53 protein-coding genes, 9 pseudogenes and 1 other annotated feature are annotated in these 55,065 nt (G+C 58.0%); of the genes and pseudogenes, 36 read left to right on the forward strand and 26 right to left on the reverse strand.

Annotation, left to right across the window (positions count from 1 at the left end; genetic code table 11):
• The first annotated feature begins 9 nt into the window (after nucleotides 1-9).
• The 6 genes from FHT93_RS33460 (at nucleotide 10) to FHT93_RS33485 (ending at nucleotide 5,851) form a co-directional block, all read left to right on the forward strand.
• The gene (locus tag FHT93_RS33460) at nucleotides 10-282 is read left to right on the forward strand and encodes an aspartate-semialdehyde dehydrogenase (RefSeq protein WP_113114900.1); all 273 of its coding nucleotides are present in this window, start codon (nucleotides 10-12) and stop codon (nucleotides 280-282) included.
• 91 nt (nucleotides 283-373) lie between these two features.
• Complete coding sequence (locus tag FHT93_RS33465; protein WP_183851287.1) at nucleotides 374-664, forward strand: hypothetical protein; 291 nt, start codon at nucleotides 374-376, stop codon at nucleotides 662-664.
• A 76-nt stretch (nucleotides 665-740) separates the two neighbouring features.
• Nucleotides 741-3,344 (forward strand): bifunctional lysylphosphatidylglycerol flippase/synthetase MprF, encoded by a 2,604-nt coding sequence (gene mprF / locus FHT93_RS33470; protein WP_183851288.1) that lies wholly within the window; start codon nucleotides 741-743, stop codon nucleotides 3,342-3,344.
• A 145-nt stretch (nucleotides 3,345-3,489) separates the two neighbouring features.
• Nucleotides 3,490-3,849, forward strand: coding sequence for a Rap1a/Tai family immunity protein (locus tag FHT93_RS33475; protein WP_162728590.1), 360 nt, complete (start codon nucleotides 3,490-3,492; stop codon nucleotides 3,847-3,849).
• A 196-nt stretch (nucleotides 3,850-4,045) separates the two neighbouring features.
• Nucleotides 4,046-5,277, forward strand: a protein-coding gene (locus FHT93_RS33480; protein ID WP_183851289.1) for an IS3 family transposase whose coding sequence is annotated in 2 segments (ribosomal slippage) — nucleotides 4,046-4,337 and nucleotides 4,337-5,277 — 1,233 coding nt in all. Because the reading frame shifts where the segments join, the coding sequence is not laid out codon by codon here.
• Nucleotides 4,330-4,446: a sequence feature (AL1L pseudoknot), on the forward strand. (Overlaps the previous gene by 117 nt.)
• Nucleotides 5,278-5,656: 379 nt before the next feature.
• A complete protein-coding gene (locus FHT93_RS33485) occupies nucleotides 5,657-5,851 on the forward strand; it encodes a hypothetical protein (RefSeq protein ID WP_018114734.1) in 195 nt (64 codons plus the stop codon).
• Nucleotides 5,852-6,194: 343 nt separating this feature from the next.
• Here FHT93_RS33485 and FHT93_RS33490 read toward each other — a convergent pair whose 3' ends face one another.
• Nucleotides 6,195-6,650 (reverse strand): DUF2934 domain-containing protein, encoded by a 456-nt coding sequence (locus FHT93_RS33490; RefSeq protein ID WP_246715764.1) that lies wholly within the window; start codon nucleotides 6,648-6,650, stop codon nucleotides 6,195-6,197.
• Nucleotides 6,651-6,963: 313 nt separating this feature from the next.
• On the opposite strand from FHT93_RS33490, the gene FHT93_RS35790 reads away from it, so the two are divergent.
• From FHT93_RS35790 to FHT93_RS33510, 5 genes are all read left to right on the forward strand, one after another.
• A complete protein-coding gene (locus tag FHT93_RS35790; protein ID WP_018114732.1) occupies nucleotides 6,964-7,227 on the forward strand; it encodes a cyclic nucleotide-binding domain-containing protein in 264 nt (87 codons plus the stop codon).
• A gap of 126 nt (nucleotides 7,228-7,353) precedes the next feature.
• Nucleotides 7,354-7,602 carry a helix-turn-helix domain-containing protein gene (locus tag FHT93_RS35795; protein WP_018114731.1) on the forward strand — a complete coding sequence of 83 codons (249 nt, stop codon included), beginning with the start codon at nucleotides 7,354-7,356 and terminating at the stop codon, nucleotides 7,600-7,602.
• A 383-nt stretch (nucleotides 7,603-7,985) separates the two neighbouring features.
• The gene (locus tag FHT93_RS33500) at nucleotides 7,986-8,267 is read left to right on the forward strand and encodes a hypothetical protein (RefSeq protein ID WP_018114730.1); all 282 of its coding nucleotides are present in this window, start codon (nucleotides 7,986-7,988) and stop codon (nucleotides 8,265-8,267) included.
• 488 nt (nucleotides 8,268-8,755) lie between these two features.
• Complete coding sequence (locus FHT93_RS33505) at nucleotides 8,756-9,052, forward strand: DUF1778 domain-containing protein (protein WP_018114728.1); 297 nt, start codon at nucleotides 8,756-8,758, stop codon at nucleotides 9,050-9,052.
• A complete protein-coding gene (locus FHT93_RS33510; protein ID WP_018114727.1) occupies nucleotides 9,049-9,546 on the forward strand; it encodes a GNAT family N-acetyltransferase in 498 nt (165 codons plus the stop codon). The genes FHT93_RS33505 and FHT93_RS33510 overlap by 4 nt, the downstream gene beginning before the upstream one ends.
• Nucleotides 9,547-9,834: 288 nt before the next feature.
• Here the strand turns inward: FHT93_RS33510 and FHT93_RS33515 are convergent, their stop codons facing one another.
• Nucleotides 9,835-10,434, reverse strand: a complete 600-nt coding sequence (locus tag FHT93_RS33515) for a LysE family transporter (protein WP_183851290.1) — start codon at nucleotides 10,432-10,434, stop codon at nucleotides 9,835-9,837.
• 196 nt (nucleotides 10,435-10,630) lie between these two features.
• On the opposite strand from FHT93_RS33515, the gene FHT93_RS33520 reads away from it, so the two are divergent.
• Nucleotides 10,631-11,776, forward strand: a complete 1,146-nt coding sequence (locus FHT93_RS33520; protein WP_183851291.1) for a helix-turn-helix transcriptional regulator — start codon at nucleotides 10,631-10,633, stop codon at nucleotides 11,774-11,776.
• Nucleotides 11,777-12,258: 482 nt separating this feature from the next.
• Here the strand turns inward: FHT93_RS33520 and FHT93_RS33525 are convergent, their stop codons facing one another.
• Nucleotides 12,259-12,750, reverse strand: coding sequence for a hypothetical protein (locus tag FHT93_RS33525; protein ID WP_162710217.1), 492 nt, complete (start codon nucleotides 12,748-12,750; stop codon nucleotides 12,259-12,261).
• Between the two features lie 573 nt (nucleotides 12,751-13,323).
• Nucleotides 13,324-13,884, reverse strand: a complete 561-nt coding sequence (locus FHT93_RS33530) for a TetR/AcrR family transcriptional regulator (RefSeq protein WP_112547239.1) — start codon at nucleotides 13,882-13,884, stop codon at nucleotides 13,324-13,326.
• A 71-nt stretch (nucleotides 13,885-13,955) separates the two neighbouring features.
• Between FHT93_RS33530 and FHT93_RS33535 the strand changes: the two genes are divergently transcribed.
• A complete protein-coding gene (locus FHT93_RS33535) occupies nucleotides 13,956-14,366 on the forward strand; it encodes a hypothetical protein (protein ID WP_112547240.1) in 411 nt (136 codons plus the stop codon).
• Between the two features lie 100 nt (nucleotides 14,367-14,466).
• A complete protein-coding gene (locus FHT93_RS33540; protein WP_112547241.1) occupies nucleotides 14,467-15,363 on the forward strand; it encodes a LysR family transcriptional regulator in 897 nt (298 codons plus the stop codon).
• Nucleotides 15,364-15,401: 38 nt separating this feature from the next.
• On the opposite strand, the gene FHT93_RS33545 is transcribed toward FHT93_RS33540, so the two are convergent.
• The 4 genes from FHT93_RS33545 to FHT93_RS33560 form a co-directional block, all read right to left on the reverse strand.
• Nucleotides 15,402-15,815, reverse strand: coding sequence for a nuclear transport factor 2 family protein (locus FHT93_RS33545; protein ID WP_112547242.1), 414 nt, complete (start codon nucleotides 15,813-15,815; stop codon nucleotides 15,402-15,404).
• A gap of 45 nt (nucleotides 15,816-15,860) precedes the next feature.
• A complete protein-coding gene (locus FHT93_RS33550; RefSeq protein ID WP_112971211.1) occupies nucleotides 15,861-16,610 on the reverse strand; it encodes a glucose 1-dehydrogenase in 750 nt (249 codons plus the stop codon).
• 53 nt (nucleotides 16,611-16,663) lie between these two features.
• On the reverse strand, nucleotides 16,664-17,725 hold the full coding sequence (locus FHT93_RS33555; RefSeq protein WP_112547244.1) for an aldo/keto reductase: 1,062 nt from the start codon (nucleotides 17,723-17,725) through the stop codon (nucleotides 16,664-16,666).
• Between the two features lie 99 nt (nucleotides 17,726-17,824).
• A complete protein-coding gene (locus tag FHT93_RS33560; protein ID WP_112547245.1) occupies nucleotides 17,825-18,238 on the reverse strand; it encodes a nuclear transport factor 2 family protein in 414 nt (137 codons plus the stop codon).
• 238 nt (nucleotides 18,239-18,476) lie between these two features.
• On the opposite strand from FHT93_RS33560, the pseudogene FHT93_RS33565 reads away from it, so the two are divergent.
• Nucleotides 18,477-19,007, forward strand: a pseudogene (locus tag FHT93_RS33565) (transposase); the annotation flags it as partial.
• A 486-nt stretch (nucleotides 19,008-19,493) separates the two neighbouring features.
• On the opposite strand, the gene FHT93_RS36055 reads toward FHT93_RS33565, so the two are convergent.
• A complete protein-coding gene (locus FHT93_RS36055; RefSeq protein ID WP_112547246.1) occupies nucleotides 19,494-19,817 on the reverse strand; it encodes a hypothetical protein in 324 nt (107 codons plus the stop codon).
• A 587-nt stretch (nucleotides 19,818-20,404) separates the two neighbouring features.
• Here FHT93_RS36055 and FHT93_RS33575 point away from each other — a divergent pair.
• The 3 genes and pseudogenes from FHT93_RS33575 to FHT93_RS33585 all read left to right on the forward strand — a co-directional run.
• Nucleotides 20,405-21,313, forward strand: coding sequence for a hypothetical protein (locus FHT93_RS33575; protein ID WP_113115854.1), 909 nt, complete (start codon nucleotides 20,405-20,407; stop codon nucleotides 21,311-21,313).
• Between the two features lie 373 nt (nucleotides 21,314-21,686).
• Nucleotides 21,687-22,031 (forward strand): annotated as a pseudogene (locus FHT93_RS33580) (DNA-binding response regulator); the annotation flags it as partial.
• A gap of 101 nt (nucleotides 22,032-22,132) precedes the next feature.
• Nucleotides 22,133-22,381: pseudogene (locus FHT93_RS33585) on the forward strand (response regulator); the annotation flags it as partial.
• 199 nt (nucleotides 22,382-22,580) lie between these two features.
• Here FHT93_RS33585 and FHT93_RS33590 read toward each other — a convergent pair.
• The 3 genes and pseudogenes from FHT93_RS33590 to FHT93_RS33600 all read right to left on the reverse strand — a co-directional run bounded on the left by FHT93_RS33590 (nucleotide 22,581) and on the right by FHT93_RS33600 (nucleotide 25,572).
• Entirely contained in the window at nucleotides 22,581-24,536 is a 1,956-nt protein-coding gene (locus FHT93_RS33590) for an AI-2E family transporter (RefSeq protein WP_183851292.1), read from the reverse strand.
• Between the two features lie 157 nt (nucleotides 24,537-24,693).
• Nucleotides 24,694-24,964 (reverse strand): annotated as a pseudogene (locus tag FHT93_RS33595) (alcohol dehydrogenase catalytic domain-containing protein); the annotation flags it as partial.
• Nucleotides 24,965-25,293: 329 nt separating this feature from the next.
• Complete coding sequence (locus tag FHT93_RS33600; protein WP_162710218.1) at nucleotides 25,294-25,572, reverse strand: hypothetical protein; 279 nt, start codon at nucleotides 25,570-25,572, stop codon at nucleotides 25,294-25,296.
• 312 nt (nucleotides 25,573-25,884) lie between these two features.
• Here FHT93_RS33600 and FHT93_RS35805 point away from each other — a divergent pair.
• Nucleotides 25,885-26,225, forward strand: a pseudogene (locus FHT93_RS35805) (hypothetical protein); the annotation flags it as partial.
• Nucleotides 26,226-27,112: 887 nt separating this feature from the next.
• Here FHT93_RS35805 and FHT93_RS33605 read toward each other — a convergent pair.
• A pseudogene (locus FHT93_RS33605) lies at nucleotides 27,113-27,763 on the reverse strand (IS3 family transposase); the annotation flags it as partial.
• Between the two features lie 500 nt (nucleotides 27,764-28,263).
• On the opposite strand from FHT93_RS33605, the gene FHT93_RS33610 reads away from it, so the two are divergent.
• Nucleotides 28,264-28,677 (forward strand): response regulator, encoded by a 414-nt coding sequence (locus tag FHT93_RS33610; RefSeq protein ID WP_112547250.1) that lies wholly within the window; start codon nucleotides 28,264-28,266, stop codon nucleotides 28,675-28,677.
• An 18-nt stretch (nucleotides 28,678-28,695) separates the two neighbouring features.
• On the opposite strand, the gene FHT93_RS33615 is transcribed toward FHT93_RS33610, so the two are convergent.
• The 8 genes and pseudogenes from FHT93_RS33615 to FHT93_RS33650 form a co-directional block, all read right to left on the reverse strand.
• Nucleotides 28,696-29,952: a GAF domain-containing sensor histidine kinase gene (locus FHT93_RS33615; protein WP_246715765.1), complete on the reverse strand. Its 1,257-nt coding sequence runs from the start codon at nucleotides 29,950-29,952 to the stop codon at nucleotides 28,696-28,698.
• Nucleotides 29,953-30,265: 313 nt separating this feature from the next.
• Nucleotides 30,266-31,322 (reverse strand): annotated as a pseudogene (locus tag FHT93_RS33620) (PHB depolymerase family esterase).
• 135 nt (nucleotides 31,323-31,457) lie between these two features.
• Nucleotides 31,458-32,945: an alpha-amylase gene (gene amyA / locus FHT93_RS33625; RefSeq protein ID WP_112547252.1), complete on the reverse strand. Its 1,488-nt coding sequence runs from the start codon at nucleotides 32,943-32,945 to the stop codon at nucleotides 31,458-31,460.
• Between the two features lie 116 nt (nucleotides 32,946-33,061).
• On the reverse strand, nucleotides 33,062-33,424 hold the full coding sequence (locus tag FHT93_RS33630) for a hypothetical protein (RefSeq protein ID WP_112547253.1): 363 nt from the start codon (nucleotides 33,422-33,424) through the stop codon (nucleotides 33,062-33,064).
• Between the two features lie 90 nt (nucleotides 33,425-33,514).
• Nucleotides 33,515-34,018 carry a ferritin-like domain-containing protein gene (locus tag FHT93_RS33635; RefSeq protein ID WP_112547254.1) on the reverse strand — a complete coding sequence of 168 codons (504 nt, stop codon included), beginning with the start codon at nucleotides 34,016-34,018 and terminating at the stop codon, nucleotides 33,515-33,517.
• An 87-nt stretch (nucleotides 34,019-34,105) separates the two neighbouring features.
• Nucleotides 34,106-34,714, reverse strand: a complete 609-nt coding sequence (locus FHT93_RS33640) for a general stress protein (protein WP_112547255.1) — start codon at nucleotides 34,712-34,714, stop codon at nucleotides 34,106-34,108.
• Nucleotides 34,715-34,743: 29 nt separating this feature from the next.
• Complete coding sequence (locus FHT93_RS33645; protein WP_112547256.1) at nucleotides 34,744-35,061, reverse strand: PepSY domain-containing protein; 318 nt, start codon at nucleotides 35,059-35,061, stop codon at nucleotides 34,744-34,746.
• An 858-nt stretch (nucleotides 35,062-35,919) separates the two neighbouring features.
• On the reverse strand, nucleotides 35,920-36,711 hold the full coding sequence (locus FHT93_RS33650) for an SDR family oxidoreductase (protein ID WP_112547257.1): 792 nt from the start codon (nucleotides 36,709-36,711) through the stop codon (nucleotides 35,920-35,922).
• Nucleotides 36,712-37,645: 934 nt separating this feature from the next.
• Between FHT93_RS33650 and FHT93_RS33655 the strand changes: the two genes are divergently transcribed.
• From FHT93_RS33655 to FHT93_RS33670, 4 genes are all read left to right on the forward strand, one after another.
• Complete coding sequence (locus FHT93_RS33655) at nucleotides 37,646-37,843, forward strand: hypothetical protein (RefSeq protein WP_112547258.1); 198 nt, start codon at nucleotides 37,646-37,648, stop codon at nucleotides 37,841-37,843.
• Between the two features lie 156 nt (nucleotides 37,844-37,999).
• On the forward strand, nucleotides 38,000-38,914 hold the full coding sequence (locus FHT93_RS33660; protein ID WP_112547259.1) for a zinc-binding dehydrogenase: 915 nt from the start codon (nucleotides 38,000-38,002) through the stop codon (nucleotides 38,912-38,914).
• Nucleotides 38,915-38,973: 59 nt separating this feature from the next.
• Entirely contained in the window at nucleotides 38,974-39,846 is an 873-nt protein-coding gene (locus tag FHT93_RS33665) for a sugar phosphate isomerase/epimerase (RefSeq protein WP_113115849.1), read from the forward strand.
• A gap of 190 nt (nucleotides 39,847-40,036) precedes the next feature.
• On the forward strand, nucleotides 40,037-40,207 hold the full coding sequence (locus FHT93_RS33670) for a hypothetical protein (RefSeq protein ID WP_162710219.1): 171 nt from the start codon (nucleotides 40,037-40,039) through the stop codon (nucleotides 40,205-40,207).
• 171 nt (nucleotides 40,208-40,378) lie between these two features.
• Here the strand turns inward: FHT93_RS33670 and FHT93_RS33675 are convergent, their stop codons facing one another.
• Nucleotides 40,379-40,738, reverse strand: a complete 360-nt coding sequence (locus FHT93_RS33675) for a nucleotidyl transferase AbiEii/AbiGii toxin family protein (RefSeq protein WP_183851293.1) — start codon at nucleotides 40,736-40,738, stop codon at nucleotides 40,379-40,381.
• 276 nt (nucleotides 40,739-41,014) lie between these two features.
• Between FHT93_RS33675 and FHT93_RS33680 the strand changes: the two are divergent.
• From FHT93_RS33680 to FHT93_RS33695, 4 genes and pseudogenes are all read left to right on the forward strand, one after another.
• Nucleotides 41,015-41,259 (forward strand): annotated as a pseudogene (locus tag FHT93_RS33680) (ATP-dependent DNA ligase); the annotation flags it as partial.
• 185 nt (nucleotides 41,260-41,444) lie between these two features.
• Complete coding sequence (locus FHT93_RS33685; protein ID WP_112547263.1) at nucleotides 41,445-41,921, forward strand: Hsp20 family protein; 477 nt, start codon at nucleotides 41,445-41,447, stop codon at nucleotides 41,919-41,921.
• Nucleotides 41,922-41,991: 70 nt separating this feature from the next.
• Complete coding sequence (locus FHT93_RS33690; RefSeq protein WP_112971208.1) at nucleotides 41,992-42,291, forward strand: DUF982 domain-containing protein; 300 nt, start codon at nucleotides 41,992-41,994, stop codon at nucleotides 42,289-42,291.
• Between the two features lie 10 nt (nucleotides 42,292-42,301).
• Entirely contained in the window at nucleotides 42,302-42,577 is a 276-nt protein-coding gene (locus FHT93_RS33695; protein ID WP_112547265.1) for a hypothetical protein, read from the forward strand.
• A gap of 43 nt (nucleotides 42,578-42,620) precedes the next feature.
• Here FHT93_RS33695 and FHT93_RS33700 read toward each other — a convergent pair.
• The 4 genes and pseudogenes from FHT93_RS33700 to FHT93_RS33715 all read right to left on the reverse strand — a co-directional run.
• A pseudogene (locus tag FHT93_RS33700) lies at nucleotides 42,621-42,834 on the reverse strand (ATP-binding cassette domain-containing protein); the annotation flags it as partial.
• 183 nt (nucleotides 42,835-43,017) lie between these two features.
• Nucleotides 43,018-44,079, reverse strand: coding sequence for an ABC transporter ATP-binding protein (locus FHT93_RS33705; RefSeq protein WP_183851294.1), 1,062 nt, complete (start codon nucleotides 44,077-44,079; stop codon nucleotides 43,018-43,020).
• The gene (locus FHT93_RS33710; RefSeq protein WP_183851295.1) at nucleotides 44,076-46,316 is read right to left on the reverse strand and encodes an iron ABC transporter permease; all 2,241 of its coding nucleotides are present in this window, start codon (nucleotides 46,314-46,316) and stop codon (nucleotides 44,076-44,078) included. Before FHT93_RS33710 ends, FHT93_RS33705 begins: the two co-directional genes overlap by 4 nt.
• Before the next feature lie 75 nt (nucleotides 46,317-46,391).
• Entirely contained in the window at nucleotides 46,392-47,420 is a 1,029-nt protein-coding gene (locus tag FHT93_RS33715) for an ABC transporter substrate-binding protein (protein WP_183851296.1), read from the reverse strand.
• Between the two features lie 183 nt (nucleotides 47,421-47,603).
• On the opposite strand from FHT93_RS33715, the gene FHT93_RS33720 reads away from it, so the two are divergent.
• The 8 genes from FHT93_RS33720 to FHT93_RS33755 all read left to right on the forward strand — a co-directional run bounded on the left by FHT93_RS33720 (nucleotide 47,604) and on the right by FHT93_RS33755 (nucleotide 55,065).
• Entirely contained in the window at nucleotides 47,604-48,617 is a 1,014-nt protein-coding gene (locus tag FHT93_RS33720) for a substrate-binding domain-containing protein (protein ID WP_183851297.1), read from the forward strand.
• Between the two features lie 41 nt (nucleotides 48,618-48,658).
• Nucleotides 48,659-49,204, forward strand: coding sequence for an NUDIX hydrolase (locus FHT93_RS33725; protein ID WP_183851298.1), 546 nt, complete (start codon nucleotides 48,659-48,661; stop codon nucleotides 49,202-49,204).
• 83 nt (nucleotides 49,205-49,287) lie between these two features.
• Nucleotides 49,288-49,866, forward strand: a complete 579-nt coding sequence (locus FHT93_RS33730) for an NUDIX hydrolase (protein WP_183851299.1) — start codon at nucleotides 49,288-49,290, stop codon at nucleotides 49,864-49,866.
• An 88-nt stretch (nucleotides 49,867-49,954) separates the two neighbouring features.
• Nucleotides 49,955-51,082 (forward strand): gluconeogenesis factor YvcK family protein, encoded by a 1,128-nt coding sequence (locus FHT93_RS33735; protein ID WP_183851300.1) that lies wholly within the window; start codon nucleotides 49,955-49,957, stop codon nucleotides 51,080-51,082.
• Entirely contained in the window at nucleotides 51,075-51,719 is a 645-nt protein-coding gene (locus FHT93_RS33740; protein ID WP_183851301.1) for a hypothetical protein, read from the forward strand. The genes FHT93_RS33735 and FHT93_RS33740 overlap by 8 nt, the downstream gene beginning before the upstream one ends.
• A 145-nt stretch (nucleotides 51,720-51,864) precedes the next feature.
• Nucleotides 51,865-52,725, forward strand: coding sequence for an inositol monophosphatase (locus FHT93_RS33745; protein WP_183851302.1), 861 nt, complete (start codon nucleotides 51,865-51,867; stop codon nucleotides 52,723-52,725).
• Nucleotides 52,726-52,774: 49 nt separating this feature from the next.
• The gene (locus FHT93_RS33750; RefSeq protein WP_183851303.1) at nucleotides 52,775-53,377 is read left to right on the forward strand and encodes a dual specificity protein phosphatase; all 603 of its coding nucleotides are present in this window, start codon (nucleotides 52,775-52,777) and stop codon (nucleotides 53,375-53,377) included.
• Nucleotides 53,377-55,065, forward strand: a complete 1,689-nt coding sequence (locus FHT93_RS33755; RefSeq protein WP_183851304.1) for a metallophosphoesterase — start codon at nucleotides 53,377-53,379, stop codon at nucleotides 55,063-55,065. Before FHT93_RS33750 ends, FHT93_RS33755 begins: the two co-directional genes overlap by 1 nt.

Genomic DNA, 55,065 nt, shown 5'->3' on the forward strand with positions numbered 1-55,065 from the left:
AGATGAAGCATGCAATTCTCATCGGACCTGGAGCGTCAGCTCAACGGCTATGGACTGACCACCGCGCATATCCTCTATCGCATTCCCGACTTCGAATCCGTCCTGCAGACTTACGTTTGGCAGGACTACGATCTTGCCCCGGATTTCCCTGAGATGCACAAGTTCCTCCACTTTTGGAAGGCCAGCCTCGACGGACCACTGCACTCGGTGCGCTATACACACCAGCGGCTGATTAGGCCGAACGAATGGCGTCGTGTCGAGGGCGAATTCAAGCTTCAATGAACCCTTGAATTCGATTTTTTATCTTCCTAGCTCATTGCCCGCTCGAGACGTTGAACTCGGTGTGCGCCGGTTGTGTTGGAGTAACACCTGCATGGAAGAGAATATCAGTATCATCAAGAGCGTTGGCATCGATGAACGAGAAGAGATCATCGTTGATTTCGCGCGGTGGCTTGAAAAAGCTTCACAGGAGGCGCTGGTTCATGGCGAAAGAGGCTTTGCCATGATGTCCGCCAGCATGGCAGAGGCAATGCGCGTCAATGCCGACGAACTGGCGCGCGATGATCCACAAAAGGCCGAGCGTGTGCTGCAACAAGCCAGCGCAATGATGGCGCAGTTCAAGGCCGCCTATCCCCATCGCGTCATCAGTCGATCTGTCCATTGATAGAGATAGTGGTGGCGGATCTATGAAAGGTCAGCTCATGCCGGCGCTGCGGTAGGCAACCATTCTTGGTGGTAACATGGTGGGTCCGAACGATTTGGAAGAAATGCAACGGGAAGATGTCGGCGGATTTCGGGCCCTTCTCCGTCGTTATCGCACTCAGCTCGTGGCAACTGCGACGGTGACCCTGTTCTGCCTTGTCGGCTACGCGATCATGCAGTTGACCGATGAGGTGCGCTATGACGACGTCGTCGAAGCCCTCGCGGCAACAAGGCCAAGCTCGATCCTGCTCGCCTTGCTCTTCACGGCGCTGAGCTTTCTGGCACTCGTTTTCTACGATCTCAACGCCATCGACTATATCGGCAAGCGGCTGCCTTTTCCGCATGTCGCGCTCACCGCCTTCAGCGCCTATGCGGTCGGCAATACTGCCGGTTTCGGTGCATTGTCAGGCGGGGCGATCCGTTACCGTGCCTATACGAGGCTTGGGATTTCGCCTGAGGATATCGGCCGGATCATTGCTTTCGTGACGTTGTCTTTCGGCCTCGGCCTTGCGGCTGTGGCTGCAATCGCGCTGCTCGTCATCGCCGATGAGATTGCGCCGCTGATCAATGTCAGCGGCCTGTGGCTCCGGATCGTCGCGGCGGTCATCCTGGCGATCCTCGGCTCTCTCATGATTGTCGGTCGCGAGGGCAGGGTGATCGAAATCGGTTCGATCGCGCTTCGCCTGCCGGATTCGCGCACCTGGTCGCGCCAGTTCCTGGTGACCGCATTCGATATCGCGGCTTCCGCCTCGGTGCTCTACGTGCTCCTGCCTCAAACGGCGATCGGTTGGCCGGGGTTTCTGGCGGTCTACGCGATTGCCGTCGGGCTTGGCGTGCTGAGCCACGTGCCGGCGGGTCTTGGCGTTTTTGAAACTGTCATCATCGCCTCACTCGGCAGCGCGGTGAACATCGATGCCGTTCTCGGCTCACTGGTTCTTTACCGCCTGATCTATCACGTCTTGCCGCTGCTGGTTGCCATCCTTGCGGTGTCGGCGACCGAGCTTCGCCGCTTCGTGGATCATCCTGCGGCCTCCAGCGTGCGGCGTATCGGCGGGCGGCTGATGCCGCAGCTTCTTTCGGCACTGGCGCTGCTTCTGGGCGTCATGCTGATCTTTTCCAGCGTGACGCCGACGCCCGATCAGAACCTCGAATTTCTCTCCAACTATCTGCCGCTGCCAATTGTCGAAGGTGCGCATTTCCTCTCCAGCCTGCTTGGGCTTGCCCTTGTCGTTGCGGCCCGCGGCCTTGGCCAGCGGCTCGATGGTGCGTGGTGGGTGGCGGTATTTTCCGCCGTTGCTGCCCTGACGCTTTCGCTGCTGAAAGCGATTGCGCTTGTCGAAGCGGCTGTCCTGGCCTTCCTGGTTTTCGGCCTCTTTGTCAGTCGCCGACTTTTCACCCGTCATGCTTCGCTTCTCAACCAGGCGATGACGACATCCTGGCTGACGGCGATTGCCGTGATCATTGTCGGAGCTGTCGTCATCCTGCTCTTCGTCTATCGCGATGTGGAATACAGCAACGAGCTCTGGTGGCAGTTTGAATTTGCCGCAGAAGCGCCGCGCGGCCTGCGTGCGGTGCTCGGCATCTCCATCATTTCCTCTGCCATTGCCGTTTTCAGCTTGTTGCGGCCTGCGGCCTTCAAACCGGAGCCGGCGGACGAGGAAGCGGTTCGCCGAGCCGTCGAGATCGTCGGGAAGCAGGATAGTGCGGATGCCAACCTCGTGCGCATGGGCGACAAGTCCATCATGTTCTCGGAAAAGGGCGACGCCTTCATCATGTATGGCCGGCAGGGGCGTTCATGGATCGCGCTGTTTGATCCGATCGGTGACCGTCATGCCGTGCCGGAACTGGTCTGGCGTTTCGTGGAAGCGGCGCGCGCTGCGGGATGCCGCGCTGTGTTCTACCAGATCTCGCCGGCGCTGCTTTCGCATTGCGCCGATGCCGGCTTGCGCGCCTTCAAGCTGGGCGAACTGGCGGTCGCTGATCTGCGCACCTTCGAAATGAAGGGCGGCAAATGGGCGAACCTGCGCCAGACCGCAAGCCGCGCCCAGCGCGATGGGCTGAGTTTCGAAGTCATCTCGGCGGAAGGGGTAACGTCCGTTTTCGACGACTTGTCCGCGGTTTCGAACGCCTGGCTACAAGACCATAATACCCGGGAGAAGGGCTTCTCGCTCGGCGCTTTCAAGCCCGATTACGTCAATTCGCAGCCAATCGGGGTGTTGAGGAAGGACGGCCGAATTGTTGCCTTTGCCAATATCCTTGTCACCGGAACCAAGTCCGAAGCCACGATCGACCTGATGCGCTTCTCGCCCGATGCGCCAAAAGGCGCCATGGACTTCCTCTTCGTGCAGATCATGGAATACCTGAAAGCGGAGGGCTACAAGCACTTCAACCTCGGCATGGCGCCGCTTTCAGGCATGTCGAAACGCGAAACAGCCCCTGTCTGGGACCGCATCGGCCGCACTGTCTTCGAGCACGGCGAGCGCTTCTACAATTTTAAAGGCCTTCGTGCCTTCAAATCGAAGTTCCACCCGCACTGGCAACCGCGCTATCTTGCGGTTTCAGGCGCGGGCAACCCAATGATAGCTTTGATGGATGTGACCTTTCTCATCGGGGGCGGACTGAAGGGAATCGTCAGGAAATAATCGAAGCCGGCGAACTTCGCGTGGGAAGAGCAGCCGGCGGCCGGCTCATCTGCTGGGAGCTGCCGAGCCAGTTCGTTGTTCCGAGAGACGACGGCACACGTCGGACGTCGCTGTAAGATCTGACTTTGCGAGAGGAAAACAGGCAATGGGAAAGGATCACATGAGGTTTTATTTGGCAGCAGCAGGAGTCCTTGCATCGACGGCAACTGCAGCAGCAAGTTACTGGACGGGTCGTGATCTACACGATGCTTGTCAGCGAACGCCAAGCTTTGTGACAGGCTACGTTACCGGATGGGCAGACAAATGGTCGGCTGACAACCCGACCGGTGCAGACGGCCCCAAGGTCCATGACGCGCCAGGGCTCTGCTTAAGCCGGGATCTGACAGCTAGCCAATTATCAACAGCCTATTGCCAATACCTCAATGACCACCAAGACGCGCTTTCGCAAAGCTCCGATGAATTGTTGATCGATGCTTTGAGCAAGGCATTTCCGTGTCGACAATGATGGTGAGATCATTGGTAAGCAGTTTCGGTGTTTACTTTCCACGTCAGCAACAGTTGGTCGGCGCGTTCATTGCTCCGTTACAACTACCTTTATATAGCAGCCGCGCCGAAATGGCCTTTTTGTTCCGTGGATGGACGAGAGATGACTGAACCGTCCCGGCTTTGCCGGAGACCCCAACTCGTGAGAAGTAGGGTCTATGACAAGCAAGACGACGAACAAGTTTTCTCCTGAAGTCCGCACCCGCGCCGTTCGGATGGTGGTCGAGCATGAAGCCGAGCATCCTTCGCGGTGGGCGGCCGTGTCTTCCATAGCCGCCAAGATCGGCTGCTCGGCTCATACGCTCAATGAATGGGTGAAGAAGGCGGAGGTGGATAGCGGCAAGCGTGCGGGTTTGCCGAGTGACGTTGCGGAGAAGATGAAAGCCCTGGAGCGGGAGAACCGCGAGCTTCGTCAGGCCAACGAGATTTTGCGTAAAGCCTCTGCATATTTTGCGATGGCGGAGCTCGACCGCCCACTGAAGCGATGATTTCCTTTATCGATGCACACCGCTCGGTGCTCGGGGTCGAGCCGATCTGCAGACTGCTGCCGATTGCCCCGTCCACCTATTATGAGGTCATCGCCAAGCGCACGGACGTGGATCGTCTGTCATCCCGCGCCCGACGCGACATTGCCATCAAGGTCGAGATACGCCGGGTGTTCAACGAGAACTTCCAGGTCTATGGCGTGCGCAAGGTCTGGCGACAGTTGCAACGGGAGGGTTACGACATCGCCCGCTGCACAGTCGCTCGGCTTATGAGGGTAATGGGGCTGCAGGGCATCATTCGCGGCAAACCGATCCGCACGACGATCAGCGACAAGACCGCGCCATGTCCACTCGACCGGGTGAACCGACACTTCTTTGCTCCAGCACCGAACATGTTGTGGCTTTCGGATTTCACTTATGTTGCGACCTGGCAGGGCTTCGTCTACGTGGCCTTTGTCATCGATGCCTTTGCTCGCCGTATCGTCGGTTGGCGGGCAAGCCGGACTGCCCATGCGGGCTTTGTGCTCGATGCCCTCGACCAGGCACTTCATGATCGGCGGCCAGTTCACCGTGGCGGGCTGGTTCATCATTCCGACCGCGGCTCGCAATACGTGTCAATTCGCTATTCCGAACGATTAGCGGAGGCAGGAATCGAGCCTTCCGTCGGAAGCGTCGGCGACAGCTATGACAACGCTCTCGCCGAAACGATCAACGGTCTTTACAAGGCCGAGGTCATCCATCGACGTGGGCCGTGGCGCAACTTCGAAGCCGTGGAGTTCGCCACTCTGGAATGGGTCGATTGGTTCAACAACCGACGCCTTCTGGAGCCAATCGGCAACATACCGCCAGCCGAGGCTGAAGAACGATACTATGCCATGCTGGACGCACCAGCATTGGCCGCATAACTTAAACCAAACGGTCTCCGGTAAAGCCGGCGCGGTTCAGACCTACTCGGCGGTTCGAGTCTACTCAAGAGCTCTGGCTGGAGCTTGCTGTTACCGTCAGGGTTCAGCTCCGTTCCGATTTTAGTTTATCGAGCTGGCGGCCGAGAGCACATGCATCAGTGTGGCGTAGCGAACCTCGTTGGCTACAGGCTGTCACCTTCTATGACAGTACGTGGAACGTGACCGACCAAGTTTGAGCTGTGGTCGCGGCGAACACTATGGCCGGTCCGATCTTGTTTAAAATATAGATTTTCACTCAAGACGAGCCAGCCAGGCAAACAGTGAAAACCGACCCTGGGATAACTACATGACCGAGAGGAGCGGCGATCTAAGGTAAAGCATGCGGACGGTTAAGCGCAACGACAAGGTCTGGAAAGTCATCCTGGTGCATGGCTCATATTATCTGCAACATGAGGACGATGAACCGATCGGCCCGTTTTTCTCGCAGGGTCAAATCAATGAGTGGGCGGGTGCCTCGAATGTCGAACCAGATGAGGAGCCCGACAGTCAACCGATTCCGGATAAGCCAGTTTAGCGCTCTGCGTCTTATGAATTGAAACCGCTCTCGCGCGGCAAGCGCTTCCGCTTCGGTGCGGATAGAACGTGGCGTAGAGACGAAATGGGATGGCCCACCCCCGTGAGGCCATCCCATTCCGGCCTTTCGGCCCCCTTTTGCTGCCAAGCTACCCAGCAGAGAGGATACTTCAATCCCGAAATCTTATGAGTGGGGGTGTGCGAGAGAGTCGCCGGAGCGGCCGTTGACGTGCCGACGCCAAGTTTGGACGAGCGTGAATACGAGCGTCGTGCGAAACCATCCCTTGGCACGGCCTATACTGGGAGCGAACCAAACGACTAGCTCGCCTGCTTTTCTTTACTTGTCAGTCAGCGCTCGCCACGGAAGGCGGCTTATTATTCATTGGTGACGGGGCTTCGTCACCCTTAACATTGAATTCACGATCGGCGGCCTGGTTTGCATCAGTCAACTCAGCGGCTTCCGTCTCAACGGCCTCACCGTCCTCGTCTGCGCGAACCCAATGATCGAGATGCCGACCTCCCTGGCGGCCTTCTGTTCGCCAAATTTTGTAGGCTCGTTCGCGCTGTGCTTGCTCTCGGTCGTCCTTTAAATGCGCAAGTTCCAGTGAGAATGTCGCAGCCTCGCGGTCAAATTCCGGAACATCAAAGATAGCAGGGTCGAAGGCATAGACGAATGATTGCGGAAAAATGGCGCTCGACGAGAATGCCTCGGAGCGCCGTAAAAGCATCGGGATTTGTTGCAAAGCGCCGACGCCTGCTGGGTATATAGCCGAGATTCGTGGCGCAATTTCAACCGGCAATCTAGCTTATCCCTACCCAGCCTCAGTCCCGCGGTGGGATAGGAAAATAACCTTTTCGCGTTACGGAAAATCAGCATTTACGATGACGATCATCCGTCTTGCTTCGGGAATTATGGGATACCCTCTAAGGGTAGCTACTAGCGAGAGAGACCGCTCGTCTGCTGGTAGGCCAGCCATTGTCGCCTTGATATGCCTCCGTCTTCAACCCTGTGACCAATCTGATCAAATCCGCTAGATTTCGCGCTCTCGTCTTCGCCATCACGTTGGCGCGGTGTACCTCGACTGGTAGCCTCCTCCTCCAGGGAGTCTCACGATGAATATAGCAACCTTTGTAAACCGTCCAATCGTTGGGCGGAATAACCAGAAAGCGGTCGAGCGTACGGCGGCGGGGAAGCCCCAGTTTCACACGGCCGACGACAGAGTTTACAGCGAAGGGCAGACCGCGAACAACGTCTACCGTGTCGAAAGCGGAGCCGTAAGGGTCTTTCGATACCTGCCGGACGGAAAGCGATACATCTTGTCCCTCTGTTCTTGCGGTGACTGGTTCGGGATCGAGGGAGGAAGCAGGAGATCGTGATTCGCCGAGGCAATTTGCGACGCGAACATCATACGGTACTCCACTGCCAACGCGGCCTGCCTGCCAGTCGATCTCCTCGCTTTGGCTTTCAAAGACTTGGCGACAGCCCACAATCGGCAACTCGCGATGCTACAACAGAGCGCTGTGGCGCGGGTTGCGGCGTTCATTGTTGAAATGGCCCAGCGGCTTGGAGCTTCGGAGTTCGAACTGTTCATGTGTCGGAGGGACGTGGCCGACTACCTCGCACTGACAATTGAAGCCGTGGCGAGATCGTTCACCACTCTCACGGCCTCGGGAGCGATCAGCCTCGAAGGGCACACCCATAGAAAGATAAGAATCTTGTCCTCAAGGCGGCTTCAAGAATTCGCCGAGTAAGGTGGAAATCTCGACCCCACCACACAGATAATCTGTAATCGCGAAGATCGGGGTAGGCGACATGAACGAGACGAAGCTACCAGACGGAGAGACGCAACGATCTCCTTACCAAGGGCGTGAAACACCGCGGGCTTTCAGGCGCAGCGGGATATCGTCGTGGTCGGCTCTCGGTCTTGGCGTTCGCCTTTTGCTTGCCGTCCTTCTCGTCGCAAACGGGTTGCGGGGAACGGCGTCGACCGCTCCTTTGAGATCGTCGGGAGGCCTTCAAACCGTGAAGGCCGCGGAGTTCCTGCACGCGGACCACCTCCTTAGGTAGAGAGACTACCGTAATATACTCCTTTTCAGGTCTGGCGGTGCTAACCTCTCTTCGGGGGACAGGCGAAATGGGCGAGGACGAATTCGAAAGTAGTCGGGCGACGGCACATTCGGGTCTGCGTCGCCTGATGCTGAAGCTGCCCGCGAGGCGACATCAGTTGGCAGCGCTCAGCACTGCATGCCCCGAGACGTTGCTCGATCTTTTCCAGGCTTATGATGTGGCCTGTCTTGCACTCGAAGCTTTTCGTCGCGATTTCAATCGCCATCATCTCGTTGAAGAGTACGAGACCGTCTGTGGTGAGATGGAGCAGGAGATCAGCCAGGAACTGGAAAGGCGGCGAGCCGATTGACCCCGCTACGAGGTCTAGTCGATGCTTCTGCGGCGATCCAGCTTTATCTGCACGAGCATGCTGTGGCCCGCTATGATCAGCTCGTACAGAAAAGCGATCAGCGAAAGCATCAATGTGACCGCCGCGCCGCCGTCAGCCTCATTCGAATTCATATCATTTCTGAGCGTCACCTGCGATGGCACGTTTCGAGCAGGTGAAGCCTACAAGTCGACTGAGCGAGATTGTTCTGATCAATGGGGTGACTACAACGGTGAAGTTGGCCCGTGTCCGTCTGCCAACCCATTCCATGTTCGCGAGACCTATGTCGCGAGAGCCTAAAGACAGCGTGTAATGCTCACGACGAGCCGCAATGATCCTCTGCAGGTCATGCGGAGCTAGATGAGCTAAATGCCGCGAACTAGGAATGCGCACGTGTGTAACGACAACGCCTTTACGGACCTTGTAAAGATATTGTCGTTACACTATATAGATGCAAACAGGAGTTTGCCATGCCGACCTCACACACGAGCAAAAGCTCGGACGCAAGCGTGCCGCTAAATATGCGCATCAAGCCTGCGACCCGTAACTTGATCGATCGCGCCGCTGAGTTGCTTGGCAAGACGCGTACGGATTTCATGTTGGAAGCGTCCGAGCGCCGAGCCGAGGAAGTGCTGCTCGACCGCAGTATCTTCGCGGTAAGCCCCGAAATCTATGCTGAATACCTTGCCCGGCTCGATGCACCCACGCAGCCCAATGAACGTTTAGCACGCACCATGTCGACCAAAGCACCGTGGGATGAGGCGTGACCCTCAGCGCACCGGCACCCCTGGCCGAACATCATGAGCTGGCTGAATTCAATTCCGGCGTCGCCGAACTGGACGACTGGTTGAGACGCCGCGCTCGTTCTAATCAAGCAAGCGGTGCATCGCGGACCTTCGTCGTGTGCGACGAGAGCCGCGTCATCGCCTATTACGCACTCGCCTCCGGCGCCGTGAAGCAGCCGGAAGCGCCTGGCCGGTTTCGGCGCAACATGCCTGATCCAATTCCGGTCGCCGTGCTTGGTCGCCTCGCAATTGATGAATCCTACCAGGGGCGTGGTATCGGCAGGGCATTGGTCCGCGACGCGGGCCTGCGCCTGCTCAATGCCGCTGACGTACTCGGCATCCGAGGTATGCTCGTTCATGCGATTTCAGATGACGCACGAGCCTTCTATGAGGCCGTCGGCTTCCTGCCTTCTCCTTCCGACCCCATGATGCTGATGGTCGGATTGCATGACCTCAACAACGCGCTGAACCCTTAGGCGGAACTTATCAAAAGTTTCGGTTGAATGCATTCCATCTCGCCTCTAACTCGATGAATTTTTGGCAGAAGGTCCCGACATTGAATGAGGGCCGCTAATCCTAATCCCTTCAAGACCTCTAAAGCGCATCAATGACCTCTGCGCGCCTTGAGGTCGGTCAGCTGGCGCGGCCGCGGAGGCGAGAGCACGTCGAAGAATTCAGTGGCGATAGACTCTTAGTAGCCCGCCACTTCTCGAAGTAAAGCTGAAGCGGGGCATCACGATGCTACGCATCGAACGACAAGAGAGCTACCGCAATGCCGTCATAATGCCCATCGCGATTAAGGCCGGCCCTGCTATAAGGTGGAGGTGCGTGAGAAGCTGGCTCGGGAGGCGCTGGCGCAAGAGCCACGCTGATCCGCTCATCGTCCAGTACCAGGAGAGCGTGGCGAGGCCCACACCGCAGACGATCAGGATGTGGAAGAGGCCGCCGATCCGATCGGTCAGCGCGAGGGAGCCGGCGAAGGCGAGATAGGGCAGCAGCGTCATAGGGTTCGCCAGTGCCAACCCCGCCCCGGCGAAAAATGGTCTAAGTCCCCCTTTGGTGGGTGTCTTGTTGTCCCGGGTCCTAGGATGTCGGAATAGCGTCCATACACCGAGCAACACAAATACCATCCCTGAGAAAAAATGAGATTGCGTTTGAAAGCCGGCGAAGGGTGCGGCCGAGACATGAGCGCCGAATACCGCCAAGGTCGCATAGAGGCCATGGGTCGTTGCTGCGCCTGCACCACTTGCCAACCCAGGTCCCACCCCTCGCACGAGACTCTGCTCCAGACACATCATGCTGACCGGTCCAAACGGCATAGCGATCGACAGCCCGAAGACGAAGCTTGAGATAAAATGATCCACGCCCACCCCTCTCGGTGTTCCCTAAAAAAACACCCTCTTTGGCATTCTTGTTTTGACGGTCGACACGTCAACATCGGAAGAAGAACATCCTGACTCCTGTTCCGCATCACCTGAACGAGTAGTGCTTGTTAAAATTTTGGCGCCACGTTATCGTTTCGAGGAAAGATCAGCGTCGGTCACACGTCGGAACGTTTGTATGAAACCCTCAACATCGGAGCTGGACGGGCTGTCGGAGATCATCGGACTGATCTACGATACTATCCTCGATGAGACGATTTGGCCGGAAACGCTACAGAAGATCTGTAACTATACTGGTGGCACCGCTTCTCGCATCTATTGGCGTGATGCGACCAATGGCGTCGGCGAGACTGTCTATTCCTGGGGGATCGCGCCAGAGTTCCTCCGCTTGTATCGAGAGAAATTCGTCACCCTCAATCCCACCTACCCAGCGTCGATCTTTATTAAACCCGGAGACGTGTTTTCGAGCCGCGATCTCGTTCCCTCGGAAGAGTTTCAAGCCAGCCGTTTCTTTCGTGAATGGGCAGCCCCGCAAGGGTTTCTGGACGCCGCTATCTTCAACATTCAACGCTACGAGGCCAGCGCCGCGGCTTTCACGGTCATTACTGGCGATGGCTACGGCCTCGTCGACGAGACCTTGCGGGTGAGGCTGAAGAGGCTGGCGCCGCATCTGCAACGCTCCGCTATAATCCGCCGCGAATTTGGCAGACAGGAAAAGCGTATTCTCTCGCTGGAAGCGGCATTGAACCGGGTGGAGGCCGGTGTGTTCATTCTCGATCCGGGCGGCCGAGTGACCTGGACCAACGAGAATGCGCAATCTCTTCTAACCAGGGGCGACATCGTCCGCGACGACGCGTTCGGCTTAACGCTCTCCGACCCAAACGCCCATCGCCTGCTCCGCGAGGGATTGTCGGGCGACGGCGGCCAGCCGGAGCAACTACTTCAAGATCGTCCTGCACTGATCAAGTTGATCGACAGTCAGGGCGACGAATGGATCGCCTCTCTGATGCAACTGGCGCCGCGTTCGCAAACGCAAGCCGCCTTCGAGCGGGTCGGTCGGTCGGCGCGCGCAGCACTGTTCGTGCGCCGCGCGGAGACCGTGCCGAAATCCGGAATTGAGGCCTGTGCGATCCTTTATGGCCTGACGCCCTCCGAGACGCGTGTCCTTCAGGCCGCGCTGGACATTCACACCGTCGCGGAGATGGCGAGCGCGCTGGGGGTTTCTCCGAACACCATCAAGAAGCATCTATCTGCGATCTTCGCGAAGATGGGTGTCAGCCGCCGCGCGGGCCTCATCCGCCTCGTCATGGCCGCTCGCCCTTAGTCCGAACGGCGAACAAAGCGGCTTCACGCTTTTTTGTATCAGAGACGCTACCGGTCAAGCATAGGTGCCGACAGCGTCCTCGCAAGCGAAGCTGCCGACAAACTACAATGGCGATTGTGGTGGCGAACCGAGCTGATAAGCAGCTGCCAGATTCTCTACCGGCGCACCGCCCCCATTAGCGTCTTTCTGGTTCGAATCAAGGCGTTCGGACCTTGCTCCTGGTCTCAATGATTTAAAACAAAGCGGAAAGATTGCGCCGTCCATCCACCACTCGGACGATCTCGGTTGTATGAACAGGCCCGTCCTCGGTGTCGGGCTTTGCTCGTAAACAGTAACGTAGGGCGCCTCCACCAACACCCGGGCAGTGCGGAACACTTCCAGGTGACGCTTCGCCTACAGGATGGCGCAGCCCGGTCGCCGCCGTCCTTGAGCAGTGATCGAAGCGTTGCTGCGATGAACTATCTGCGAAGGAACTCTGGCCTTTACGGGGTCGCGTCCAGAGGTACGGGATCCCCTTCTGGTAAGGGCTGAGGGGCATCGCCAGGCTTACCGTCTTCGTTTTCCAAACCGAGTTGATTAAGAATAAGGTCTTTGATCCGCTGCTCGATTGCCTCTCGATCCTTCAGGCCCATTGCAGCTAGCTTGTCTTCGGTTAGCTCGCGTTCTTTCAGGAAGAAATAGCGGATACGTTCAGCTGGCGTCATGTTGGACACCTTCAGGAATTCATCAGCTGCGTCGGGCTCTTCGTCTTTGCTAAGAGCGGTGCGATTAGGCTTTTGGTCCAGCACAACGCCGTTGCTCTCCATCAACCACAGCGCGTCCGCGAGCTTCGAGCCATATCGAGGATCAAGTGAAACAGACGGGGGATTTCCACCTGCTTTCCCCTGCTGTGCTTCCCGGACCGTGTCCTGCCCAGGCACGCGGGAAGTCGACTGCAAGTGCAGGGGGACTCTAGGGTTGCCCGTAACGATCATCGTGTTGATTCCCTTGGTTTTGCCTCTGAACATCGCATCGACGGCTTGCTCAAGGCTGGTCGTTTTGCCGACGAACGCGTTCGCAGACGAGGTCTCTTCTTACGGCCGTGCTCAGTGTTGGAAGTGCGCCGAGGCCCGGTGGATCCTATCTGGCGCCAGTCGACGCGCGGTGGTGAGCGACGGACATCTTCAAAGGCCGACCTCCGAAAAAGGGCCGTTAGGCTTAAAGCCGGCGTCTACGCTGAGAACTGCGCCGTTTATCAGGACCAGCCAGGAAAGCGACTGCGTTGGCGATTTCCCCGGGGTTTGCCAAAGCGTCCAAGCGAGGTGAGGCTTCTCTGATAGTCAACATCACGCTCCGCCAGGGCCGAGAGAGATGATCCGGACGTCGGACGAGAGATTTGAAATTGCTGCCCGCGCAAAGAGAACAGGAGTGCGAACGTTGACATCATGCATAGCCTGCGGTCGGCGAGTACCAGATCCGCGTTCATGGGTGCGGTCCCAATGACTGCGCCGTTGACCAGAAAATGAAGCTGTGGCGGCTCTTGCAGTGCTTTTTGCACGAGAACTCGACTAAGGCTGGGCTGCCAACGACTTGCTATAGATCGCTGCATGAATCCCGATAAGGCGCCGCATATCCTCAACATCCTGGGCGGCGTAGCGCAAGCCCCGCATGCCATAGGTGAGCGTCAGAGCATAATTCTCGGGCGAAGCGGGTATCGGCCAGCTCTCCACGCTCGCCTGGAGGATCTCTACGACCAGAGCCTGGAAGTTTCGATAGACTTGGCGGACGGCGGGAAATTGCAAATCGAAGAGATCGGCCGCATCTGGAAACGCGGCCGCGAGTTCGACGCCATGCATGCCCCAGCTCGTGCAGGCGTGAAGCAGCTTTTCGTCGAGCGGGCCAATCTTCGCCGTAGCCGTCCTGATCTTAGTCAGCGCCTGCGCGTCCATGTTTTCGATGACGCGGCTGAAGATCGCTTCCTTGTCCCTAAACTGGAGGTAAAGAGACGGGCGGGACATCCCGGCCGCCTTAGCGATATCGCCCATGGTTGTGCGAGCGAAACCGTAACGCACGAAAACATACTCTGCAGCCCCGAGGATATGGTCTTCTTTTTCAGCTCTGGCGTCCATGCCTTACCTTGACATTTAGACAAAAATTGTCAACTGATGACAAAATGACGGAAAATGTCAGGAGGTAAAGTATGCAGGATGTCGAGTTGCCCGAGCATCTTTTGAACGAGGCGGTGGAGCGGCTGGGGGGTGGCCCCGTGGTCATGGTGAACCTCCTGACCTTCAGGAAGAGCCCGCTCTACCCGGACGGCTTTGCGGATAGGAAGTCCTCCGCGCGTGCCGCCTACTACGAAGGTTACGCCGGCGCATTCGGCCAGATCGCGGCGAGGCTTGGGATCGAATATGAGCTGGTTCATGCGGGCAGCCAGCTCCTGACCCTTGTGCCGCTCGAACAGGAAAGCTGGGACGACATCGTCATCGTGCGCTATCGCAGCCTTTCGGATCTGCGCCGGATCACTGAAACCGAGGATTACGCGCGCCAAGCCGCGCCCCATCGTGTGGCAGCCATTGCGGCATGGCGGTTCATCGCGACCCGTTCGTGAATTGCGGGCTGGTCCTAGCGGCGATTTCGGAGCTATTGGTGCGTACGGCTTATCGACGATATGCGATTCCGGACGGGCGCCACGACATGAAAGGCTGCACATGGATTGGAACGACCTTCGTTATTTCTTGACTGTTGCCCGCACCGCGAGCCTCACCCAGGCCGCGTCGGAACTCAAGGTCAGCCAATCCACGGTTAGCCGACGCATTGTCGAACTGGAGGACGATCTCGGCGTGGCGCTGTTTCAGCGCCATCAGACCGGTTATTTCCTGACGGATGAGGGGCGGGAGGTGCTGCGCCATGCCGAGCAGGTCGAAGATAGCATCCTGGCCCTAGAGCGCGGCGCGGTCGGCCTCGACAAGGATCCGCAGGGCGTCGTGCGGCTTGCGACATCGGAAAATCTGGCGACCGATCTGATCATCCCGGCACTCCCTGCCTTCTGCGAGCGCTATCCCGGCATCTGTCTCGAGATCATCACCAGCACGGTTGCCGCCGAACTTGGTCGGCGCGAGGCCGATATCGCGCTACGCGTTGTTCGACCGACCCGCGGCAATCTGACGATCAGGAGTGTCGGACGCATGACCTATTCGGTCTATGGCAGCCGGGCCTATCTCGACCGCCATCCCTATGTCGAGGGAGAACCGCTAGGCGGCCGGCGTTTCATCACCTGGGACGACAGCCATGCCTTTATGCCGGCCGCAGCCTGGCTGAAGCGGGAGCATCCCGGTTGCAAGATCGCCCTCGTCACCAGCAGCCTGCCGTCGCAAATCGTAGCCGTGCGGGCCGGTTTGGGCCTGGCCGTGATTCCCGATTTCCTAGCAGTTGGAGACGATCTCGTTCCCGTCATTCCGTCGGAGCGCTTGTTCAGCAACAAGGTCTGGCTGGTCACCCATGCCGATCTTGTGGCCTCGGCGCGCGTGAGAGCGGTCGGGGATTTTCTGGCCGATCGGGTAATGCGCACCAATCTCGACCTTTCCAGGCGCCCCCCCGACGGCTGAGAGCCGGCCACGACGGCGGCGTGCCCGGATCGTCTGCATCAGTCGGGCTGAAATGCTTTCCAGAGCCCGTAGGAATCCTCGATAAAGTTATAGCTGCTGACCTTCCCATCGCGCACGGAGCAGATCGCCGCAAAGTCGCTCGCGAAGGTCTTGCCCGTGGTGAGAATGCGATGGCGGAAATGGCCCGTGACGACGACCGTATCGCCATTTTCGAAGATCCGCTCGACATAAAAATCGAGAGGCTCGAAATGATCGGGAAAGACCGCCATCCAGGCCCGCACCGCATCCTTCCCATGGCGGATGCCGATCGTGGGAACGTCGGAAGCGCCCTGCACTTTCCAAACCACGTCGTCGGTAAGGCAGTTGAGCGTCTTGTCCACATCCTTGCGGAAGAACGTATCGAGATAATGCTGGACGACCTGTGCGGCCGTCCTCTCCTTTATATCTGTCATCTTGAAATCTCCGGGCCGCGTCGCGGCGCATTATTTTGCTTCAACTTAGCGGTGGCCGCCGGCAAAGACGAAGAATTCGCCGGTCGTCCAGCTGGATTCGTCAGAGGCGAGGAAAATTGCCGCCGGCGTCACGTCGTCGGCCGTGCCCAGCCGTTTGAGCGGCGTTCTGGCCGTCACTGCGGGGCCGAAGTCCGTCTTCAGGAAGCCACCGGCCTGGACGCCTTCTGTATCGACAACGCCGGGCTTGATCGCATTGACGCGGATCTTGCGGGGCGCGAGTTCGTTGGACAGCGCCCGCGTCAATCCGTCGATCGCGCCCTTGCTGGCTGTGTAGACGGAAGCGTTTTCCGGGCCGAAAATCGTTACCGTCGAGGACATGTTCACAATGCTGCCGCCCTCCGGCATGTATTTCACGGCCTCCTTCACAGCGAGCAGATAGCCGAAGACGTTCAACTCCATATGCCGGCGGAAGAGCTTGATGGAGAGGTTTTCGAGCGGCTGGAAGTCATAGACGCCAGCATTGTTGACGAGCACGTCGACGCGGCCATAAGCGCGGTTCGCTTCGGCGAAGAGCGCCTCCACCTGTGCCGGATTGCTCATGTCTGCCTTGACGGCAATGGCTTGGCCGCTCTTCGCCTCGATATCCGCCACCACATGGTCGGCCGCATCCTTGCTGGCCGCATAGTTGACCACCACCGAGGCTCCCTCGACGGCAAGGCCCCTCGCGATTGCTGCGCCGAGGCCCTTGGAAGCGCCGGTAATGACAGCGACCTTCCCTTTCAATCGATCTGTCATGATCCTTATCCTCTTGGTTTGGTTGTCGCTATTCGGACGCTCCCGCGCATCGATCAGGACGTTTGCGACGTCTTGTCGGCCCAAAGATCGACGGCGCCCATGCGGTCCGCACCCTGCGTGGCCAGCATCCAGCCCGGATATTCCGGCGGCAACTCGCTAACGGCGTCGAGCTTGGCGCTTTCGTCCTCGGTGAGGGTGATATCCACTGCGGCGATATTATCCTCGAGTTGGCTCAGCCGCTTCGCGCCGACGATGATGGAGGTGACGACAAGCTTGGAAAGAAGCCAGGCGAGCGCGATTCGGGCTGGGCTGCAGCCATGGGCTTCAGCAATCGGCTTCAGCACGTCGATCACATTCCAGGCGCGCTCCTTGTCGACAATAGGGAAATCGAAAGAGGAGCGGCGCGAACCTTCGGGCGACTGGTTTTCCCGGCTGAACTTGCCAGACAGCAGGCCGCCGGCAAGCGGGCTCCAGACGAGAAGGCCCATTTTCTCGGCTTCGAGAAGCGGCCGCAATTCGCGCTCCAAATCTCGTCCGGCGACCGAGTAATAGGCCTGCAGCGTTGTGAAACGCTCCAGATTGAGGCGGGCGGAAACACCCAGCGCGGTCGCAATGCGCCAGGCTTGCCAGTTGGACACGCCGAGATAGCGGACCTTCCCCTGGCGTACCAGATCGTCCAGTGCCCGCAGCGTTTCCTCGACTGGCGTCAGGATATCGGTGGCGTGGACCTGATAGAGATCGATGTGATCGGTCTGAAGCCGCTTGAGGCTGGCTTCCACGGCATCCATGATGTGCCCGCGCGACGCGCCGACATCGTTCCGGCCTGGTCCCATGCGGCTATAGACCTTGGTGGCCAGGACCATCTCGTTTCTGGGTATCCCGAGATTCTTGAAGGACTGGCCGAGCGTGCGCTCGCTGGCACCAGCTGAATAGACGTCGGCAGTATCGAAAAAGTTGATCCCAGCGTCGATGCTGGCCTTGACCAGTTCGTCGGCGTCGCTCTGGCCGACATCGCCGATATGTTCGTAGATGCCGGTGCCGTCGCTAAAAGTCATCGTTCCCAGGCAAAGCTGCGAAACCAGAAGACCGGTATTGCCGAGTGGCTTGTACTTCATTTTACGCTCCTTTAGACGCGTCAATCCGTTCGGACAGGAAGGTCCGCTCCGCGTCAGTTGTGATTGATGGGGTGTAGAGCTGCCTAGCGCTCGGCGCGATCAGGCTGCGTCACTTCTGTCGGGCGCGCCGAATATCTCGTTGATGCGCAGCGAGTCCGTGAATTCCTTGCCGCTTGCGATCTTCCCGTCCCGGAAGCGCAGCAGGAAATGATAATGGTTCCGATAGTGCCGGCCATCCTTCATCGGCAGATCGCCCTCGGCGACGATCGCCAAGCGATCGCTCTCGCCGGTGATTTCGTGATACTCCAGCCTGAGTGGGCCGGAGGCGTTTTCTAAAAGCTTGGGCAGGTTTTTGAGATATGACCCCTTAGCGTGCAAGCCCGAAAACTTGTTGCCGGGCATGATCCACCAGGTCATATCCTCGGTGCTGAGCTTCGACATCGTGTCGGTATCGCATCGTGCAAGCGCATCCAGAAAGTCCTTAGCGACGTCCTCGTGGTGCTTTCTATCCATGGCCTATCTCCTTCCGAGCCATTCGTCATGACATCACACGACCTGACTTAGGCGCTCAAATTTCGAAAAAAACGGCAAAAAATGCTTAACCGTTTTTCAAATTTGGAAAACTGGGAGGGTGCAAGCGCACAGACATCGGAGGCTTGGGAGGAATCGCCAGAAGAGGGAGCCATCCACCTCATCAAGCTCAGTGCCATCGATCGGTTCGCGTGCTTCGCTTTGCAGAAATCGTTTTGGTCTGAGGTATCGCGATGCGGATTTGCTACGCGAGATGATTGGCTTTGCAGCCGAGAAGCTGATGGAGCTGGAGGTCGGCGCGAAGACTGGAGCGGCCTACGGGGAAAAAATGACTTTCGACTTGCACAGCGTAACGGCTATCGCGACCGCAATTGGGAGACCCGAGCTGGTACCGTTGAACTGCGAATTCCAAAGCGGCGCACTGGCAGTTCCTTCCCTAGCTATCTGGAGCCGCGCCGCATGGCCGAGAAGGCGCTGACCGCGGTGATCCAGGAAGCCTATATCCAGGGTGTTTCGACCCTCTCGGTGGACGATCTGGTCAGGGCGATGGGTATGAGCGGCATCTCCAAAAGCCAGGTCTCCAGGCTGTGCGAGGAAATCCGACAAGGTGAAGGCCTTTCTCTCCCGGCCCATCGAAGGCGAGGGGCCATACCTTTGGATCGATGCCACCTATCTCAAGGTCCCGCGCGGCGGACGCATCGTCTCCGTCGCGGTGATCATCGCCATCGGCGTCAACACGGAAGACGGCAGGGCAATGGCGATCGCACAGATGATGATCGTGGAAATGATCAACGGCGGGCTGGCCCAGCTCTCGATAAACGGCTTTCGAGCGGTGCGGATGACATGAATGATCAGCGTCTGGGTCAGGATTGGTTCCACGAACCACCCGTTTGAAATAGCGACGCATTTGTCCAGGCATCGACGACAAACGGCATGGTGAAATAAGTCGAATAATCGAAGATCGAGCTGATCGGCCCGATGAACAGCATAAAGCGCATGTATTGCCGATTTCCCATTTTCGGGGACGCAGGAAGATCGACGCGCCGAGAACGCTGAACATGTTGCCGAAGTTCGAGCTTGCGCCCATCTTAATGTATTTGACGATGTTGCCGAAAGACGCGTCGGCCCTCGATGACATCGTTCAAGATGGCCAGGTTTTTTTAGAGCAGGATAATATCTGCGGATTCCTTGGCGATATCGACCGCCGTGTCCACGGATATTGCGACATCGGCGGTCTTCAATGCCGGACCACCGTGATTTCATCGCCCATGAAGCCGACAACGTGATCTCTGGCCTGCCGGGCAGCGACGATGCGGGCCTTCTGGCAGGACGACACCTTGGCGAAGGCGTTCGCTTTCTCTACTGCGTCCCCAATTTCCATGTCACTCATTGCTTCCAGATCGTGCCCGAGTAAGAGACCGGAAATATCGAGACCCACATCCCGGCAGGTCTCGCGCGTCACCAGATCGTTATCCCCGGTCAGAATTTTGACAGCCACGCCGGATGCACGGAGCGCAGCGAGTGCGGCGGCGGCCGTTTCTGGCGGGGTCGAGGAAAGCAATAAAGCCTTGCAGCGTCAATCCGGTTTCATGGACGGCTTCATAGGTTGGGGTAGCGCGGCAGTGCCAGGAACAGCGCCATCGCGCCGCCGTTAGTCTTCGCCTATCTGTTGGATATCCAGGTTGGGAGGAGGGCCGGCACTGACAAGTGACAGAGGGATGACATCCGAAGCCGACCGCCTCTGTTGCGACCGCGCCGGGCGTTTCAGTGGGCGCAATCAGCTTTGCCACCGTCAGATCGGGCACGAGATCTGTGTATGTCTTAATAGCCCATTGAAAAGGGCGCCTCCCGGTCAGGGAGAGGCACCCCTTTCGTGCTGAAAGTTGAGGGCGTTCTGCATCGTGGAGATTTAAGGAACGAGCGAAGTTTTTCCAGCACCTTCGGAAGGAAAAGATCTTGGATCGGTTAACGACTAGGCGCACCCCATCGCCTCTTCAACTATTGGCCGGTCGACTGGTGACGACTACCTGACCGAAAATATTCTCATTTATTGGCCCAATGGCACTAATTGAGCGTATGCTAGAAACAAATAACTTTCGACTGCGCGTGAGAGCGTGCGTTTCACTTCAACGGACGGTGACCGGGCCGATGACAGCTGCATTCACGAACGCCCTCCAACTTAGTGAGCCTTCTCCAGAGCAGGTCAGGGATCAACTCACACGCATGTTGAGCAGTCAGAACCTCGAACTGCCGCAGCGTGGACGTAAATTTCTGCAATTCGTCGTCGATGAAACTCTGGATGGCAGGCAGGGATACATCAAAGCGGTGACTATCGCTCAACTTGTGTTCGGTCGGGATGCATCCTTCGATGCACAGGCCGACCCTTGTGTCCGGATCGAAGCAAGTCGCATCCGCCGCGAGTTGGAGCGATACTACCTGCTCCAGGGTTCGGAAGACGACATTGTCATAACCGTTCCCAAAGGGGCATACGTTCCAACCTTTCGGATGAGAACGATGCCGAAGGGACAGGCAATATCTGCACCAACAAAGCCTCTGGCCTTGCCTGAGGATCCGATACGCAAAGCCGGCTTGGAGCCTTGGCAATGGGTCGTGGGTGCCGTGACCATCGGAAGCTTTGTGCTCGTCCACGGTCTGGTTCTGATGGACAGTCCGAGCTCAGCGATCACAACGACCATGCAATCGATCGCCGTCGAACCATTTGAGCCTATGTCCCCGGACTCAGACACGGTAGGCATATCTCTGAGTTTTACATATGAGGTTGTGAGCAAGCTGGTGCCAATCAAGAAGCTTGTCGTAAAGGCCGGTCGTACCTCGAGTTCGAACGATAGCCTCTATCTGCTCCAAGGGGCGGTGCTACTGGAGGGACGGCGACTAAGGTTGGCGACCCGGTTGGTGAGGCGTTCGGATGGCGCTGTCGTTTGGGCTGAAAATTATGACGACGAGCTGGACAGGAAGCCATCGTTTGCAATCCAATCGGACATCGCGGAGAAAATCGCCAAGTCCGTTGCGCGTCCGCTTGGCATTGGTAAGGAGTGAGCGTCAAAAGCGCGTTGTTTTCAGACCGGCAGGATGTTAGCCCACTGCCCCATCATCACGCGGATGGTTGGTAGCGAGCGCGGGAAAGGGCCCATCGCGGGGTGGGCGATGAGCCTCTAGGCCCGTACAGGGAAAACAAGCCCAACCGACAATGGATTGACGTCCCGAATGTTCCACCAGACCAACGAATGAACGCGCGGGAGCCAACGATGCTGGCGTCGAGTGGACGCCAGCACCACGGCCCGCTCCACATTGAGTAGTCGCTGACCCGATTTCACTCCGTGAAGCAGCGCAGGATCTTTTGAAGGCTCAGAAGACCGGACGCTTGCATATTGGCTACCGGCTGGATCTTTGAGCCGTTCCGGAAGCCGCGCTTGCACCTCTAATCCCGGTCGTGTTTCTTACGGGCCCAGGTGAAATAAAGGCTGGCGTCGACGCAAGGAAAGCAGGTGCACAGGACTTCTTGGAAAAGACCAGCTCGGCGGCGGTGCTGATGGAGGCGATCGAGCGAGCGCTAGCGCAATATGAGAGACGACGGGCCGAGCACGACCGTCTGCAGAAAGTGAGTGGCTTGATTGCGAGTCTGAGCGCGCCTGAAGCCGAAGTCTTTGGGCTTATCGTCCGTGGCCACCAGGTCATGGAGAAGATCGCCGCAAAATTGCTTGCGGAGGTCTTATTGATCGCCGCCGACATCGGTCGTACCGCGACCACAGGGTGATCGGACGCTCTTCCCCTAAGGGCAATATCAACCGACCGCCGGCACGCCTAGAGTGACGTAAACCCGCGTATGTAGCGCAATGTCACGCATGAGCGCATGAGGTGGGAAAGCTGCGCCGCACTGTCGCCGTAGTCGATGATGATACGAGCCTACGTCGAAGCGTGGGTCGGCTCCTCAATGCCTACGGATTTGCGGCTGTCGAATATGCATCGGCGGAAGCTTTTCTCCGTCACGACGTGAAAACGCCGATCGACTGTCTCGTGCTGGATATCGATCTCGGAGGCATGTCCGGCATCGAACTGCGCAAGCTGAAAGGGGCTGGAGCGAAGCTGCCGATGATCTTCATCACTCGTGGGATCCGTACTCATCGATGCAGTCAAGAAGGCGCTCGGATCGTGGGTTCGCGACTGGGGCAACCAGTTTCGAGCGAACCAGCAGCGCCGGTCGGGTTTGGAGCCCACTCCCACGGGTAGCATTGAAAGAGAACACAGTACGGGTCGGCCGTCGGTTCACATCGCGTCAAGAGCAAGCAATATTTGCCCAGCCTAACTACCCCGAAATCGTCGTTTCCGTCCCTCCGATGGAAGGCGACCTCCGTCGGGCGATCTTTCGCACTACGGTCTTGAGGCTTACAGCGGCCGAAGAGGTTAGGCCAGAACGAGCAGCCTGCGTTATCGTGATTGCCACGAAGTCTGCATCTATCTCCTTCGGATCGATCTGAGCGAAGTCCTGGCCGTTTGCTGTCGGAATGAGAACACCGACACGAAGCGCAGGCTTTAGGCGCTTGAGGCGGCGGATCATCTGGCGGGCACGGGACTTCGAATTGCCGTTAAGATACGTGACGATCGCCGTGTCGACCCCGTCGACGGGAAGTGCCAGGGATCCACGAGCAGCATGCTCGGCATAAAACGATCGCGTCGCTGCGGCGCCCTGGACTTCTAATATCTGCGAGAGCATGGCAGCGGCAGCGTCGTCCAGACCACCGCGTCCGCCGATGCACAGAAGGGAGTGGCCCTCGCCGTCAGGAAGCTCCAATTCGGCGTCTGCCGGTGACGGTTCCTCCGGCGCAGTTTCATCCTCATTCTCCTCGTCATCCGCTATATCCGACAGGTTCCCAACCAAGGACAGCGAGCTCGACGCGACCATCTCAATCTGCCTCTCCGACATCACGCCGCGCTGACGATCGAGTTCGGCCAGTAGAAGCGCCGGCATACCTACCTTGTCGTAGTACTCGACGAGATATTCCTCTTTGAGGAACTCTTCGGCATTGTCAGAAGCTTCGTTAGGATCCCCGGCCAGGAGTCGTTGATAAAGCTTTTCGTGAGGCTCCAGCACCGGCTCGTTGCCGAGCAGGACGTCAAGGAATTCGAACTGCGGAACATGTCTTCCCAGCACGACGAGGCAGACCGTCAAAGGGGTCGATAGCATAAGGCCAAGCGGACCCCAGAGCCAGGACCAAAAGATCGCCGAGATGATAATTGCCAATGGCGACAATCCCGTATGCGTCCCATAGAGCCATGGCTCCAGCACGTTGTTGCTGACCAACTCGGTAACCAGATAGAGGGTGCCAACCCAGACCACCAGTGACCATCCCGGTGCGATCGCGAGCGCGAGAAACAGCGGCAACATCATCCCGATGATTGCGCCAATGTAGGGCACAAACCGCAAAACCAGGCTCAGCAGTCCCCATAGGATTGCGTTCGGGATGCCGAGGGCCCAGAGACCGATGGTAATAGGCACGGCGTACAGCGTGTTCACCACCAATTGCATCAGCAGATATTTTCCGACCCGCGCGCCGGCATCCTGCAGCGCTGCTGTGGTTCGGTGGAGGTCGCCCAGGCCGACCAACCGGATGAACCGGTCGCGCAGCTCTTCCCGCTCGAGAAGCATGAAGATTACAAGTACCATAACCAGACCAGCGGTTGCGAACGGACTAATAAGGGGCAGCAGAAAGTTGCCCAGCGTCTGGATTGGATCGGAGCGCGTCACGATCTCGACAGGCATCGGCGTTCGGATGGTCGGCGCCTCAACTTTCGGATCCTGGCTTTCGACGGCACGGGTCTGTATTTCGGCGCCCACGCGTTCGACGGCTTTGCTAAGGTGCTCGAACACGCCGTTTCCCGCACCTGCCTGCGCCAGTGAATGCACCTTATCGACAATGTTTCGCTGATATGTCGGAATGTTCTCGGCAAGATTGGTAACCTGCGTTGCCACGACGACGCTGAATACGGTAATCGCGCAGAATGCCGACGCAACGGCCAGCAGAACGGCGGGGATCTTCGGCACAGAACGCTTGCGAAGGAAGGATACGATCGGCGCGAGTGTAAACGTCAGGAGCAGAGACAGCGCGAGCGGTACGAATATCTCTTGGCCCAGCCGAAGAATAACGGCCACGCCGATCAGGATCAGTATCGTGCGTCCGGAGAGCCGGTTGCGAAGCTCGCCATCCGGAAGTCCATGGGGTGCCGCGGACGTCGCCGCCTTTAAAAATTCTGTTCCGCTCATCAGCCACCTCCAAGCATTGCGAAGAACACCCAAGTGCCCGAAATGGACCCAAGCCCAAAGCGGGCACGGGAACAATCAGTTATACCGCAGGCTGGCCTTGAAGTCTCTGCGTTCACCCTCTTGCCTCGCCACCAGCTGCTCCGCGGTCAGCCAGGGCAACGACGATCCGGTCAGCCTTCTTCAGGCGGCCGTTCATCTGCGAGCCGGTCTCGACGACTTCGCCCATCATTTCGTGCCTGATATTATTTCCCGACTTCATCTTTGGGATGAAAATATGGAAGAGATGGGGGTCCCGAGCCGCAAATCGCGCAGCTCGTCACTTTGATGAGCGCATCACGGGGATGCTCGATTTCGGGGTCCGATACCGTGTCGCATCGGATGTCTTCCTTGCGATGCCAGACGCGCGTCGAATGTCTGCTCGATGAAATTGCCGGCCGTCCCGAACACGGCCGGGTCTACATGCCATGCCGGCTCATAGAGCGAGGATCACTCGCCGATCTGTCGGTTCCGGCACCCGTCCGAGTAGCGGCAGGGAGGTAATGCCATGACCGTAAGCACAATATGCCGATGTCACTTTCGACGTCTAAAAGTGGGAGCGTTCCCGCGATTTGTCGAGCCCGTCTCGGCAAGAGCATCCGCCAAGGGTGGCCCTATTATGTGATGATGGCGCTGGGCCTCAGATTACCAGTAATCGGCGAAACGTCACGAGCTGGTGCAACAGATGCAGTCCATCATTCACCGGATGATGGAAGCGATCTCAATGATGGCTAAAATCAGTGGAGGGATAACGCAATTCGAACTCGCTCAAAAGTCTTATGGCTTGGGCGGCAGCCGTTTCGGCCGCTTCCGAGGTTTCCTGAGCAATGACGGCCGCGTTTCGCGTTAATTCTGCGGCCAACACTTCCATTTCGTTCCAACTCGGATAGTGTCGAAGCTTAGCTACTCCCGCAGAGTATTGCAGCATCGACGCGAGCGAACGCAGGACCGACTCCCGCCGTTCAGCACTCATACTCCCCAAGGTCGATCGGGTGGACATTGTACGCTCCTATAAGGGGCTGTCCGAAAGATGACCGAGAAGTGGCGACAACCATTCTCCGGGTGAGCTTGTCATTTAAGTAGGGCGTTCGCTGCTTGTTGCAAGCCTTGGCTTCAATACCTCACCGGAACACAAAGCCCGTTCATCGATTGGCTAGCAACTTTTGTGGAATATTTTCCCGGAATATTCTGATTTAATGGCCGCCATCGGTATTTATTGGGAGTAGGCTGGAGAACAAATCTCTTCGCACGGCGCATAATAACGCGCATTTCACACGCGACCGAGGAACCCCTGACAGCTATACTCCCCCCGATGCCCCACGAAACGGGTGATCCATCTCTAGATCAGATAAGGGGGCAGGTTGAACGAATCCTGACCAGTACAGAGTTAAGACTGCAGCTGCGGGCGAGAAGATTTCTGCAATTCGTCGTCGAGGAAACCCTTGATGGCAGGCAGGGTACCTGAAGGCAGTGACGATCGCTCAACTTGTGTTCGGTCGGGATGCATCCTTCGATGCACAGGCCGACTTCTGTTTCCGAATCGAAGCAAGTCGGATCCGCCGCGAGTTGGAGCGATACTACCTGCTTCAGGGCTCGGAAGATGACATTGTCCTTACCGTTCCCAAAGGGACATACATTCCAAGCTTTCGGGTGCGAAATATGCTTAGGCAGGAAGCTTCTGTGTCGAGAAAGCCTCAGCCCATGCCTGTGCATTCGGTCTCGAAACGCAAGTCGATTTGGAGCCATGGCGTTGGTTCGCTGCATCACTGACTATCTTGGCTGTTGTCATGGCCCAGACGTTGATTTGGCTGGTCGGGCGGGGCTCGGCGACCACAACGACAATTTTTCGATCCTAGTCAAAACGTTTGGGCCAATACGCCAAGGCGGGGTAGTGTCGCTCCTATCCCGAAGTCTTTCCTTTGAGGTTGTGAGCAAGCTGATGCCATTCAAGAAGCTTGTCGTAAAGGCAGATGGGACGCGCTCCAGAAGGGAGGACGTAGGAACATCCAGCCACGCGCCGAAACATCACCGTCGAATTTTCGGACAGACCTTCGATTGCTGAATTTTATATCCTCTCCTTTTCTCAAACTCGCCCCGCCTGGCAAGCAAGCAGACCTTGCGGGTATTCATTCTCGCTCAAATGAGGACGGCCTTCGAGGATCAGCCGAATTGATTCGCTAATACATGTGCTCTGTGAGCCTACTGTCTAGCTTGGCCGTTTGGTACCTGTTCCGGCATCTAAGCTTCTCGGAGCCCCCCACACCCCTGGGAGGGCTCCTTTTGATGAGGTGTGGTGGCAAGATCAATGGGTCGCTCACTTTCGACCAGGCCCAGCTGAAGATCTTGCCTGCAACGTCGGATTGGATTTTCAGTAATGGCTCCACGCCCAAGTCAGCTTCGTAGCTTTCAGCCCAAACAACAGTACCATCCGCAAGCCTCACCAACCGAGCCGACGACCTTACTTTCTTCACTCGGTTAGGACGCTGCCCTGGAGTAGATAATGAACCGCCCCGGATCTACCGGAGACCGTTTGGTTTAAGTTATGCGGCCATGGCTGGTGCGTCCAGCATGGCGTAATATCGTTCTTCGGCCTCGGCAGGTGGAATGTTTCCGATGGGCTCAAGAAGACGCCTGTTGTTGAACCAATCTACCCATTCCAGCGTGGCGAACTCCACGGCTTCGAAGTTTCGCCACGGTCCTCGCCGATGGATGACCTCGGCCTTGTAAAGACCATTGATCGTTTCGGCGAGAGCGTTGTCATAACTGTCGCCGACACTCCCGACAGACGGCTCGATGCCAGCTTCCGCCAGCCGTTCGGAATAGCGAATGGACACATATTGCGATCCGCGGTCGGAATGATGAACCAGCCCGCCACGATGGACGGGCCGCCGATCATGCAGTGCCTGGTCGAGGGCATCGAGAACGAAGCCCGCATGGGCAGTCCGGCTTGCTCGCCAACCGACGATGCGGCGAGCGAAGGCATCGATCACGAACGCGACGTAAACGAAGCCCTGCCAAGTGGCCACATACGTGAAATCAGAAAGCCAGAGCATGTTCGGCGCAGGCGCGAAGAAGTGTCGGTTCACCCGGTCGAGCGGGCATGGGCCGGTCTTGTCACTGATCGTCGTGTCGATCGGCTTGCCACGAATTATGCCCTGCAGCCCCATTGCCCTCATAAGCCGAGCAACAGTGGTGGTGATAGTAGCCCTGGTCTTCTAGTCTGGACGTGGGGGTGCCAGGGGCTATCCTTGCGGTGGCGATGCTGGCCACTCCCAAAATCGTCTGCGATGGAATATGGCCTGCTCCCATCGGACACTTTCTCAGCGGTGACGAATAAAGGCGCAACAGACCTGGGCCGAACAGAAGAAAAAGGGGATCCCGATGCAATGCGCTCGCTGATCCCGCTGAGGTTAATCCGCAGCGACATTTCCCTGTGAAACGTTGCGGGGGCTGAGAGAAGAACCGCTCCATCTCTCATGCGGCGTTTGTTCTGTGGGGTCGTTCTGAACTTGCCCGGCCGGGCATCGTCGGCGCCCTCAACAAGCTTGTTTCCAACACGAGAAACGCTTGCGTATGGGCTACAAAGGACGGGAAATCCTATCACCTCGATTTGCATCACCTCAACATCTCTAATTACTTTCGAAATTATATCAAAAGTTGGAACAAGCTTTCACGGATCGTGTTAGTGCGTATGGATAAAGACCGATTCGACAAGATCGCCGAACCCATAGCACTCGTCGTGGATGACGAGCCATTGATACGTATGGATACTGCCGACTTCATTTCAGAAGCAGGATATTACGTCGTGGAAGCGGATACGGCCGACGAGGCTTTCGCTTTTCTCGAAAAATACAGCTTCCTCCAGCTGCTGTTCACCGACGTGCAGACCGGTGGAGATCTTGATGGTTTCGAATTGGCCAGGACGGTCGCCGAGCGGTGGCCAGACATAAAGGTGATCGTCGCATCGGGAGCAAGGATGCCCCAAGAGGGTGATCTCCCAAGCAATGCGAGTTTTGTTCAAAAGCCGTTTTCTGCCGCGACCCTTCTCGAAGCACTGCAAGAGCACTTTCCACATGAAGTAAGCAAGACCCGAGATAAGAGCTGATACTTGGTGCAGGGCGCGTTAGCCGTTTGAGAGACCTCCACTGGCTGATTGTAAAGGCATCGTGAATATGAACCGGGTCTCTGAGTCGTCCGACGTAACAGAAAGCTTCCCGCCATGTACCCTGGCGATCTCGCTTGCTATGTACAATCCAAGCCCGAGACCCTGTTGGCTGCCTCTGACATCACCGCGGAAGAACGGCCTAAACAGCGTTGTCTTCACCTGATCTGAAATTGGTTCGCCAGCGTTGGCGACCCAGAGCTCTAGGCGACCTCCAGTTGTCGTCGCACCAATTTGAATTGGCTTTGCGCTGTCGCCATGGGTAACCGCATTCCCGATCAGGTTCGAAAGAAGTTGGGACATACGGGGATGATCGCAACGGACGTCGCGATCTAGTTCGAAATTGCTCCGAATATCCAGATGCGGATGGACCGATCGGATCTCCTCGACAACATTTTCCAGAACGGGACGTAGCGGCGCCTCCGAAACGACGTCTAACTTAAGTCCGTCGCCGAGGCGCGCTCTGGCGAAATCAAGCACATTGTCAACGAGATCGCGCATACGGATGGCACTCGACTGCATAAGACCAAGAACGTTGCGGTCCTCCACGCTCATCTCTTCCGTGCGACCTAAGCGCCTGATTCCCGCCATCATCGAAGCAATTGGATTTCGCAGATCGTGTCCAAGCACGGCGACGAACTGCTCTCGAACCACCGAGAGCTCGCGCTCCTCGGCGAGCTCGACCTGAGCCTGGACAAGATCGGCATTGTTATCCAGATTATTCGCAATCAGCTTGGCGAAGAGCCGGAACATGCCGATCGTCTCGGGATTGTCGACCTTATGAGGTGCCGGATCGATGGCGCAGAGCGTTCCGAAAAAACTTCCGTCACGACGGATGATCGGAACGGAAATGTAGCTTTTCAGGCCGTAGATCGCAGGCGTGTGATGGTTGCGGTATTGCGGGCTTTCATCGACATCGTCGATGACTACGAGATCATGACTTTGGCGGATCTCGTGACAAATCGTCGATTCGACCTTGAGTTCGCCGCCAGCCTTCAGCCCGAAATCGACATCGTCGAGTACCGCGCAGGCAACCCAGCGGCTGTCGGTGACGCGAGCGACGGCCGCAAAGCCCATGTGGGTTGTCTTGCAGATGACTTCGAGGATCGTGGGTACCTCGACCATCTGGCCGATGGCCTGCAGGTCTACCTGGAGATCATCCATGGCATCGCTCCTTCTATAATCTTTCCTCTTAAAGCTTCGGCGGCAGGAAGTCATTGCAATAAGACATAGGCTACATGGAGGATGAGGTGACGATCAAGAAGGACAAAGTGACGTCCGTCGATCCTCCGAATTTGGCGTGAGTGCAACGCCATCTTTTTGGCTCGATCACATCCATCGCGGTGGCCTTGCCGGGCAGCAGCTCCGCCGGCAAGCTCTTGTGATGGGCCGACCGGTGCTGCACCGGCACAGCCGCATGCCGGTATCCGCTAAATGGTGGTAAAGAAGCTTTTGATGGTCCCAAAGCCGCCGCCTGATGCTGACGGTGAGAAGATGTTCCGATCCGCCAGCGCCGGGAACTGTTATTTCATCAGGCTGCACTGCGAAGAGCATTTTCGATTGTCGTTCGGACAAAGTCGCTTGTACCAACGTCATGCGGGGCTATCCGCGCCGCCGCCGAAGGTTTCTGCTTTTCCGCCGCTCAAATGATGGGGTCAAACCCCAATCACGAGCAATCGTCCGCGTCGATGAAATGCCGATGTCGAGCATGTAAGCCCTGCTCTCGCCGTAGCCGCTCGAAACGTCGAGAGGCGTGCCATGACCCATGCCGGAAATCCTGTACAACTCGATCGCGTCACGCCCCGAACTGTCCTTCCAAATGAGATGTTCATGCCCGGCAGCGACATCACAAACGGGTTCTGTGACGCCATGCACGCCTTTCCACTGATCAACAATCGCACGTCCGTTCGCGTCGTCGACCGTACGGTCCGATGTGCCATGCCAGACGGACACAGTTGGCCATGGCCCCTTGTGCGTTGAGGCGGGCAGGAGGATGACTTAAAGAGCCGAAGCCGAAGGAAGGGCATGTCCGCGCATTCGATCGAAGGCTTGCGGGACTGTCGACGCCGTGCCGTATGGAATCCCCGCGATGATAGCCCCCCTGCAAACATTTCCGGATAAGCGGCAAGCAGCGCGTTCGCCATCGCGCCACCGGCCGACAGTCCCGTGATGTAGACCCGCTTGGGATCGACGCCATGATCGGAAACCATGCTTTCGATCATCTCCCGGATCGAGCGCACTTCACCCTCGTCGCGCGTCATATCGGCTGCGACAAACCAGTTGAAGCAGAGGTTTGCGTTGTTCTCCCGTGATTGCTCCGGGAAGAGAACCGCAAATCCAAAGTCATCGGCCAGCTTCGACCAGCCCGAACCCTGATCATACCCTGATGCAGTTTGTGTGCATCCATGCAAGATGACGACCAGCGCAGGAGCAGGTTGTCCATCGTCTGGCACCTGGTATCAAGCCGAAAGATTGCCCGGATTTTTCCCGTGAGATTTCAGTTTCTTCAAGGCACTACTTGGAGAATTAGGCTGTGGTATCGCGCGGTAGCGCGCCAGGCGTTCGATCGTATCGGAAATGCTGCGCATAAAGCGATGCTCCGGTTGGCGCGGAATGCCTGATGACGCCCCGTCAGCGTAATGTAATGCTGCTTGCACAATTACAAGCGAGCCCGATCGGGTCCGAGGGAGCGTTCGTTGCGGGGGGCGCAAGGTCTACCGGTTTCAGCTGCCATCCACACGAACCCAAACGCTCAGGCTACCGCCATTTGTCGGGAAGGTTGCCTGACCTGCGTCGTCGATGGTGATTGTTTCCCCGTGATGGCCAAGAAAATCCATGAAAGTGACGCCGCGGTGCTCGATACCGACGCCCACCACTTTCTCGGCTGCTCCGCCGTTTGACATGACGACGACGCAGCCGGGCGCTTGCGCGCTGCCATGCCGTACGAAACCGACGCATGAGGCATCATCGAACAGATCGGTCTGAGGCCCGTTGGCAAAGCGTGCACGCGCCTCGATCAGTTGCGAGAGGCAGTCGATGACCGGCATGTCGATCTCGGTCTTGCTGTCGTCGTCCTGTTCAACTGTGTATTGGGCGCCGTAGAGGTCCGGATAGAAAATGCATGGCACGCCTTGTTCACGCAAAAGGATCAGCGCGTAGGCGAGGGGTTTGAACCAGGGTTCCACCGCCGCCTCGAGTGCCTGCCCAAGCTGCGTGTCGTGGTTGTCGACGATGGTGACCGCATGTCCGGGCATTGCAGCAACGAGCGATCCGTCAAAAATCGTGCGCATATCGAAGGCCTCACCAGCAAGCGATGCCTCATGAAAGCGATGATGAAGTGCCACGTCGAAGAGCATCAACTGCTTGTCCACGAGATCGAGATAGTTCTTCAGGACATCCATATCTGGATGCCAGTATTCGGCGACCACGAACAGGTCCGGGTTGATCTGATCGCGCATGTGGCCGACCCAATCCTTGAAAAACCAGGCGGGGATGTGCTTGACCGCGTCGAGTCGAAAGCCGTCGACAGGCACCTGGTCAGGAAGCCATCGGCCCCAGTATTTGAGTTCCTCGCTGACTGCTGCGTTTCGGAACTCGACATTCGCACCCATCAGAAAATCGAAGTTGCCAAGTTCATCATCGACCTGGTCGTTCCACTCGCCGTCGCCATACTCGTTAACGAGGCGGAAAATGCCCTTTTCGTTGGGTTGCTCGATTACATCGACGCCACTGAAACACGTCATGTCCCAGATAAAGTTCGAATACTTGTCCTGGCGCCCAGGGAAGGTAAAGCGAGTGTAGGCAAGCGCATCGAACTGTTCGTCCTCGATCTGAAGCCGGTCCTCTTCGTTCACGCGACGAACTTGGACACGCTCTTTCTCGTCGGCGCCCATCTTATGATTGAGGACGACATCATGGATGACACGCATACCGTTGTTCTTGAGGCTATGGCAGGCCCTTTGCAGCGCGGCGCGATCCCCGTACTTCGTGGCGACCGTCCCTTTCTGGTCGAACTCACCGATATCGAACAGGTCATAGGTGTCATACCCGACCGAATAGCCGCCCGAGGCGCCTTTGTATGCCGGCGGCAGCCAAACGTCGGTGATGCCCATGGCGGCAAGGCTTTCGGCCTTGTCTTCCACTTCTTTCCAGAGACAGCCGCCATCGGGATAGTACCAGTGGAAGAATTGAAGGAGGGTTCGCGGTGTCATGGATTTGGCTTTCGGGAAGGATGTTCAGATGCAAATCATCGATTGGATCGGCGAGGTGGCAGGCACGTTCGCGCGGACGCTATCGGGCGCGGCAGCCATGCCGCGCCCATCGTCGCTCATTTCGGTTGCGGCGATTTCAAGGTAGCCTTCAAATCCTTGAGCTCGGCATCCTGTCGAGCCGCCGCCTGTTCGAGACCATCTCGATAGGAAGAATTGGTCTCGGCGATAATCCTGTTTAACTCCGTGATCTGGCCCTGCAGCTCATAAGGCATGCAGGCCAATGTTATCGTATCCCCGGTAGCTGTCGCCGCCCGTCTCATCACGGACGCGCTCTCTTTCCAACTCTCGTTAAAGGCGTTGGCCCGATCGACCGGCGCAACGCCCGAAAGCTGCAGGACCATCGTCGTCAGCGGCCCTACCGCCGCCCCAGATGCGCCTTCGCTTAACTCGACGATGCTGATATCCCGAAACTCGGTCATTGGAACGGTCCTTCCTTCAGCTGTCCGAATTGCCTTGGCCGGTCACCGCGACGACAGGCAGTGACCGGCCGTAACGCGGCTGCGTCAGATTCAGGCAGCCTTCTCGGTGTTCTGATTGACGACCTTCGTTGCAATGGACGTCAGAGCAAGGTCGGTCGCCTGCTCTTCGTCGAGCGTTGTCTGAAGGAGCTTGGCGGCATCCTTCATGCCCAACTCGAGCGCCCAAGTACGCAACGTCCCATAGCGTGACATCTCGTAGTGTTCGACTGCCTGGGCTACCGCAAGAAGGCCGGCATCGAGGGCTGGCGCGCCGGCATACTCATCCATGATCTCCGCGCCTTCCTTGACGATGCCCATCATCGCGTCGCAGGTCTTCTGCTCCGGCTTCTTGCCGATGAGCTTGAAGACATCTTCGAGACGGGTAACGTGCACCTTGGTTTCGGCGAGATGTTTCGTGAAAGCGTCCTTGAGCTGCTTGCTCTTGGCGGCCTCATGCATCTTCGGAAGGGTCGCAACGATCTTATGTTCGGCGAAATAGACGTCCTTCAAGGTATCGTGAAACAGGACGTTGAGGGTTTTGGATTGCTTGGTCATGATTGGCTCCTTGGGTTTGGAATAACTTATGTGGGATCACATTTCCGGCCGCATTCACTGGTGCCCGGAGACAGCCGTGAGTTGTGATCAAACTGCCGGAGGGCGACGGTAGCGGTCACGTTCCCGTTCGATCTGCTCTGGCCCGTATGGATCGAGCGTGTCGTCGAAACGTGTCCAGCCTTGCGCGTTGTAGGAAGCCCGGCGTTCTGCAGGATCGACCCAGTTCGAACGTTTCAGGATTGCTTGGGCTTCAGGCGCAAGAGCATCATCCACCTTGGCCGTGACCAGGGTGCCGCCGCGACGCACGCCTTCCGCGTAGAGGTTGGCGTCGTCCTCGGATACGCCCGAGCCTGTCAAGGCCCCGATCAGTCCGCCGGCTGCGCCGCCGGTTACTGCACCTGCAACGGCCCCAACTGCGGTTGCCGCAAGCCAGCCGGCGGCAACCACTGGACCAACACCAGGAATGGCCATGATGCCGAGCCCGGTCAAAAGACCGCCGGCGCCACCGACAACGGCACCGAGGCCTGCGCCCGATTCTGCGCCGGTCGCGGCACCCGACTCCCTGTCGGAATGGCGCTCGTCCGCGTTGTTGGAAACGATACTGATATCGTTCGAGGGAACGCCGGTTGCTTCAAGCGCGCTGACGGCGGAGCTTGCATCGGTATAGTCGTCGAAAAGTCCAGTAATGGTTTTCATAAAAGTATCCTTCGGATTCGTGAGTTGAGTTATTTCGCGACAACGTTGCCTTGATAATCGAGGGCGACCATGACGGCCTTGCCGTCCTTCATGCCGGCCGCCATCCAGATGCCGCTGTCGTCTTTCTTGAGGTCCTTGACCTCCGAATAACCGGCCTTCTCGATCCTGTCCTTGGCTTGAGCCTCGGTGAAGCTGTTCGCGCCCGCGACGGGTGCGGTCGGGTTCTTCGTGCCTGGCGTCGCGACCGCCGGATTTCCGGCATCAGTCGACGGGGCGGGAGTCGTTTGCGCAACAGCCGCCAGTGCCGAGGCTCCGACGAGCGCCGCGGCCAGGATCATATTTTTCATTGAGGATCTTCGCTTTCTCTGACCGGGTTCACACGGCCGTGAACAGACAACCGGTTCAGCCGGTTTAAGTTCCGTGTTTGAACTGGGTATCTGTCATAAACGAGAAACAAATAAAGCTCTTGATAATGCTGTCGAAAGAATAGCTTGTAAATATTACTGAGGAGAACGACATGATCGAATTCAAATCGGTCAACGGCAGCGACGAGCGATTAAGGGAATCGCTAAGCAGTTCATAACGCTAGACGCTGAAATGGCATCACCCAACATTAAGGAAACGAAGCACGCCGAACTCAATACGCTTTACCGTAAGTTGAGTGCCAAACGTGAGGCTTTGGCCTTGTCATAGTCACGCGAAGCGCGGGTATCCAGCTGAAAGTCTTGGCGATGAAAATCCGACGTCAGGGTTGATAAGATCATCTCGTTCTCGCGACTGGGATACCAAGCACTTCGACCTGCTTGCGGAACATGTCGAGGGGATTGAACGCTCCCTCCGATCCGCCACGATAGGCGATGCGTTGCTCTGGCCTCGCCTGGCAGCCGCTTTCAGCGACTGCGCGAAGATCTTTGGTCCGCCCACATCAATGATGTGATCGAGCCGTGTCCGTCCGTCATTTCAAGCACCGACGTCGACCATTCCGGCATGCGCCTATGATTGATCCTGGCAGCCGCGCCGAGCACTTTTGCGCGCTTTAGCCTTTCGTCGCTGCTAGATGTGACAATGACACGCGCGCCGCTGAAAGGTCGCCTTCACCTAATTCCGCGACAACCCCGCGGCGGTAAGAACGCCGCGGTGGCTTGAGAGAAGAAAGCCCCATCTCCGGTGGGGCTTTGTATCGCTTGGGGTGATGCGTTCACGTCTTAAAGCGTGTCGATAAGGCCGCCGTCCACCCGCATTGAAGCGCCGGTGGTCGCCGATGCTAATGGTGAGGCCAGATAAGTCACGATGTTCGCGATCTCCTCGACGCTCGCGGCGCGTTGAATGAGAGAGCTGCTCCGGTGTTGCTTGACGAAGTCGGCGGCGACCTCCTCGATCGACTTGCCCGTCTTTTCGCGCTCATCGGCAAGCATTGCCTCGACGCCTTCCGAGAGAGTGGGGCCAGGAAGAACGGAGTTCACGGTCACTCCGGTGCCCGCCATTCGCTTGGCGAGCCCGCGGGCGACGGCGATGTCGGCCGTCTTGCTGACGCCGTAGTGGATCATCTCGACTGGAATGTTGAAACCTGATTCTGACGCGATGAAGATGACCCGGCCCCAGTTCGCCTTCTGCATTCCCGGCAGATAAGCTCGCGACAGTCGAACTGCGGACATGACGTTCACCTGCCAGTGCCGGTCCCAGACCTCGTCCGCGGTGTCGAAGAAATCACTTGGTTGGAAAATACCAGCATTGTTGATGAGGATGTCCACATGAGGCAACTTCGCTACAAGCGTTGCGCAGCCTTCGGCGGAGGCGAGATCTGCCGCCGCTGCCGTGACGCCCCCCTTGGCGCCTTCGCTCTTCAGCCGCTCGGCGGCCCTCACGGTCTTTTCCTCGGATCTGCCGTTGACGACGACGTCAGCGCCCGCTCTAGCGAGCTGTCGGGCGATCGCATAGCCAATGCCTTCCGTAGATCCTGTCACCAGGGCGGTCTTTCCTTTGAGATCGATCTGCATAGTTCTGCTCCTGTAAAGTTGGACGCCATTAATGGTTGCACGCACGGCGGGCGATGACGAGGTCGCTGCCGACAATAGAGGACGCGTCGTCAGCTGCGAAGAAGATGGTCGCCCTTCGCCGTCCCCTTGGTTAGAAGGGCGGCTTTGTTTGCAAGTCTGAACATGATGGACTTCTTTGCCTTATTGAGACGGCCTCGATGCGGGGGTCGATGACGTTGATTTACTGCCGGAGATCTGTTCGAATTAGTAGGCCGAAGGCAATTCTGCTGTTCGGCGTCGCCGAACAACCCCAATCGCCCTTTGTCCTTTGCACGCCGGCCTTCCACTGTCGCCGTAATGAAAGAAGGATGGGAAATGGTCTGGCAGCTTACTGATCGATTGCGCGATCGACCAGACTTCTCGTTTGCCGTTTCACGTATGTAGATGAGCCTGAGGTCGAGACTTGGCCAGGTCTCCGGGGACGACCAAACAACCCAGATCTTAGCTTGATCGGCAACGTCATCGTAACGTTACGACTTTCGATCAATTTTTGCTTTGCGTCGAATTTGTCAGCGTCGGAAAACAATTGACAACATGCGCCCGATGCTTCATCCGTAACGTTACGAACGGCCGATGGAGGGAATAACCGCCGCAGCCCGGTCTTGTGAGGTGCAACATTCGCCTTGTGCCGCCTGCCGAAAGTGCCAGGGACGGCGAGGCCGCATGCGTCCGAGTGTGGAGACTCGGCGACGAGTTAGGATCCGATGGATCATGGCGGTCTTACCGCAAAGCATCTTTGTCGACGCGGCTAGAGGAGGAGCATGTGCACAGATCGTTTCGGCATTTCATGGCGCCACGGCACTACTGACTTCGTCGGTGGTCGGTCCTGACGCCGATGGAAAAAAGGTGGACGGACTCGGGCGATCGCGGCTGGAAGCAGGTCGGGAAGGATAAGATGTCGATCCGCATCGATGCCGATGAAGCTGTCCCGCTCAACCGCGAGCAGCCGGTCTTGTTGAAACCTGGCCCGTCATCGCTCCTCGGCGGGAATGGTGGGGATCTGATCAACGATGGCACAATTTTCGATGACTGCTCCACCACTACTGAAACCGTGAGTGGCGTCGCGGATTTTAAACTGACATCTGAAAGTTAATCAACATCCAGGGCCCCCCCACCTTGGCAGCCTTCAAACGGAGTAACGACCATTTTTTGCGTAGAAATCGTAGGACCGCGCCAAGCGCAGATCACTCAACGGCCAGACCCACAGGCGTCGGGCGATATCGTCAAGGTCGAGGTCCTGGTCGCTCCAATGTGTACGGAGTGGCAGGGGTGGCGCGCGGGAACGCACTCATGCGAACTCGGCCATGAGGCCGTAGGCGTTGTGGTTGATGCTGCGCAGTCGAGGCGCCTGAAGACGGGCGACAGGGTTATCGTCATGCCTCACGCCGGCTGCGGCGTCTGCCCCGCCTGCGCAGCGGGAGAGCACATCCACTGCACCTCGCAGCGAGACTTGTTGGGTGAAACGGGATCGTCTTCCGGGATCGGCTGCTATGCGCAATATCTTCTGAAGCCGGACTATATCTTGCAGCCGGTTCCCGATGATATCGAGACACACCACGCTGCCATGGCGATCTGTGCGCTTGGCCCGAGTTTCACGGCGATGAAGCGAATGCAGCTAACCGACAAGGACACGATCCTGATTTCGGGCTGTGGGGCGGTCGGGCTTGGCGCGGTCGTCAATGCTCGCACGATCGGGGCACGTGTCATCGCCCTCGAATTCAATCCCTACCGCGTTGCATTGGCAAAGGAACTTGGCGCAGAGCAGGTGATAGACCCTCGTGCGCCGGATCTTATCGAGCAGGTGCGCGCAGCGACCGGGGGCTATGGCGTCGACGCAGCGCTCGATACCAGCAACAATGAGGCGGCCCCACCGGTGGTTCTCGAACTAGTGCGAGCCAGGGGCCGGCTGTCCTTTGTCACCTGGAGCGGCTCGCTACCGGTCAACCGCATCACAGGCAAGGGCATTGAAATCTACGGCGCATGGCATTGGAACCATGATGTCTTCGCCGACGAGGTCCTGCAGCGCGTCCGCGATGCAAGACCGCTTCTAGACAAGCTGACGACACATCGTTTTGCGATGTCGCAGGTCGCAGAAGCCTTCGCTCTCCAGGAAACGGGCAATTGCGGCAAAGTGTTGCTCTATCCCCCCGAAGCCCAGCACTAGGGACGAGTGCTTAGCTTGGGCAAATGCGTTGCTCAATCCGAAAGAACGGGAGACCTTCTATGACCTTTAGACTTGGCGGACACGGAATTGACTACGATGGCGATCCGGAGGCTTACGCACAGGCGCATATCGAATTCGGATACAACGCCGCCTATATGCCAAACATCAGCATCGAGAGCCGCGAGGAGATAAAGGCTCTGGTAAAGAGCTTTGCTGCGGCCGATCTGGTAATGGCCGAAGGCGGGGCCTGGAAAAACCTCATTGCCCACGATCAAAGCACACGGAAGGCCAACCTCGACTATGCCGTCCATCAGCTAGCGCTGGCAGACGAATTGGGAGCAGGCGCCATTGTTGCGTTCCACGGAACTGTTGGTCATCCGGGTGATCCCTGGCAGCTTAGCGACAATTATGATTATGGCCCGCATCCCGACAATCAAAGCGAGGCCGGCTTTCAGCGTGCAGTCGAGACAGCCCGATACGTCATCGATATGGTGAGGCCGAAGCGCGCGAAATTTTCGCTGGAAATGGTGCCTTGGCTGGTGACCGACACGCCAGAGAACTATCTCAAATTGCTGAAGGCGATTGATCGCCCGCAATTCGGTGCACATATCGACGCGGCTAACATGGTCATTTCGCCTCGACTTTATTTCAACACTGGAACAATGATCAGAGATTGCTTTGCGCTACTGGGGCCATGGATCGTTTCTTGCCATGCCAAGGATCTTGTTATGCAGGGGGGCCCGGGCACGATCTCGTTCCATCTCGATGAAGTGGTGCCCGGCGAAGGAAACCTTGATTACAGTGCCTATGTGATCGAGATCGCCAAACTCAAGCGGGACGTTCCACTCATGCTGGAGCACTTCGACGTTCCCGGCTATCGTCGCGGTCTCGCTCACATCAAGTCGATTGCGCAAACTGCCGGCGTTATTTGAAACGGATTAACCTGCCATGCTGGTTTCGACGGCGCGAAGCAAAAAAACAGCGTACGTGGGATAGCCGCCGCCAGAAGCGAAGTCACCATGTCCATTAAACTTTTTTCGGGTCAGGCTCTTTGATCTTCATCGGTGAAATTGTGAGGCTGGGGCCGACTTGTTCGAACAAGGCACAAAAAGGTGGTCGTACATGTCTGCTGGGAAGAGGCGCTCCTACACCTGGAACGACGAGGGCTATTCGCTCTACGGCGAGGTGGCGGCCAGATCCTCGCTGAAGGACTTCGGTGACAGCTATGCGGTGAACGGCAAGCACTGCCGGTATGCGCGTAAAGGGGTAGCGGTTTTACTCGTCTGGCAATGACCAAGCTTCCAGCGGCTGCTTTAACTCGGTGTAGCCGAGGGAGGGTGGTTCGATCCCCGTCAAGAGCGACTGTTAGTTGTTGCTCACGATTTCGCCAATCGGCGCCTTTCCAAGGCTAAGGATTGTGATACAAAAACTCGGATAATATATCCTATGCTCCGAGCTTTTGTATCAATGCCGGCTTCCGTCTGTTGCGCCCGGCTGATCGTTGGCGAGCCAGTCATAGAATGACGTCCGGCCTTCACGATGCGCGGGCTTATCGTGATTGGGGCCGGCTTTCACTGTCATGGTCTTCGGCGGTTCGATACGGATATCGATATTCTCCGAGAAGCGGTTGATGATGTGGTATCCTTTCGAGAGCGAAGTACCGCCCTTCAACTCGAACGTCATCTTCAGGTGCTGCAGGCCATACAGGCAGTGCATGATCCGGTAGTCTTTCTCGACCAGCACCAGCGGCACCTTCATCCCGTCAGCGACGATGCGCAGGAGCGCCCCGAAATTCCTGTCGTTATGCAGGAAATCAGCCGGCATTCGTGTCCGCTACGAGACCGTTGAAGAATTTGCGCGTGCGCACCATGCCAAAGCCCTTGGCGACACGGTCAGGGCGGTGCGACTGCCTTGCAGCGCACGTTCCTTCACGGGGGCCAGCACCTGATCGCGGTGTTCAGCCAGCCCCCTGACCGGCTTCGCATCATGCTTCGCGTCGTGGCGAGCATCTGCGGACAGGGATTGCGAGTCGTCGACGCTCTCCTTGACCTTGCTTTCCTTGTCGCGCCGCGGTAGCGGCAGCCTGCTGCCGCCCTGTGCGGACACAATTGGATTTATGTCGGCGCGGTCGGAACGGGCTTCAAGGAAAAGGACGCCGCTTACCTGAAAAACACGCTCGACACGCTGAAGACCAAGACACCTGTCGTTCCTCTTAAAGGCAAGAACTGCGTCTTTGCGGAGCCGAAGCTGATCGCCGAGATGGAATTCGCGGCTGGACCGACGACGGTAATCTGCGGCATGAATCTTATAGAGGCCTTCGGGGAATTCAGGATAACGCCGCGGTTATGCGCTGGATTAGGGTTGCGTCGACACACTCCAAGCGGAAAAAATTTTTTCGTCCGGTGCTCTTGAATCGTAAATCCTCAAAAACCAAATCGTTTGCCGCCAGCCGCTAATGATGGGCTGGCCTTGCTGGGAGCGCTGTCTTTCGGCGCTTCCGTACCCATGTTGCTTCAAGGAGGATATGGCTATGGCAACATCTTACGACTACGCACCCTTGTTCCGATCGACCGTCGGCTTCGACCGGGTCTTCAATCTTCTCGAAAACGCCCAGCGTGCCCGCGCGATCAGCGACTGGCCGCCCTATGACATCGTCAAGACTGGCGACGACAGCTACCGGATCTCGATCGCAGTGGCTGGATTTGCCCAGGACGATCTCGACATCACCTTCCAGTCCAACTTGCTGACCGTCACCGGCAAGAAGCAGGAGGCTGCCAATGAAGGCTATCTGCATCGCGGCATTGCCGGCCGGCCGTTCGAGCACCGCTTCGAGCTTGCAGACCATGTCAGGGTGAACGGCGCCGATCTGCAGAACGGTCTCCTTTCGATCGATCTCGTGCGTGAGATCCCCGAGGCCTTGAAGCCGCGGAGGATCGACATCCATACCAACCAGGCTCTTTCACAGAATGTCGCCCCGGCGCAGATCGAAGCGCAGAAGGCTGCTTGATTGAAACCTTGGAAAACGGGCGCCGTCGGGGCGGCGCCCATCGACATCGCGGGTTGGAAAGGAGAGCGTCATGAAACCCGATATGTTCAAACAACCTGTTACAATCCTCGTCGGCCTTGGCTTTCCCGCCGAGGTCAAAACCGTCATGGATGCCTACCGGCATCTTGCAGAATGGCCAGTGTCTTTGCGCGACACGGCGCATTCAGTCGCATTCAAGGCGTGCAGTGCCGCGCTGCGCGGTGATATCGAAGCGGAGACCGCACGCGGCCTGTTTGCTGCCTTTGCCGAGAAACACGATCTGCTAGCGCCCGAAACGGACATGGTCGCCGTCTCCCGTCGCAGGCACGACAAAGATCCGCACGTTCGATAAGGAGCTCGACATGCACGACATCTTGAAGGAGGCGGTTACCAACGCCATAGCGATGGGACCAATGGTCCTGCTTCAGGGCATGCAGATTGAGCGGCCGCTTGACGTTGTGAAAGCGACTGCGCTCTCCGCAGACGACAAGCGGACTATCCTGGCGTCGTGGGCTTCCGACTTCTATGCGATCGATTCAAAGCCGGCGTTCCGTCATATTCCGGGAACACCGGAGCCGGTTTCCATCGATGAGGTTCAGGCTGCCCTCAAAGAGCTCGATCGGCGTTACGGCTATTGATTTACCGGCCCAAACGGGCCGGTTCATTCACGGGTGGGCCATCCATCATCTTGATCATCGTCGATTTCGCAGGCCCCGTTCGGCCCGAGATAGCCAACGGCCTCGCCCGCCGCGACGTGGAAGCTGATGTCGGAAATGTCCAGAACCTCCGTGTACTCGTTGGTCACCAAGGTCTTCAGTGCGCCCATCAGGCCCGGAAGCCGCTTGTGCTGTCGGAACCGCTTGCTGACGGCTCGTGCCTCAATCAAAGCTGTCATGTGTGCTCCAGATGGTTCATCGAACACGCGCATCGGCTCGCGAACATATGCTCGCGGGAGATGTGGTTGTTCAAGCGAAGTCTGTCGGGACCGGTGAGGGGAAGATGACTTATTCCCCTCAAGGAGGTGAAAAGGTGCTTTGAACGTGCGCCGCTTTTTGATCACCCACGCCGTAAGGCGCACTCAGTCGCTGATGACGGCAACGCCACGATCCTTGAGGCCGATCTCGACCTCCGTTTCTGGTTTGAACGTCTTCCCCACTGCGGGATCGACGACAAAGAGCGTTCCAGTTTTGGTTTTCACCTCGTATTCGACATGATCGCCGAGATAAGCGGCGTGGGTGATCGCGCCGCTGAAGCCGCCGCCGTTCTTCGGCGCAAGCGTAATCGCGTTGGGCCGGATAGCAAGCTGTGCCGGGCCGGGGCGAAGGTTGCGACCGGAGAGCTGATGGATGAGGCCCTCGATGGTGATGGTTGCACGATCGCCGTCGACCACGACGATGTCGCAGGGTACGACATTGGCTTCGCCCATGAAGTCGGCGATGAAAGCGGAGGCCGGTTCGTCATAGAGCGCACGCGGTGCTCCTTTTTGGGCGATCTCGCCATCCTTCATGACGATGATCTCATCTGAAACGGCGAGCGCTTCGTCCTGGTCATGGGTGACGTACACGGCGGTAAATCCGAGCCTTTGCTGCAGCTCACGGATCTCGGTACGGACACGGCGTCGGAGCCGCGCATCGAGGTTCGAAAGCGGCTCGTCGAGCAGCAATACCTGCGGTTCGAGCACGAGCGCGCGGGCAACCGCTACGCGCTGCTGCTGGCCGCCGGACAGCTCTGCTGGCAGACGCTGCCCCATGCCGCCGAGACCGACGAGCTTCAATCCGTCCTCGGCGCGGTCGCGCGCCTCTCTGCGCTTCAGCCCTGAGGATTCGAGGCCATAGGCGACGTTGTCGAGCGCGCTCATATGCGGAAAGAGCGCATAGGACTGAAACACCATCGAGACGTCACGTTCGTTTGCCGGGAGCATCGTCACGTCTTTGCCGCCGATCAGAATGCGCCCGGCGGATGGGTGTTCGAGGCCGGCTAGCATGCGCAGTGTCGTCGTCTTGCCGCAGCCGGAAGGGCCGAGCAGCGTCACCAGCGTGCCTGGCTCGATCGTCAGCGACAGGTCGGGGATGGCGGTGAAGGCGCCGAATGTCTTCCGGACGTTCTGGAAGACGACAGAACCGGCTTTGGGGTTAATCATGCGGTTTTCTCCTGACCGAGGGGCGCGGAAGCGGTGGCCGTTGGCGCAGCGATGGCAATGCGGTTTTCACGCCGCAGCCTCCGCTCTCCGACGAGAAACTGGAAGCCCGCGATAACAGCGACCATGACGATGATCAGCGTCGAGGAATAGGCGATCGCCACACCGTATTCGCCGTTCTCGACGAGGCCGACGATATAGGACGTTGCCATGTTGTACTGGGCACTGACGAGAAAGACGACGGCGCTGATCGAGGTAATGGCGCGAACGAACGAATAGACGAGCGCGGCGGTGATCGCGGGCCGCAATAACGGCAGGATGACCTTGCGGATCGTCCGGAAACTATCAGCGCGCAGCGTCAGCGACGCCTCGTCGAGACTCTTGTCGAGCTGGCTCATCGCTGCAACGCCACCACGTACGCCGACTGGCATATTGCGGAAGACGAAGCAGGCGATGAGGACAACAGCCGTGCCGGTCATTTCCAACGGCGGCAGGTTGAAGGCCATGATGTAGCTGATGCCGATGACGGTTCCAGGGATCGCAAAGCTCATCATCAATGCAAATTCGAAGAGGTTGCGGCCCGCGAATTTCTGCCGGACGATGAGATAGGCGGTCAGCAAGCCGACAGCGGCCGTGAGCGGGGCAGAGATCAGGGCGATTTCCATTGTCGTCCAGAACGAATTCCAGGCGACCCCCGTCCACGCCAGGCCGCCGCCATCACGGAACCCGATCGAAAATGCGCGGATATAGTGTTCTGTCGTTAGCGTATTATCGAGACCCCAAGTGCGCACGAAGCCGCCGAACAGGATCATCGCATAGACGATGATGGTGAAGATCATCCAGGGAATAACGATGGCATGTACCGCGATCGAAAGGCCGCGTGGCAGCGCTATATGTTGGCCGGAATCGCCCTTGCCGGTCACCGTCGCAAAATTCTTGCCCGACAGCCAGAAGCGCTGCGCTAGGAAGGCGGAGAGGGTGAAGCAGAGCAAGATCATCGCAAGCACGGCGGCGCGTGATGGATCGTTCTGCGAACCAACTACGGCAAAGAAGATTTCGGTCGACAGCACGCCGTGGCTGCCGCCGAGGACGAGCGGATTGCCGAAATCTGCCATGCTTTCGATGAATCCGATCAGGAAGGCATTAGCGAGACCGGGTTTCATCAGCGGCAGAGACACCCGCCAGAACGTACGCCAGCGGTCGGCACGCAATGTTTGCGACGCCTCTTCCATCGATGGGCTCACGCCTTCGACGACGCCGATGAGCACCAGGAAGGAGATCGGAGTGAAAGAGAGAACCTGGGCGATCCAGATCCCGGTCAGGCCATAAAGCCAGCGGCCGGGCTCGACGCCGAGCAATGTAGAGACGAATTGCGTCGCTACACCGGAGCGACCGAAGAGCAGGGTCAGTGCCAGGCCGACGACGAAGGGCGGGGTGATGATCGGCAGGATCGTTAGAAGCCGCAGCCCCTTCTTGAAGGGGAAGCGGGTGCGGGTGGCGACAAGCGCAAAGCACAGGCCAAGCGTTGTCGAACCGGCAGCCGTCATGATCGCCAGCCAGAGCGTGCGCCAGGCGACGCCGCAACGCTCGCCGCCGACCACGCAGCCCAGGCTCCAGACCGAGGCGTCCTGGATATTCGTCAGGAATCCATCCGGATTGAAGGAGCCGTCGAAATCCTGGAAGGCGCCGACGAACATGCTGCCGATCGGATAAAAGACGAAGACGGTGACCAGGAAGACCAGCATCGTGATGGCGCTGACGACGAAGGCATCGCCCTTCATCACGCCGCGCTCGGCCAAGCCGAAGGAAAAGAGGAGAACGAAGACGAGGCCGACGACGATGGCGCCAGCGCCCATCGACGGCTGCCCGTCGGGAAGAGCCCCGAACAGCGTTTCGCTGATCGTCCAGCTCCAGCCGGAAAAACCGATCGCGAGTCCCTGCAGCGCCAGGAAGACAAGCCCAAGCCCGGCTGCCCAGGCAAGCAGCGCGCCGCGGCGATTGGGATCGTGAAGAAAGCGCGCGACGCCGCCAAGCAGAACAAAAAAGACAGCAATCGCGAGCCACCATCGTCCATGGAGGATGATCTGCAATATGCCGGGCGCGGTGGAGGGATCGTCCGGGAAATCCGAAAGCCAGCCAAGGCTGAAGAAGCCGCCTTCGATCCGATACCACGGGAGCAGTAGCAGGGCGACGATGGCGAAGACGAGAGCGGTATCCAGTCTGCGGTTGTGGTTCTTCATCAGTTCGCTCCCGCGTGCGCAGCATCATGCATCTGGCCGGCGGCGTGCGCAGCCGGCCAGAGGATTGGATGGAGATCAGTTGGCCTTGGCGCCGATTTCCTTGTCCCAACGCGAGAGCAGTGACTTGCGCTTGTCGGGATCGCCGTAGGTCTTGAAATCGTATTCGATGAGCTTGATGTCCTCGAACTTCGGCGATTCCTTCGGCACCTCGGCGGACTTGTTCGACGGCAGCTGGAACGACTTGGCGTCCTTCATATGCGACTGCACTTCGGCCGTCAGCGCCCAGTCATACCACTTCTTGGCATTGTCCAGGTTCTTGGCGCCCTTGATGATCGACATCGACCCGATCTCGTACCCGGTTCCCTCACAAGGCGCGACAGACTTAACCGGGAAGCCTTCGACGGTCTGCGCTACCGCATCATGCATGAAGACGATGCCGATCGTCGCTTCGCCACGGGCAGCGGCCTTCACTGGCGCCGACCCCGATTTCGTGTATTGCGAGATATTGGCGTTGAGCTTGCCGAGATAATCGAAGGCCTTATCCTCCCCCATGATCTGCACGAGCGTTGCGAGTGCCGTATAGGCGGTACCCGACGAGTTCGGATTGGCGATCTGGATCTCGCCCTTGTAGGAAGCGTCGAGCAAATCGGCCCAGCACTTCGGCTCTTTCAAGCCCTTCTTTGCCAACAGGTCGGTATTGTAGCCCCAGCCGAGCGCGCCGGCGTAAACGCCGACCGTACGGAAATTGGCACTCTCCGCCTGCTTCTTTGCCCAATCATTAAGTTGGTCGAGCATCGGCGATTTGTATTCCTGGGTCAGGCCTTCGCTGGCCGCCTGCAGATGCGGGTCGCCGGTCCCCGCCCACCAGATATCTGTCTTCGGGTTGCGCGCCTCGGCACGGACTTTTGCATAAGTCTCGCCGGATGACAGGCGAACCATGTTCACCTTGATATCCGTCTGCTTCTCGAAACTATCCTTCATCATCTCGCAGATGACGACATCTGCCGAGCAGATGAGATTGAGATCACCGGCGGCGTGCGCCGAGTAGGCAACAAGAGAGACACTTGTGACAAGTGCCGCCGCGACGATATTGGCTGAACGCATTCTATCCTCCTCGTTCATGTCTGGCGCCTCCACGCCATCCGCCTTTGCAAGCGTGTGCAAAGCGTGCATGAGCAGGAAGGTCCTGTCAATTGCTATTGTCATAAAAGTGTCATGGTGAACTGCCGCCTGTGCACTTGCACACAATTGCAATTATGTGCACAGTCCGCGCAAAGGGAGCGGCCGGTGGTCACCAAGGATTTTGTCAGCGCACAGGAAGTCGCGAAAAAAGCGGGCGTTTCGCGTTCTGCGGTATCGCGTGCCTTCACTCCGGGTGCCAGTGTCTCTGCGGAGACGCGCAGGCGCGTGATGGATGCGGCGGAGGCGCTTGGTTACCACGTCAACCACCTGGCCCGCGGGCTGATGACAAACGAAAGTGGCATCGTCTGTCTCATTGTGTCCGAACTCGGGACGCCATTTCGCTCGTCATTGATCCAGGCGGTTACCCAGCAGCTCCAGAACTGCGGAAAGATCGCCATGCTGGTCAACACCGACCGTTCCGACGGCAGTGTGGATCGGGCGCTGCGACAGGCCATTCACTATCGAGCCGATGCGTCGATCATCCTGTCCGGACTGCCCGACAAATCCATCACCCAACTCTGCCTGAGGAATGGCCAGCGCCTGGTTCTCATCAATCGCGATGACGACCAGCCGGGGCCGCTACGCATCAACCTCGACGACCAGGAGGCCGCTGGCCGCATTCTGACGGCTTTTCTACGCGCGGGCTGCCGCCAGCTCGCATTTGCCAATTCCGAGGCCGGCACCCCGAGCCTCATGGCACGCGAGCGCGGTTTCATCGATGCTGCCGCGGCTCTCGGCATGGAGGTTGCCGTCGAGCGTCACGGCTCTACGGGATATGAGGCGGGGAAGGTGGTCGCCCAGAGACTTTTGACGCGCAGGGAGCGGCCGGACGCGATCTTCTGCGCCAATGATCTGCTTGCCTGCGGCGTCATGGACGCCGCGCGGCATCAGTTCAAGTTGTCCGTTCCTGATCAGTTGTGTGTTGCCGGCTTCGACGATGTCGAGCAGGCTTCGTGGTCTTCCTATGATCTGACAACCTTCGCACAACCGGTTGCGACGGTTGCGCGCGAGGCCGTCGCCTTTCTGGCTGCTCCGGCTGCGACAGTCGATGTGGATGAAGTTCGGACGCTCAAACTCCATGCCGAGCTAGTCTGGCGCGGATCGATCCGCGGCGGGTGATGCAATCGCCTTCAAAGCTTCGTAAGCATCCCGGGAGATCGATGAAGAACGACGACAAGCCCAAGAAGGCCAAGACCGGCGGATTGCTGCAACATTTGGCGGCCGCTCCCGAAGCTTTGTTCAAGGGTGTCTTTTTGCAGCAATATGGAGCTATTTGCTTTCGCTATATCGGGAACGAGGATCAGATCGAGATATTGCTGATCACCTCGCGTGACAGTCGTCGTTGGGTTATTCCAAAGGGTTGGCCTATCAAGAAGAAGAAGCCGTTCGAAACGGCTGCCACCGAAGCGTTTGAGGAAGCGGGCGTCGAGGGGAGCGCGCGAAAGAAGCCGATCGGCCGATATACCTATCTCAAAGAATTCGGACCTGACGTCGTGTCGCCCTGCATCGTTGACCTGTTCGAGATTGAGGTCGTGGCGCTGGCGGATGATTTCAAGGAGTGCGGCGAACGGGTTCTGGCCTGGGTTCCTCCGGACGAAGCCGCCCGGCGTGTGCGTGAGCTCGAACTCAAGTCGCTCCTCGTATCCTTTCGACCGCATCGGCCGAAGCCAGAAATGAAATTGCGGAGACGAGGAGGTGGGGGCTAGGGTGATTCATTGGCCGCTTTTTCAGGCATGAAGCTGACCAATCAAATTGAGTTCGGGCGTTCAAGGACAAGGAGCGCGAGGTTTTGAATTCGTCTTCAATCGAGATATCTGAGCAAGGCACGAAACCGGATATCGTCACAGTCGGTTCGACAGAGGTCTATGCCAACCGGTGGATGACGGTCCGCGAGGATACGATCCGGCGCCGTGACGGCTCACCCGGGCTCTATGGCTATGTCGACAAACCGGACTTCGTGATGATCCTGCCGTTTGAGCGCGGTCTCGTTCACCTGGTTCAACAATATCGATATCCGATCAAGTCGCGCCAATGGGAGTTTCCGCAAGGGGCCTGGGAAGATAAACCGGATGCAGATCCCGAGGTGCTCGCCCGCGGCGAATTGCAGGAGGAAACCGGTCTGGTTGCTGGTTCGTTGGTCCGGATCGGCACCATTTATCCGCTCTATGGAACGGTAACCCAAAAATGCCACGTCTTCTTTGCGACGGATCTGATGGCAGGAGACATCAGGCTGGAGCATGAAGAACAGGACCTCGTTCAGGCAACCGTTTCGGTCCATGAGCTGCAGCGTATGATCCTCGACGGTGATCTTCGGGATGCCGGCACGATCGCTGCTTTCGGGCTTGCGCGAATGCGAAATCTTCTGTGACAGGCTCGTCACGTCATGTGACGACGGAAAAGCTTTTGCAGACGATCAGCAAAGGCTATCGATCTGCGGTCGGATATCAGGGGCGGGCATGAAACGGATTGTCTTGTTCTCGGGCGGCAGCGCCTGTCGATCGATCAATGTTGCGCTGTGCCAAAACGGAGCCGACGTCACCCGCGTGGTGCCCGCCTGGGATAGCGGCGGCAGCTCGAAAGTCATTCGTGAGCGGCTTGCCATCCTTTCGGTCGGAGATATCCGCCAGGCTCTGATGACCATGGCGCATGGAGAGGGCTGTGCCGGTGACGTGGTCAAAATCTGCAGCGCCCGGCTTTCGGCCAATCTTGGCCGTGAGGAAGGCCGCAATGAATTTCTCTTCTATGCAGAAGGCCGTCATCCGTTGCTGGAGAGGATGGAGCCGGGTCTTCGTGGTGCGATCTTGAACTATCTGAACACGTTCGCCTCTTCTGTCGGCCGTGAATTCGACTTCAGGCACGGCAGCATCGGCAATTTCATTCTGACGGGGGCATGCCTTGCGCATAATGGGGACGTCAACACGGCGATCTTCGTGTTCAGAAAGCTCTGCGGCATCCGCGGAAACGTATGGCCGTCATCCTGCGACAACGATCTGGTTCTGTCCGCAAGGCTGAAAGACGGTCGCGGCCTGATGCCACAGGACGTTATCACGTCGATGGTGCCGGAGGATGCAAGGATTGGAATAGCCGAGGTCGAGCTGGCTCGCGCCGATCGGAGTCCGGCGGTTGCAAACCCCGCAGTGCTCGACGCAATTGCCAATGCGGACCTTATCGCCTTCGGTCCAGGCAGCCTTTATACAAGTATCCTGCCGCATTTGCTGGTAAATGGCCTCGTCCCGGCGATTGAGAATGCCAGCTGTCCGGTTGTGTTCATCGGCAATATCCTGCAATGCCGGGAGACAATGGGCCTGACGCTCGAAGACGTCTTGTCCGCTGCAAATCTGCATGGGCGAAAAGGTGGCGGAAACGCCGATCTATTCGCTTCCGTCCTCGCAAACAGAATGCTCTTTCCCTTTGAAAAGACGGTTGGAAAGTTTCCTTATCTGAGAGAAAACCTTCAAGAAGATGCCGGAACCGCTATCTTCAGAGGCGAATTCGAGGATGCCTGGAGCCGCGGCCAGCATGACGGCGATGCAACAGTCGCAGTCCTGCTAAAAATCGCGACCGGAGGCGCTTCAGATGCGTGAGATACCAGACAGAATTGATGAGGTCAGGCGCCTGAAAGGTTTCCTGACGATTGAGGAGACGCTGCGGCTTGCAGATCTGGATGTCACCATCATCGATCCATTTTCGACCCTGATTTCCCGCCGCGCCAGCCTGGCGCCCGGTATCTTCATCTGGCCCAATGTGACGTTGGAGGTGGCCCCCGAGGCGGCGGTCAGCATCGGTGCGTCAACCGTCCTTCACAGCGGCGTGCGGATAGCGGCTGGCGCCGGCTCAATTGCCATCGGTGCAAACGGCGATGTCGGTCAGGAGGGGGGCTTCACCTTTGTCACCAGTGCGCCAAGTGACAGGATCCACATCGGAAACGACGTCCGGTTGAACGGCGGCGGCTCCATTGCCGGGAGCGCCAGGCTTGGGGATGGCGCGCAGGTGCTTGGCCCGATCCGCATTCAGAATTGCCAGCTCGGCGCCGGCAGCTCTTTTCGAGAGCCTGATCCGGATAAACGCGGAGGGGTCCTCAAAGGCACCGGCATTGCCAGAAACATCGATGTCCCAAGCGGTATGGTCGTTCAGGCGTTTGGGCTGTTTTCAGAAGCGCCGATCCGGTGGCAGTCCCATTTCCATCCGAGAATAGACGAGCGCCCCCAGAAGACGGACTAGTGTGCAGGCGGGTGCGGGCGCGCTTGCAATTCTGGTAAAATCATAACTCGTCAACGCAATTCATATCCAACGATTGCAAGACTTGACCGTTTTGCACGCGCGTGCAATGGTGATCGCGTGTGCAAAGCGCCTAAGGGGGATTTCGATGCATCCAGGGTCCGATGTTGTCTTGACCGAAACGCGTGCGGACTATTGTCGCACGATCATCCGCGCGGCCGGCGAGCTGGTTCTCCAGGGCTTTCATGCGGGAGCCGGAACAGGCGTGTCGATGAAGGGCCCACAGGACTATCTGACGGAGACTGACGCCGCGTCGGAGGCTCTGATCCGCGACGGTATCCTGGCAAGCTTCCCGGGCGACAGCTTCTTTGGCGAAGAAGGCGGTGGCGCTATCGGTGAGCGCGTCTGGGTCGTCGATCCTGTCGATGGTACGGCCAATTTCGCGCGCGGAATTCCCCATTTCTGCATTTCGATCGCCTATGTGGAAAAGGGGGTGACGGAGTTCGGTGCCATCTACAATCCAGCGCTTGATGAGCTTTATTTTGCTGAACGTGGTCGTGGTGCGAGCTTGAACGGCAAGCCGATCCAGGTTGCTGCGACAAATCGCTACGACGCCACGACGATCGAAATGGGATGGTCGACGCGCATAGCGAACGAGACCTATCTCGATGTGGTGAAGGGGCTGCTCGATCTCGGGACCAATGTGCGCCGGGCGGGCTCGGGTGCCTTGGCCTTGGCCTATGTGGCCGATGGCCGCTCCGACGGCTACGTCGAACTGCATATGAATTCCTGGGACTGCCTTGCCGGCCTTCTCCTTGTCAGCGAGGCGGGTGGCGATGTCTGCCCCTTCCTGGAGATTGGCAGCCTGGAAAAGGGTGGCCCTGTCCTTGCGGCCGCTCCGGCGATTGCGGCCGGGATCAGCAAGATTTCAAAAATCCCGCTCTCTCTGGCGGGCAAGCGGCCTGAGACAACACATCCGGCCAGGTCTGTAGCGTCGGTAGAAACGTGAGCATAGACCGTTTTCAATGGTCTGCGGTGGAAGGCCTGGAGGATTTGACATGGATGGACCTGTCTACGAACGCCCGGCGATCAGTTTGATCGCGGAAGGCCTCGGACCCTTCGGGGCCACCCTCTTCATTGGCGGAGGTAGCGGCGCAAGCAACATCGGCCTGCTACGCGAACACCAGATTACCACTGTGGTGAACTGTGCTGTCAATCTCGACATCAACTACGTAACGGCGGATGAGGAAACACTCGACATAAGGGCTTCGGGCTACGGCGATATCCGCTACTACAAGGTTGGTCTGATCGACGGGGAGGGCAGCCCCGATACGATGATGCTTGGCGCCTATTACATTCTCGACGGGGCTCTGCGCCAGACCATGCCGAAGCGGGAGACTTATCCCTTCCCTGACGGCGGCAACATCCTCGTCAATTGTCGAAGCGGTCGCAGCCGCTCTGTTTCGCTGGTTGCGCTTTTCCTTCACAAGCAACAGCCGCATCTCTATCCCTCGATCGACGCCGCCCTTGCCGTCATTCGCGAGCGGCGCGAATTGCGTCCGGACGAATGGTTCGAAACGCCGAAGCCGGCGCTCTATGACGCGGCCCTGCGTGCATCGGAATGGATCGGTCTGATCGAAGCTCGAAAGCAGGGCAATTGATGACGTATCGTTCCTTCCCCGAAATTGCTGTTATTGCGGACGCACATTTTCACGATACCGATGCCGATTTCGGCTTTTCCGGCATCAGGATCGGCGGCCGGGCGCTGACGATGCGCAGCTGGTCGGACACGCGCCAGTCGACCCGGGTGTTCAACGAGAGTGCCGGCGCATTGTATGCAGCGCTCCAGAAGGTGGAGAAGCGCGGTATCCGCCATGTCGTGCTGTTGGGCGATTACAGTGACGACGGCCAGCGGGCGACGACCGAAAAATTGGCCGATATCCTGCAGCGGCACAGTCGCGACCATGGCACAGCCTTTTATGCGCTACCTGGAAATCACGACATTTTCGGCCTGCGTGGCCGCCATCACACCAAGGAGTTCCTGACGGAAGCCGGTCGGCCGATCCTCGTCTCCAGCGATGCCAGGCTTGCCGGCAACGGTACTGTCTTCAGCGACAGGATGTATTGTGAAGGATACCCGGAGGGGCTTCGCCCGATGGCGAATTTCGGCTTTTTCCGGAAGCCGGAATACATTCATTGGGAAAGCCCGTTCGGATCGTCCGACGCCGAGGAGGACAGGCTTTACGAGGTGGCGTCGCCAGACGGTCGCAACTGCTACCGGCTCATGGATGCCTCCTATCTCGTCGAGCCGGCGTCCGGTCTCTGGCTGTTGATGATCGACGCAAATGTCTTCGAGCCGCTCGATGGTGCATTTATGCACGGGGAAGAGGCTGCTTTCACCGACAGCACCGCCGGCGGCTGGAACGCCATGCTGCGCCTCAAGCCTTTCATTCTCTCCTGGATCGGCGACGTCACGCGCCGGGCAACCCATCTCGGCAAGACCTTGCTTGTGTTCTCTCACTACCCCGCCCTTGACCCGTTCGATGGCGCCTGTGAGGCCGAGAAGGCTCTCTTCGGTGAAACCAACGTCGTGCGCCGCACGCCACGGCGCGAGGTCGAGGACGCCTTTTGCGCCGCCGATGTGCACGTTCATTTCAGCGGTCACCTGCATGTCGAAGGCGTCACTAGGCGGAGTAGCGATCAAGGTTCCTTTACCAATATTGCGGTGCCGTCCCTCGTTGCATTTCCTCCGGCCTTCAAGGTGATCCGGCCTTGGCATCATGGTGTGGTGATCGATACGGTCGAATTGGCGGCCACGTCCGTCGATCATCGCCTCCTGGAAGGCTATCGGCTGGAAACCGCCGCATCCCACGAGAATGGCGAGGCGGCGCACGCCGCCGAAACCTACGGCGATTTTCTGCGGGCACATAAACGGGCGCTTGTCATCCACCGCTACCTTCCGAAGGAATGGCCAGACGCGATTGCTGCATCGGTCTTGCCGATGCGAGTGGCACAGGCGGTAGAATGCCTTGCCGGCAAGGGTAAAGGCTTGACGCCATCAAGCGTTGTCTTGGCCGAAGGCCTCCCGATGATCGAGCTGATTGCCGATTGGTACTGCCTGCGGCAGGGCGCTCATCTGGCGATGGCGCATATCGAACCGGAGCGGCTGGCGCTCTATCGGTTGCTGGCAGATCGATTCGGACTTGAGCCCGGCGCCCAAGATGGGTCGCTTCCACGGTTTCTCGGCATTTTCTTTGGAGCGCTCGGAGCGTTTCTCGATCGCGCCACAAACGGCCGAAACAGCGTTGTCGTCCGCCTTGAACGGGATCTGCAGGATGAGCCGGCCTAG

It is taken from the genome of Rhizobium sp. BK379 (genome assembly GCF_014193955.1).
GTDB lineage: Bacteria > Pseudomonadota > Alphaproteobacteria > Rhizobiales > Rhizobiaceae > Rhizobium.

What these genes read in the sequence shown, in the direction of transcription:
- FHT93_RS33460 (WP_113114900.1), top strand. Translation starts at nt 10, where the DNA reads ATGCAATTCTCATCGGACCTGGAGCGTCAGCTCAACGGCTATGGACTG.
- FHT93_RS33465 (WP_183851287.1), top strand. Translation starts at nt 374, where the DNA reads ATGGAAGAGAATATCAGTATCATCAAGAGCGTTGGCATCGATGAACGA.
- mprF (WP_183851288.1), top strand. Translation starts at nt 741, where the DNA reads ATGGTGGGTCCGAACGATTTGGAAGAAATGCAACGGGAAGATGTCGGC.
- FHT93_RS33475 (WP_162728590.1), top strand. Translation starts at nt 3,490, where the DNA reads ATGGGAAAGGATCACATGAGGTTTTATTTGGCAGCAGCAGGAGTCCTT.
- FHT93_RS33485 (WP_018114734.1), top strand. Translation starts at nt 5,657, where the DNA reads ATGCGGACGGTTAAGCGCAACGACAAGGTCTGGAAAGTCATCCTGGTG.
- FHT93_RS35790 (WP_018114732.1), top strand. Translation starts at nt 6,964, where the DNA reads ATGAATATAGCAACCTTTGTAAACCGTCCAATCGTTGGGCGGAATAAC.
- FHT93_RS35795 (WP_018114731.1), top strand. Translation starts at nt 7,354, where the DNA reads ATGCTACAACAGAGCGCTGTGGCGCGGGTTGCGGCGTTCATTGTTGAA.
- FHT93_RS33500 (WP_018114730.1), top strand. Translation starts at nt 7,986, where the DNA reads ATGGGCGAGGACGAATTCGAAAGTAGTCGGGCGACGGCACATTCGGGT.
- FHT93_RS33505 (WP_018114728.1), top strand. Translation starts at nt 8,756, where the DNA reads ATGCCGACCTCACACACGAGCAAAAGCTCGGACGCAAGCGTGCCGCTA.
- FHT93_RS33520 (WP_183851291.1), top strand. Translation starts at nt 10,631, where the DNA reads ATGAAACCCTCAACATCGGAGCTGGACGGGCTGTCGGAGATCATCGGA.
- FHT93_RS33525 (WP_162710217.1), bottom strand. Translation starts at nt 12,750, where the DNA reads ATGATCGTTACGGGCAACCCTAGAGTCCCCCTGCACTTGCAGTCGACT.
- FHT93_RS33530 (WP_112547239.1), bottom strand. Translation starts at nt 13,884, where the DNA reads ATGGACGCCAGAGCTGAAAAAGAAGACCATATCCTCGGGGCTGCAGAG.
- FHT93_RS33535 (WP_112547240.1), top strand. Translation starts at nt 13,956, where the DNA reads ATGCAGGATGTCGAGTTGCCCGAGCATCTTTTGAACGAGGCGGTGGAG.
- FHT93_RS33540 (WP_112547241.1), top strand. Translation starts at nt 14,467, where the DNA reads ATGGATTGGAACGACCTTCGTTATTTCTTGACTGTTGCCCGCACCGCG.
- FHT93_RS33545 (WP_112547242.1), bottom strand. Translation starts at nt 15,815, where the DNA reads ATGACAGATATAAAGGAGAGGACGGCCGCACAGGTCGTCCAGCATTAT.
- FHT93_RS33550 (WP_112971211.1), bottom strand. Translation starts at nt 16,610, where the DNA reads ATGACAGATCGATTGAAAGGGAAGGTCGCTGTCATTACCGGCGCTTCC.
- FHT93_RS33555 (WP_112547244.1), bottom strand. Translation starts at nt 17,725, where the DNA reads ATGAAGTACAAGCCACTCGGCAATACCGGTCTTCTGGTTTCGCAGCTT.
- FHT93_RS33560 (WP_112547245.1), bottom strand. Translation starts at nt 18,238, where the DNA reads ATGGATAGAAAGCACCACGAGGACGTCGCTAAGGACTTTCTGGATGCG.
- FHT93_RS33575 (WP_113115854.1), top strand. Translation starts at nt 20,405, where the DNA reads ATGACAGCTGCATTCACGAACGCCCTCCAACTTAGTGAGCCTTCTCCA.
- FHT93_RS33590 (WP_183851292.1), bottom strand. Translation starts at nt 24,536, where the DNA reads ATGAGCGGAACAGAATTTTTAAAGGCGGCGACGTCCGCGGCACCCCAT.
- FHT93_RS33600 (WP_162710218.1), bottom strand. Translation starts at nt 25,572, where the DNA reads ATGTCCACCCGATCGACCTTGGGGAGTATGAGTGCTGAACGGCGGGAG.
- FHT93_RS33610 (WP_112547250.1), top strand. Translation starts at nt 28,264, where the DNA reads ATGGATAAAGACCGATTCGACAAGATCGCCGAACCCATAGCACTCGTC.
- FHT93_RS33615 (WP_246715765.1), bottom strand. Translation starts at nt 29,952, where the DNA reads ATGACTTCCTGCCGCCGAAGCTTTAAGAGGAAAGATTATAGAAGGAGC.
- amyA (WP_112547252.1), bottom strand. Translation starts at nt 32,945, where the DNA reads ATGACACCGCGAACCCTCCTTCAATTCTTCCACTGGTACTATCCCGAT.
- FHT93_RS33630 (WP_112547253.1), bottom strand. Translation starts at nt 33,424, where the DNA reads ATGACCGAGTTTCGGGATATCAGCATCGTCGAGTTAAGCGAAGGCGCA.
- FHT93_RS33635 (WP_112547254.1), bottom strand. Translation starts at nt 34,018, where the DNA reads ATGACCAAGCAATCCAAAACCCTCAACGTCCTGTTTCACGATACCTTG.
- FHT93_RS33640 (WP_112547255.1), bottom strand. Translation starts at nt 34,714, where the DNA reads ATGAAAACCATTACTGGACTTTTCGACGACTATACCGATGCAAGCTCC.
- FHT93_RS33645 (WP_112547256.1), bottom strand. Translation starts at nt 35,061, where the DNA reads ATGAAAAATATGATCCTGGCCGCGGCGCTCGTCGGAGCCTCGGCACTG.
- FHT93_RS33650 (WP_112547257.1), bottom strand. Translation starts at nt 36,711, where the DNA reads ATGCAGATCGATCTCAAAGGAAAGACCGCCCTGGTGACAGGATCTACG.
- FHT93_RS33655 (WP_112547258.1), top strand. Translation starts at nt 37,646, where the DNA reads ATGTCGATCCGCATCGATGCCGATGAAGCTGTCCCGCTCAACCGCGAG.
- FHT93_RS33660 (WP_112547259.1), top strand. Translation starts at nt 38,000, where the DNA reads ATGTGTACGGAGTGGCAGGGGTGGCGCGCGGGAACGCACTCATGCGAA.
- FHT93_RS33665 (WP_113115849.1), top strand. Translation starts at nt 38,974, where the DNA reads ATGACCTTTAGACTTGGCGGACACGGAATTGACTACGATGGCGATCCG.
- FHT93_RS33670 (WP_162710219.1), top strand. Translation starts at nt 40,037, where the DNA reads ATGTCTGCTGGGAAGAGGCGCTCCTACACCTGGAACGACGAGGGCTAT.
- FHT93_RS33675 (WP_183851293.1), bottom strand. Translation starts at nt 40,738, where the DNA reads ATGCCGGCTGATTTCCTGCATAACGACAGGAATTTCGGGGCGCTCCTG.
- FHT93_RS33685 (WP_112547263.1), top strand. Translation starts at nt 41,445, where the DNA reads ATGGCAACATCTTACGACTACGCACCCTTGTTCCGATCGACCGTCGGC.
- FHT93_RS33690 (WP_112971208.1), top strand. Translation starts at nt 41,992, where the DNA reads ATGAAACCCGATATGTTCAAACAACCTGTTACAATCCTCGTCGGCCTT.
- FHT93_RS33695 (WP_112547265.1), top strand. Translation starts at nt 42,302, where the DNA reads ATGCACGACATCTTGAAGGAGGCGGTTACCAACGCCATAGCGATGGGA.
- FHT93_RS33705 (WP_183851294.1), bottom strand. Translation starts at nt 44,079, where the DNA reads ATGATTAACCCCAAAGCCGGTTCTGTCGTCTTCCAGAACGTCCGGAAG.
- FHT93_RS33710 (WP_183851295.1), bottom strand. Translation starts at nt 46,316, where the DNA reads ATGAAGAACCACAACCGCAGACTGGATACCGCTCTCGTCTTCGCCATC.
- FHT93_RS33715 (WP_183851296.1), bottom strand. Translation starts at nt 47,420, where the DNA reads ATGCGTTCAGCCAATATCGTCGCGGCGGCACTTGTCACAAGTGTCTCT.
- FHT93_RS33725 (WP_183851298.1), top strand. Translation starts at nt 48,659, where the DNA reads ATGAAGAACGACGACAAGCCCAAGAAGGCCAAGACCGGCGGATTGCTG.
- FHT93_RS33735 (WP_183851300.1), top strand. Translation starts at nt 49,955, where the DNA reads ATGAAACGGATTGTCTTGTTCTCGGGCGGCAGCGCCTGTCGATCGATC.
- FHT93_RS33740 (WP_183851301.1), top strand. Translation starts at nt 51,075, where the DNA reads ATGCGTGAGATACCAGACAGAATTGATGAGGTCAGGCGCCTGAAAGGT.
- FHT93_RS33745 (WP_183851302.1), top strand. Translation starts at nt 51,865, where the DNA reads ATGCATCCAGGGTCCGATGTTGTCTTGACCGAAACGCGTGCGGACTAT.
- FHT93_RS33750 (WP_183851303.1), top strand. Translation starts at nt 52,775, where the DNA reads ATGGATGGACCTGTCTACGAACGCCCGGCGATCAGTTTGATCGCGGAA.
- FHT93_RS33755 (WP_183851304.1), top strand. Translation starts at nt 53,377, where the DNA reads ATGACGTATCGTTCCTTCCCCGAAATTGCTGTTATTGCGGACGCACAT.